50 protein-coding genes and 5 pseudogenes (1 of these 55 cut by a window edge) are annotated in these 56,704 nt (G+C 71.7%); 34 read left to right on the forward strand and 21 right to left on the reverse strand.

Annotated elements, in window-relative coordinates; all coding sequences use genetic code 11:
* Positions 1-227: 227 nt before the first annotated feature.
* Together ACFP2V_RS04290 and mycP are read left to right on the forward strand one after the other, a co-directional pair.
* Entirely contained in the window at positions 228-1,040 is an 813-nt protein-coding gene (locus tag ACFP2V_RS04290; RefSeq protein WP_381205899.1) for a hypothetical protein, read from the forward strand.
* Positions 1,037-2,212, forward strand: coding sequence for a type VII secretion-associated serine protease mycosin (mycP, locus tag ACFP2V_RS04295; protein WP_381205605.1), 1,176 nt, complete (start codon positions 1,037-1,039; stop codon positions 2,210-2,212). The genes ACFP2V_RS04290 and mycP overlap by 4 nt, the downstream gene beginning before the upstream one ends.
* Positions 2,213-2,491: 279 nt before the next feature.
* Here the strand turns inward: mycP and ACFP2V_RS04300 are convergent, their stop codons facing one another.
* Positions 2,492-3,343 (reverse strand): serine hydrolase, encoded by an 852-nt coding sequence (locus tag ACFP2V_RS04300; RefSeq protein ID WP_381205608.1) that lies wholly within the window; start codon positions 3,341-3,343, stop codon positions 2,492-2,494.
* Between the two features lie 91 nt (positions 3,344-3,434).
* Here ACFP2V_RS04300 and ACFP2V_RS04305 point away from each other — a divergent pair, with 91 nt between their 5' ends.
* On the forward strand, positions 3,435-4,166 hold the full coding sequence (locus tag ACFP2V_RS04305; protein WP_381205612.1) for an SseB family protein: 732 nt from the start codon (positions 3,435-3,437) through the stop codon (positions 4,164-4,166).
* A gap of 62 nt (positions 4,167-4,228) precedes the next feature.
* Here ACFP2V_RS04305 and ACFP2V_RS04310 read toward each other — a convergent pair whose 3' ends face one another.
* On the reverse strand, positions 4,229-4,606 hold the full coding sequence (locus ACFP2V_RS04310) for a DUF1844 domain-containing protein (protein ID WP_381205615.1): 378 nt from the start codon (positions 4,604-4,606) through the stop codon (positions 4,229-4,231).
* 404 nt (positions 4,607-5,010) lie between these two features.
* Between ACFP2V_RS04310 and infC the strand changes: the two genes are divergently transcribed.
* The 10 genes from infC to ACFP2V_RS04360 all read left to right on the forward strand — a co-directional run bounded on the left by infC (position 5,011) and on the right by ACFP2V_RS04360 (position 16,432).
* Positions 5,011-5,679: a translation initiation factor IF-3 gene (infC, locus tag ACFP2V_RS04315; protein ID WP_381205902.1), complete on the forward strand. Its 669-nt coding sequence runs from the start codon at positions 5,011-5,013 to the stop codon at positions 5,677-5,679.
* A 112-nt stretch (positions 5,680-5,791) separates the two neighbouring features.
* Complete coding sequence (rpmI, locus tag ACFP2V_RS04320; RefSeq protein ID WP_030418114.1) at positions 5,792-5,986, forward strand: 50S ribosomal protein L35; 195 nt, start codon at positions 5,792-5,794, stop codon at positions 5,984-5,986.
* A gap of 100 nt (positions 5,987-6,086) precedes the next feature.
* Positions 6,087-6,470, forward strand: a complete 384-nt coding sequence (rplT, locus tag ACFP2V_RS04325; RefSeq protein WP_004933571.1) for a 50S ribosomal protein L20 — start codon at positions 6,087-6,089, stop codon at positions 6,468-6,470.
* A gap of 133 nt (positions 6,471-6,603) precedes the next feature.
* Positions 6,604-7,482 carry a TrmH family RNA methyltransferase gene (locus ACFP2V_RS04330; protein ID WP_381205620.1) on the forward strand — a complete coding sequence of 293 codons (879 nt, stop codon included), beginning with the start codon at positions 6,604-6,606 and terminating at the stop codon, positions 7,480-7,482.
* A gap of 130 nt (positions 7,483-7,612) precedes the next feature.
* The gene (locus ACFP2V_RS04335) at positions 7,613-8,758 is read left to right on the forward strand and encodes a sensor histidine kinase (protein WP_381205623.1); all 1,146 of its coding nucleotides are present in this window, start codon (positions 7,613-7,615) and stop codon (positions 8,756-8,758) included.
* A 148-nt stretch (positions 8,759-8,906) separates the two neighbouring features.
* Positions 8,907-10,028: a phenylalanine--tRNA ligase subunit alpha gene (gene pheS / locus ACFP2V_RS04340; RefSeq protein WP_381205626.1), complete on the forward strand. Its 1,122-nt coding sequence runs from the start codon at positions 8,907-8,909 to the stop codon at positions 10,026-10,028.
* On the forward strand, positions 10,028-12,538 hold the full coding sequence (gene pheT / locus ACFP2V_RS04345) for a phenylalanine--tRNA ligase subunit beta (protein ID WP_381205629.1): 2,511 nt from the start codon (positions 10,028-10,030) through the stop codon (positions 12,536-12,538). The genes pheS and pheT overlap by 1 nt, the downstream gene beginning before the upstream one ends.
* 470 nt (positions 12,539-13,008) lie before the next feature.
* The gene (locus tag ACFP2V_RS04350) at positions 13,009-14,073 is read left to right on the forward strand and encodes a PP2C family protein-serine/threonine phosphatase (RefSeq protein ID WP_381205632.1); all 1,065 of its coding nucleotides are present in this window, start codon (positions 13,009-13,011) and stop codon (positions 14,071-14,073) included.
* A 273-nt stretch (positions 14,074-14,346) separates the two neighbouring features.
* Positions 14,347-15,687 carry a transcriptional regulator gene (locus ACFP2V_RS04355; RefSeq protein ID WP_381205635.1) on the forward strand — a complete coding sequence of 447 codons (1,341 nt, stop codon included), beginning with the start codon at positions 14,347-14,349 and terminating at the stop codon, positions 15,685-15,687.
* Positions 15,688-15,886: 199 nt separating this feature from the next.
* On the forward strand, positions 15,887-16,432 hold the full coding sequence (locus tag ACFP2V_RS04360; protein WP_381205638.1) for an NUDIX hydrolase: 546 nt from the start codon (positions 15,887-15,889) through the stop codon (positions 16,430-16,432).
* A gap of 40 nt (positions 16,433-16,472) precedes the next feature.
* On the opposite strand, the gene ACFP2V_RS04365 is transcribed toward ACFP2V_RS04360, so the two are convergent.
* Together ACFP2V_RS04365 and ACFP2V_RS04370 are read right to left on the reverse strand one after the other, a co-directional pair.
* Positions 16,473-16,730 carry a hypothetical protein gene (locus tag ACFP2V_RS04365; protein WP_381205641.1) on the reverse strand — a complete coding sequence of 86 codons (258 nt, stop codon included), beginning with the start codon at positions 16,728-16,730 and terminating at the stop codon, positions 16,473-16,475.
* A gap of 240 nt (positions 16,731-16,970) precedes the next feature.
* The gene (locus ACFP2V_RS04370; protein ID WP_381205644.1) at positions 16,971-17,831 is read right to left on the reverse strand and encodes a 3-hydroxybutyryl-CoA dehydrogenase; all 861 of its coding nucleotides are present in this window, start codon (positions 17,829-17,831) and stop codon (positions 16,971-16,973) included.
* A 207-nt stretch (positions 17,832-18,038) separates the two neighbouring features.
* Here ACFP2V_RS04370 and ACFP2V_RS04375 point away from each other — a divergent pair, with 207 nt between their 5' ends.
* Positions 18,039-19,310, forward strand: a complete 1,272-nt coding sequence (locus ACFP2V_RS04375) for a glycoside hydrolase family 10-like protein (protein WP_381205647.1) — start codon at positions 18,039-18,041, stop codon at positions 19,308-19,310.
* Positions 19,311-19,612: 302 nt separating this feature from the next.
* Here ACFP2V_RS04375 and ACFP2V_RS04380 read toward each other — a convergent pair whose 3' ends face one another.
* A complete protein-coding gene (locus tag ACFP2V_RS04380) occupies positions 19,613-20,956 on the reverse strand; it encodes an endonuclease domain-containing protein (protein ID WP_381205650.1) in 1,344 nt (447 codons plus the stop codon).
* Between the two features lie 479 nt (positions 20,957-21,435).
* On the opposite strand from ACFP2V_RS04380, the gene ACFP2V_RS04385 reads away from it, so the two are divergent.
* From ACFP2V_RS04385 to ACFP2V_RS04395, 3 genes and pseudogenes are all read left to right on the forward strand, one after another.
* Positions 21,436-22,578 (forward strand): CapA family protein, encoded by a 1,143-nt coding sequence (locus ACFP2V_RS04385; RefSeq protein WP_381205655.1) that lies wholly within the window; start codon positions 21,436-21,438, stop codon positions 22,576-22,578.
* Positions 22,579-22,653: 75 nt separating this feature from the next.
* Positions 22,654-23,374: pseudogene (locus ACFP2V_RS04390) on the forward strand (IS6 family transposase).
* 78 nt (positions 23,375-23,452) lie between these two features.
* Positions 23,453-23,746, forward strand: coding sequence for an integrase core domain-containing protein (locus tag ACFP2V_RS04395; RefSeq protein ID WP_381205905.1), 294 nt, complete (start codon positions 23,453-23,455; stop codon positions 23,744-23,746).
* Positions 23,747-23,761: 15 nt separating this feature from the next.
* Here ACFP2V_RS04395 and ACFP2V_RS04400 read toward each other — a convergent pair whose 3' ends face one another.
* Positions 23,762-26,587: an AMP-binding protein gene (locus tag ACFP2V_RS04400; protein WP_381205658.1), complete on the reverse strand. Its 2,826-nt coding sequence runs from the start codon at positions 26,585-26,587 to the stop codon at positions 23,762-23,764.
* A gap of 177 nt (positions 26,588-26,764) precedes the next feature.
* Here ACFP2V_RS04400 and ACFP2V_RS04405 point away from each other — a divergent pair, with 177 nt between their 5' ends.
* The 3 genes from ACFP2V_RS04405 to ACFP2V_RS04415 all read left to right on the forward strand — a co-directional run bounded on the left by ACFP2V_RS04405 (position 26,765) and on the right by ACFP2V_RS04415 (position 30,555).
* On the forward strand, positions 26,765-27,811 hold the full coding sequence (locus ACFP2V_RS04405; RefSeq protein ID WP_381205661.1) for an iron ABC transporter substrate-binding protein: 1,047 nt from the start codon (positions 26,765-26,767) through the stop codon (positions 27,809-27,811).
* Positions 27,812-28,009: 198 nt separating this feature from the next.
* Positions 28,010-29,497, forward strand: a complete 1,488-nt coding sequence (locus ACFP2V_RS04410) for an ABC transporter permease (RefSeq protein WP_381205664.1) — start codon at positions 28,010-28,012, stop codon at positions 29,495-29,497.
* Positions 29,498-29,511: 14 nt separating this feature from the next.
* On the forward strand, positions 29,512-30,555 hold the full coding sequence (locus ACFP2V_RS04415; RefSeq protein ID WP_381205908.1) for an ABC transporter ATP-binding protein: 1,044 nt from the start codon (positions 29,512-29,514) through the stop codon (positions 30,553-30,555).
* A gap of 158 nt (positions 30,556-30,713) precedes the next feature.
* Here the strand turns inward: ACFP2V_RS04415 and ACFP2V_RS04420 are convergent, their stop codons facing one another.
* Together ACFP2V_RS04420 and ACFP2V_RS04425 are read right to left on the reverse strand one after the other, a co-directional pair.
* Positions 30,714-31,550 (reverse strand): group II intron maturase-specific domain-containing protein, encoded by an 837-nt coding sequence (locus ACFP2V_RS04420; protein WP_381205667.1) that lies wholly within the window; start codon positions 31,548-31,550, stop codon positions 30,714-30,716.
* A 13-nt stretch (positions 31,551-31,563) separates the two neighbouring features.
* A pseudogene (locus tag ACFP2V_RS04425) lies at positions 31,564-31,763 on the reverse strand (recombinase family protein); the annotation flags it as partial.
* A gap of 38 nt (positions 31,764-31,801) precedes the next feature.
* Between ACFP2V_RS04425 and ACFP2V_RS04430 the strand changes: the two are divergent.
* A pseudogene (locus tag ACFP2V_RS04430) lies at positions 31,802-32,110 on the forward strand (hypothetical protein); the annotation flags it as partial.
* 109 nt (positions 32,111-32,219) lie between these two features.
* Here ACFP2V_RS04430 and ACFP2V_RS04435 read toward each other — a convergent pair.
* On the reverse strand, positions 32,220-32,414 hold the full coding sequence (locus tag ACFP2V_RS04435; RefSeq protein WP_381205670.1) for a DUF1918 domain-containing protein: 195 nt from the start codon (positions 32,412-32,414) through the stop codon (positions 32,220-32,222).
* Between the two features lie 159 nt (positions 32,415-32,573).
* Complete coding sequence (locus ACFP2V_RS04440; protein WP_381205673.1) at positions 32,574-33,569, reverse strand: DMT family transporter; 996 nt, start codon at positions 33,567-33,569, stop codon at positions 32,574-32,576.
* Between ACFP2V_RS04440 and ACFP2V_RS04445 the strand changes: the two genes are divergently transcribed.
* From ACFP2V_RS04445 to ACFP2V_RS04455, 3 genes are all read left to right on the forward strand, one after another.
* A complete protein-coding gene (locus tag ACFP2V_RS04445; protein WP_381205676.1) occupies positions 33,568-35,007 on the forward strand; it encodes an aminotransferase-like domain-containing protein in 1,440 nt (479 codons plus the stop codon). The genes ACFP2V_RS04440 and ACFP2V_RS04445 overlap by 2 nt on opposite strands.
* 50 nt (positions 35,008-35,057) lie before the next feature.
* A complete protein-coding gene (locus ACFP2V_RS04450) occupies positions 35,058-35,495 on the forward strand; it encodes a GNAT family N-acetyltransferase (RefSeq protein WP_381205679.1) in 438 nt (145 codons plus the stop codon).
* A gap of 139 nt (positions 35,496-35,634) precedes the next feature.
* Positions 35,635-36,228, forward strand: coding sequence for a histidine phosphatase family protein (locus tag ACFP2V_RS04455; RefSeq protein WP_381205682.1), 594 nt, complete (start codon positions 35,635-35,637; stop codon positions 36,226-36,228).
* Positions 36,229-36,255: 27 nt separating this feature from the next.
* On the opposite strand, the gene ACFP2V_RS04460 is transcribed toward ACFP2V_RS04455, so the two are convergent.
* Entirely contained in the window at positions 36,256-36,696 is a 441-nt protein-coding gene (locus tag ACFP2V_RS04460; RefSeq protein WP_381205685.1) for a DUF6314 family protein, read from the reverse strand.
* A 170-nt stretch (positions 36,697-36,866) separates the two neighbouring features.
* Here ACFP2V_RS04460 and ACFP2V_RS04465 point away from each other — a divergent pair, with 170 nt between their 5' ends.
* On the forward strand, positions 36,867-39,362 hold the full coding sequence (locus tag ACFP2V_RS04465; RefSeq protein WP_381205687.1) for an alpha-L-arabinofuranosidase C-terminal domain-containing protein: 2,496 nt from the start codon (positions 36,867-36,869) through the stop codon (positions 39,360-39,362).
* 85 nt (positions 39,363-39,447) lie between these two features.
* Here the strand turns inward: ACFP2V_RS04465 and ACFP2V_RS04470 are convergent, their stop codons facing one another.
* Positions 39,448-39,999 carry a DoxX family protein gene (locus ACFP2V_RS04470; RefSeq protein ID WP_381205690.1) on the reverse strand — a complete coding sequence of 184 codons (552 nt, stop codon included), beginning with the start codon at positions 39,997-39,999 and terminating at the stop codon, positions 39,448-39,450.
* Between the two features lie 250 nt (positions 40,000-40,249).
* Here ACFP2V_RS04470 and ACFP2V_RS04475 point away from each other — a divergent pair, with 250 nt between their 5' ends.
* Positions 40,250-40,894: an alpha/beta hydrolase gene (locus tag ACFP2V_RS04475; protein WP_381205693.1), complete on the forward strand. Its 645-nt coding sequence runs from the start codon at positions 40,250-40,252 to the stop codon at positions 40,892-40,894.
* Between the two features lie 36 nt (positions 40,895-40,930).
* Here the strand turns inward: ACFP2V_RS04475 and ACFP2V_RS04480 are convergent, their stop codons facing one another.
* A complete protein-coding gene (locus tag ACFP2V_RS04480; RefSeq protein WP_381205696.1) occupies positions 40,931-41,182 on the reverse strand; it encodes a GntR family transcriptional regulator in 252 nt (83 codons plus the stop codon).
* A 527-nt stretch (positions 41,183-41,709) separates the two neighbouring features.
* Between ACFP2V_RS04480 and ACFP2V_RS04485 the strand changes: the two genes are divergently transcribed.
* Positions 41,710-41,997 carry a hypothetical protein gene (locus tag ACFP2V_RS04485; protein ID WP_381205700.1) on the forward strand — a complete coding sequence of 96 codons (288 nt, stop codon included), beginning with the start codon at positions 41,710-41,712 and terminating at the stop codon, positions 41,995-41,997.
* Positions 41,998-42,214: 217 nt separating this feature from the next.
* Here the strand turns inward: ACFP2V_RS04485 and ACFP2V_RS04490 are convergent.
* From ACFP2V_RS04490 to ACFP2V_RS04510, 5 genes and pseudogenes are all read right to left on the reverse strand, one after another.
* Positions 42,215-43,223 (reverse strand): annotated as a pseudogene (locus tag ACFP2V_RS04490) (MerR family transcriptional regulator).
* A 6-nt stretch (positions 43,224-43,229) separates the two neighbouring features.
* Positions 43,230-43,898 carry a HEAT repeat domain-containing protein gene (locus ACFP2V_RS04495; protein WP_381205704.1) on the reverse strand — a complete coding sequence of 223 codons (669 nt, stop codon included), beginning with the start codon at positions 43,896-43,898 and terminating at the stop codon, positions 43,230-43,232.
* Between the two features lie 380 nt (positions 43,899-44,278).
* Positions 44,279-45,016, reverse strand: coding sequence for a VOC family protein (locus ACFP2V_RS04500; protein ID WP_381205707.1), 738 nt, complete (start codon positions 45,014-45,016; stop codon positions 44,279-44,281).
* Positions 45,017-45,257: 241 nt separating this feature from the next.
* A pseudogene (locus tag ACFP2V_RS04505) lies at positions 45,258-45,473 on the reverse strand (hypothetical protein); the annotation flags it as partial.
* Positions 45,458-46,891, reverse strand: coding sequence for a glycosyltransferase family 39 protein (locus tag ACFP2V_RS04510; protein WP_381205710.1), 1,434 nt, complete (start codon positions 46,889-46,891; stop codon positions 45,458-45,460). The gene ACFP2V_RS04510 and the pseudogene ACFP2V_RS04505, both read right to left, overlap by 16 nt.
* A gap of 236 nt (positions 46,892-47,127) precedes the next feature.
* Here ACFP2V_RS04510 and ACFP2V_RS04515 point away from each other — a divergent pair, with 236 nt between their 5' ends.
* Positions 47,128-47,808, forward strand: coding sequence for a response regulator transcription factor (locus ACFP2V_RS04515; RefSeq protein ID WP_381205713.1), 681 nt, complete (start codon positions 47,128-47,130; stop codon positions 47,806-47,808).
* Complete coding sequence (locus ACFP2V_RS04520; RefSeq protein ID WP_381205716.1) at positions 47,795-49,255, forward strand: sensor histidine kinase; 1,461 nt, start codon at positions 47,795-47,797, stop codon at positions 49,253-49,255. Before ACFP2V_RS04515 ends, ACFP2V_RS04520 begins: the two co-directional genes overlap by 14 nt.
* Before the next feature lie 120 nt (positions 49,256-49,375).
* Here ACFP2V_RS04520 and ACFP2V_RS04525 read toward each other — a convergent pair whose 3' ends face one another.
* Positions 49,376-50,320, reverse strand: a complete 945-nt coding sequence (locus ACFP2V_RS04525) for an RNA-binding protein (protein ID WP_381205719.1) — start codon at positions 50,318-50,320, stop codon at positions 49,376-49,378.
* A 434-nt stretch (positions 50,321-50,754) separates the two neighbouring features.
* Here ACFP2V_RS04525 and argC point away from each other — a divergent pair, with 434 nt between their 5' ends.
* The 5 genes from argC to ACFP2V_RS04550 all read left to right on the forward strand — a co-directional run bounded on the left by argC (position 50,755) and on the right by ACFP2V_RS04550 (position 55,686).
* Positions 50,755-51,783 (forward strand): N-acetyl-gamma-glutamyl-phosphate reductase, encoded by a 1,029-nt coding sequence (gene argC / locus ACFP2V_RS04530; RefSeq protein WP_381205722.1) that lies wholly within the window; start codon positions 50,755-50,757, stop codon positions 51,781-51,783.
* A complete protein-coding gene (gene argJ, locus ACFP2V_RS04535; RefSeq protein ID WP_381205724.1) occupies positions 51,780-52,931 on the forward strand; it encodes a bifunctional glutamate N-acetyltransferase/amino-acid acetyltransferase ArgJ in 1,152 nt (383 codons plus the stop codon). Before argC ends, argJ begins: the two co-directional genes overlap by 4 nt.
* A complete protein-coding gene (gene argB, locus ACFP2V_RS04540) occupies positions 52,928-53,863 on the forward strand; it encodes an acetylglutamate kinase (RefSeq protein WP_381205727.1) in 936 nt (311 codons plus the stop codon). Before argJ ends, argB begins: the two co-directional genes overlap by 4 nt.
* Entirely contained in the window at positions 53,860-55,068 is a 1,209-nt protein-coding gene (locus tag ACFP2V_RS04545) for an acetylornithine transaminase (RefSeq protein ID WP_381205730.1), read from the forward strand. The genes argB and ACFP2V_RS04545 overlap by 4 nt, the downstream gene beginning before the upstream one ends.
* A gap of 78 nt (positions 55,069-55,146) precedes the next feature.
* A complete protein-coding gene (locus ACFP2V_RS04550; protein WP_381205733.1) occupies positions 55,147-55,686 on the forward strand; it encodes an arginine repressor in 540 nt (179 codons plus the stop codon).
* Between the two features lie 70 nt (positions 55,687-55,756).
* Here the strand turns inward: ACFP2V_RS04550 and ACFP2V_RS04555 are convergent, their stop codons facing one another.
* Both ACFP2V_RS04555 and ACFP2V_RS04560 read right to left on the reverse strand, forming a co-directional pair.
* Positions 55,757-56,494: an FAD:protein FMN transferase gene (locus tag ACFP2V_RS04555; RefSeq protein WP_381205736.1), complete on the reverse strand. Its 738-nt coding sequence runs from the start codon at positions 56,492-56,494 to the stop codon at positions 55,757-55,759.
* Between the two features lie 55 nt (positions 56,495-56,549).
* Positions 56,550-56,704 carry the end of an FMN-binding protein gene (locus tag ACFP2V_RS04560; RefSeq protein ID WP_381205740.1) on the reverse strand. The gene runs 1,015 nt beyond the window's last position, so 155 of the gene's 1,170 nt are visible here — the last part of the coding sequence; the start codon falls outside the window, past its right edge — the gene reads right to left on this strand; its stop codon occupies positions 56,550-56,552.

Below are 56,704 nucleotides of genomic sequence, written 5' to 3' on the forward strand. Positions count from 1 at the left end.
CGGCCGTCGCGCCGCCGCCCCCGGTCGGGCCGCCCCGGTCGACCGGACCGGCGCCACGTCCTGCGCGGGACGAGGCGCGGGGTGTGGCCCCGCGTCCGGGCGCCGATGAGCCGTACGGCTCCGGGCGGGCCACAGCCGCGCACTCCGGCCCGGGCATCCCCGACCCCGCGTTCTCCTGGAGTGCTCCCGTGGCACCCGGCGGTGCCTCCGGCTCCGGCCGGCCGGTCGTGACGTTCGCGCAGCCCGAGGGGTACGACGAGAACGCCCGGCCGTACCCGCTCGGACGGCGGGGCCGCTCCCAGGTCGTGGCCGCCGCGGTCTGTCTCGTCCTCGGCGTGGGACTGATCGGCGGCGCCGTCGCCGGGAGCTGGCTCGCCGGGGACTCCGGCGAGACGGGCGCCGGCAGCGGCTTCGCCGCCGCCGGAAGCATGTGGCACAACGTCCCCGTCGACGAGCTGTTCCCGCCCACCGTCCAGGGCGAAGGCGCCGGCCCCGGCGACGCCGACCGGGTCTGGACCCGGATAGCCGTGGCCCCGGACAGCGGCTGCGAGGACGCCTTCGACCCGCTGCTGCGCAAGCTGCTCGCCCCCGTCGGCTGCGAACGCCTGCTGCGCGCCACCTACACCGACGCCACCCAGAGCCATGTCACCACCGTCGGCCTGCTGTTCACCAAGGCCGACGCCGTCGGCATGGCCTCCCTCGCCGGCCGGTTCGACAAGGAGCGGCTGGACCGTCGTACCGACCTGATACCCCGCCCGTACGCGGCGAAGGGCACCCCGGCCGCCGGCTTCGGCGCCGGACAGCGTGCCGCCTGGGCGATCTCCGTCCTCACCGACGCCCCCGTCGTCGTCTACGCCGTGACCGGCTGGGCCGACGGCCGCGGCGTCGACACCCCGCTGCCCGCGGGGGACGCCATGGAGTCCGGCGCCACCACCGCCCCCGCCCAGGCGGGCCTCGGCCACGAGGCGCAGGGCCTCGCCGACCGGGTCGAACGCGGCCTGCGCAAGAACGTCGGTACGACCACGGAGCAGCCGTCATGAGGCCCGCGACCGCCCGAGCCGCGACCCTGAGCGTCCTGCTGGCCGCTGGCCTCGCCCTGCTCCCCGCCACCGCCGCGTACGCGGACAGCATCCGCGACCAGCAGTGGGGCCCGGACGCCCTGCACATCCAGGAGGTCTGGCGCACCACGCGGGGCGCGGGCGTCACCGTCGCCGTCCTGGACACCGGGGTCGACGCCGAGCACCCCGACCTCGCCGGCAACGTCCTGGCCGGAAAGGACCTGGTCGGCTTCGGAGCCGAGGCAGGCGACCGCGCCTGGGCCCGGCACGGCACCGCCATGGCGGGCATCATCGCCGGTCACGGACACGGCGTCGGGAACGGCGAAGGCGTCCTGGGCATCGCGCCCGAGGCGAAGATCCTCCCCGTCCGCGTGATCCTGGAGGACGGCGACCCCTCCCGCGCCAAGGCCCGCAGCACCCGCGGCAACGCCCTCGCCGAAGGCATCCGCTGGGCCGCCGACCACGGCGCCGACGTCATCAACCTCTCCCTCGGCGACGACTCCGCCTCCGCGCATCCCGAGTCCGGCGAGGACGAGGCCATCCAGTACGCCCTCCGCAAGGGCGTGGCCGTCGTCGCCTCCGCCGGGAACGGTGGCGAGAAGGGCGACCGCGTCTCCTACCCGGCCGCCTACCCGGGTGTCATCGCCGTCACCGCCGTCGACCGCTACGGCACCCGCGCCCCGTTCTCCACCCGGCGCTGGTACGCCACGATCAGCGCCCCGGGTGTCGACGTGATCATCGCCGACCCCGACCGCAAGTACTACGAGGGCTGGGGCACCAGCGCCGCCGCCGCGTTCGTCTCCGGCGCCGTCGCCCTGGTCAGGGCGGCCCACCCCGGGCTGACCCCGGCCCAGCTCAAGAATCTCCTGGAGGACACCGCCCGCAACGCCCCCGCCGACGGCCGCGACGACTCCCGCGGCTTCGGCTTCGTCGACCCGGCCGCCGCCATCGAGGCCGCCGCCCGGCTGAAGCCCGAGGGCCTGAAGTCGGCGGCCTACGGCGAGCAGTACTTCGGCCCCGGCCCGGACACCGCCGGGTCCGGCACCGGAACCACCGACTGGGCCGCCCCCCTCGCAGGCGGCTCGGGCGGCGTCCTCCTGGTCGCCACGATCGTCCTGTGGCGCGGCCGCCGCCCGAGCCACGAGGACGCCTGAGGCCCTGTCCGGGAGCTCATGCGTCCTGTGAAGGACGACTCGGTGGAGGGATCCGATGAGCGCCGTGGAGATGAACGACCCGCGCGGAGGCGGTCGCGCTCGTGCAGCGGACCAAGCAAGCGGACTACGCCTCGGAGGACGAGGTGGCCCACTGGCCGGCCGGACTCGACCGAGCCCTGGGATGTCCGTATGGACATGTCGGTGACGTGGTCTTCCGGCCGCCGGAGCGGGACCTCTCGGCCGATGAGGTGATCGATCAGGCTCTGGCACGTCGGCCGATCACCCAGTGACGTCCTTCCTCAGGATCTCTGGGCAGGGGCCCGCCCAGCGCGTCGCCGTTGATTGTCCCGCCCCCCGCGCGGGCGCCTGAACACTCTGCCGCGCGTCTCCCCTGAACGCCGATACCGCCGCCCGTGCCGCCGCCTCCACCAGCGCCACACCCCGGGCCATCGTCGGGTTGCCGTCGGACAGCGCGGCCACCAGGAGGTCCCGGCCCCCGACCGTGACACGGCCGATGCTGTTCACCACCCACAGTCCGGTCGCGTCGCGCGGCACCCAGCCGTTCTTCACCGCCCACGCCGCACCGCCCGGCGGCACCGCCTCCGCCACCACCGGCACCCCCCACGCCTGCTCCGGGACCACCCGTTCCATCAGCCCCCGCACGTACGCCCGCGAGGCCGCGGTCAGCTTCGAGTCCGCCGAGGCCCCGAACACCTGGCGGAGCAGCAGAAGTTGATCGGCGACCGTGGTCCGGGTCAGTCCCCATCGGGGGCCGTCGCCGCCCTCGGTGCCGGTCAGGTCCAAGCGGGCATGTGCGGTGTCGAGGCCGGCCGCCCGCCCGATCGAGCGCCACAGCGCGGACGCCGCGTCGTTGTCGCTGCGCTCGATCATCGCCGCGGCGTACGACCGCTCCTCACCGGTGAGTGCCCGTCCCACGTCCTGCGCCTCCAGCAGCAGCGCCGCCAGGATGCCGACCTTCACGACGCTCGCCGTGACGAACGCCCGCTCGCCGTGGCGGACGCTCACTCCCGACACCGGGTCCAGCACCCCCATCGACACCTCGGCACCGGCCGGCACGGCCACCGCCGCCATCGCCGCCGCCGGACGCGCACCCCACCCGTCGGACCTCACCGGCGCCTCCCGCCTCCCGCCGCTTCGCGGCCGCCCCGTCCCGGCCGTCCGCGTGCGAGCCTGTCGCCGAAGGCCGATAGGCTCGAGGACCGTGGCGAACAAGAACATTCCCGACCCCGGCTACCGTGACGACGACGGCTCCGCCGACCCCCGGCTGAGTGCGGCACTCGCCGCCTGGGCCGAGGACGGCAACGCCGTCGCGCCGGTCCTCGACGCGCTCAAGGACACCCGGCTGCTGGTCCCCGTGGTGGCCGTCCTCGGCGAGGTCGAGGAGGACGAGAAGGGGCTGCGCCGGGAGAAGACCAGCGACATGGCCGTTCCCACCCTGAAGGCCGGCGGCCGGACCGCGCTGCCCGCGTTCACGTCCACCGACTCGCTCGCCCGCTGGGACCCGGCGGCCCGCCCGGTCGCCGTACCGCTGCACCAGGCCCTGCAGGCCGCCGCGCACGAGAAGGCGGACACGGTCGTCCTCGACCTGGCCGGGCCCGTGCCCTTCGAACTGACCGGCCCGCTGCTGCTCGCGCTCGCCGAGGGACGCACGACGACCGACCCGCTGGCCGACCCCGCGGTCACCGACGCCCTGCGTGCTGTTGTCGCCGCGGAGCCCGCCGTCCTGCGCGCCCACCTCGGGCCGGGACAGGCCGACGGCACCCTCGCCCTGGTCCTCGACCCCGCGGCCTCCGTCGCCGAGACCGCCCGCGCCGTGGCACAGCGCCTCGCCGCCGACGAAACACTGAGGGCCCGCCTGGTGCGCGGCCTCGACCTGGCAGTACTGCCGGCCGAGGCGACGCCGCCGGGCGAGCCCTTCTACGTACGCGCGTGACGCGTACCCGCGCGTCACGCGCGTGAGCGTGACGGGGCTCGGACCCCCGAGCCCCGTCACGCTCAGCCGTAGATCGCGCCCGTGTACTTCTCGCCAGGGCCCTGCCCCGGCTCGTCCTTGACGAGCGAGGCCTCACGGAACGCCAGCTGGAGCGACTTCAGGCCGTCGCGCAGCGGCGCCGCGTGGAAGGAGCTGATCTCGGTCGCGGACGCGTCCAGCAGACCGGCCAGCGCGTGCACCAGCTTGCGGGCCTCGTCCAAGTCCTTGTGCGCGTCGCCCTCCTCGGTCAGACCGAGCTTCACGGCCGCGGCGCTCATCAGGTTGACGGCGACCGTCACGATCACCTCGACGGCCGGGACCTCGGCGATGTCACGGGTCATGGCGTCGAAGTCGGGGCTGTCGGCGGTCTCGGGGGTGTCCGGGGGGGAGGTCTCACTCATGCCCCACACGATAGGGCCCGGCACGTGTCCCCTTGACGGCAGGAGGTGCGCCGGCAGGGGGCGGTGCAGGCGGTTAGCGCGTCCCCGCGGAAGCTGCTAACCTTGTGTAACGACCGGTCGGACCCGTCTGCCCACAGCATACGTGCCCGGCCCACAAGTGGAGGCTTTCGAACTCCCACCTGATCGTCCCCCGGATGACAGGTCACCGGTCAGGCGGTGCCGCTCAGCGGCGACCCGCCCGAAAGTGCGCCCCGCGGTGACCGCGGCGGTGCTCCGGTAGTTCGAGGAGCCCCGCCTGTGATCGTCCGGGGCATTTTTGTTGCTTCGGCGCGGTTAGGTCTAACGAACACAGACGTTACGCGGCTGTCCGCCAGACCGTCGCGTGGTGCTATCGAGGAGGATCCATCAGCGCCGAGCCCCGCATCAACGACCGGATTCGCGTTCCCGAGGTGCGACTTGTCGGTCCCAGTGGCGAGCAGGTGGGCATTGTCCCCCTGGCCAAGGCACTGGAGCTTGCGCAGGAGTACGACCTGGACCTGGTCGAGGTCGCGGCGAACGCCCGTCCGCCCGTGTGCAAGCTCATGGACTACGGGAAGTTCAAGTACGAGTCGGCCATGAAGGCCCGTGAGGCGCGCAAGAACCAGGCGCACACGGTCATCAAGGAGATGAAGCTCCGGCCGAAGATCGACCCGCACGACTACGACACCAAGAAGGGTCACGTCGTCCGGTTCCTCAAGCAGGGCGACAAGGTCAAGATCACGATCATGTTCCGTGGTCGCGAGCAGTCCCGGCCCGAGCTGGGCTACCGACTGCTGCAGCGGCTCGCGGAGGACGTCCAGGACCTCGGGTTCATCGAGTCGAACCCGAAGCAGGACGGCCGGAACATGATCATGGTTCTCGGTCCGCACAAGAAGAAGACCGAGGCGATGGCCGAGGCCCGCCAGGCGCAGGAAGCCCGCAAGGCGGACGCGAAGGCCCACCCCGGCCGCTCGCAGAACGTCGCGGAGGGCGAGCAGTCGGAGGACGCCGAGGCGCCGGCCGAAGTCCAGACCGAGGCTCCCGCCGACGCATGACCTCGGGGCCCGCCGGCCCTCAAGGACATAACCGAAACAAGTATGACGCTCCACCGTGCCCGGTTTTCGTGACCGGGCACCGGAGCGCCACCGACGAGGAGATAACGGCGCCATGCCGAAGAACAAGACGCACAGCGGTGCCAGCAAGCGCTTCAAGATCACCGGCTCCGGCAAGGTGCTCCGTGAGCGCGCCGGCAAGCGCCACCTGCTCGAGCACAAGTCGTCCCGTGTGACGCGTCGCCTCACCGGCAACGCCGAGATGGCCCCGGGCGACGCCAAGAAGATCAAGAAGCTTCTCGGCAAGTGACGTTCCGGCGCTCCGGCGCCGTATGCACGTCAGGACCGGGACCCAATCGATTTCGGGCCACGTGACCATCAACCGCGGCCCCGCTACAAGGAGTTAAAAAGTGGCACGCGTCAAGCGGGCAGTCAACGCCCACAAGAAGCGCCGGGCGATCCTCGAGCAGGCCTCCGGCTACCGCGGTCAGCGTTCGCGCCTGTACCGCAAGGCCAAGGAGCAGGTCACCCACTCGCTGGTCTACAACTACAACGACCGCAAGAAGCGCAAGGGTGACTTCCGCCAGCTGTGGATCCAGCGCATCAACGCCGCTGCCCGCGCGAACGGCATCACGTACAACCGCTTCATCCAGGGTCTGAAGGCCGCGAACGTCGAGGTCGACCGCAAGATCCTGGCCGAGTTGGCCGTCAATGACGCCACCGCCTTCGCCGCGCTCGTCGAGGTCGCCCAGAAGGCGCTGCCGGCGGACGTGAACGCGCCCAAGGCCGCGTGACGCCGCGCCGGTCCTGTAACCGGCGTGATCCAACGGACCCGCAGGCGCTGCCTGCGGGTCCGTAGTCTGTCCGGAAGCCGCCGCGGCACCCGCGCGGGAGCCACCGCGGAAGTTGCGAGCGAAAGTGAACCGAATGCCCCCCGCCACCCCCGAGTTGATCTCCTCCCGCTCTCCCCGCGTGCTGGCCGCGCGGCGGCTGGCCAAGCGGAACTTCCGGGGCAAGGAGCGGCTGTTCCTCGCCGAGGGGCCGCAGGCCGTACGGGAGGCCGCCGTTCACCGCGACACCGCCGCTCACCGGGACGCCGGCGCCGCCCCCCTCGTCGAACTGTTCGCCACCCCGGAGGCCGCCGAGCGGTACGCGGACATCATCGGCACCGCCCGGGACGCCGGCGCCCGCATCCACCTCGCCGACGAGCAGGTCGTCGCCGACATCTCCACCACCGTCACCCCGCAGGGCCTCGTCGGCGTGTGCCGCTTCCTCGACACCCCCTTCGAGGAGATCCTCGCCGCCCGCCCCCGGCTCGTCGCCGTCCTCGCCCACGTACGCGACCCCGGCAACGCCGGCACCGTCCTGCGGTGCGCCGACGCCGCCGGCGCCGAGGCCGTCGTCCTGACCGACGCCTCCGTCGACCTGTACAACCCCAAGGCCGTACGCGCCTCCGTCGGATCGCTGTTCCACCTGCCCGTCGCCGTCGGCGTCCCCGTCGAACGCGCCGTGGCCGCCCTGAGGCACACCGGCGTACGGGTGCTCGCTGCGGACGGCGCCGGCGACCGCGACCTCGACGACGAACTCGACCACGGCACCATGGGCGGGCCCACCGCCTGGGTCTTCGGCAACGAGGCATGGGGACTTCCCGAGGAGACCCGGGCGCTCACCGACGCCGTCGTCCGTGTTCCGATCCACGGAAAGGCCGAAAGTCTGAACCTCGCCACCGCCGCCGCCGTATGTCTCTACGCGTCGGCGCGTGCACAGCGCGCCGTCGGAGGGTGCCGCTCCGTCACCGAGAGCTAGTAAGGTGACCTGCCCGGGGACCCTCCCCCAGCTCTCGGCCGTACCCCAGGCTCCCCGGCTCCGACCGGACCGGGGCACCCCGCCCGAGCGCGGGGCACCCCGAGGAAGTACGGAGAGGTGGAGTACGGGGATGGTCGTCGGCACGAGCAGCGCACCGGGAGCACCTCGGGCGGCGCGCCCGCCCGAGCCCCGGTCCGACGGCCCCGCCGAGCTGGGCATCGATCCCGACCAACTGCCCGACGGCCTCGTCGTCGCCGACGAGCACGGCAGGGTGATCTGCTTCAACGCGGCCGCGGCCCGCATCACCGCCGTCCCCGCCGAGCGGGCCCTCGGCGGGCGGCTCGACGCGGCCCTGCCGTTGGAGGACCTGGAGGGCCGGCGCTGGTGGCAGCTCACCGACCCCTACGGCGGCCTCGCCATCCGGGTCGGCCAGCCCGAGCGCAACCTCCTGCTGCCCGGCGGCCGGGAGGTCCTCGTCTCCGCGCGCTACGTCCGCACCCGGCCCACCGGACCGGTCCACCGCGTCGTCGTCTCACTGCGCGACACCGAGGCCCGGCGCCGCACCGAACGCAGCCACGCCGAACTGATCGCCATCGTCGCCCACGAACTGCGCTCCCCGCTCACCTCCGTCAAGGGCTTCACCGCCACCCTGCTCGCCAAGTGGGAGCGGTTCACCGACGAGCAGAAACGGCTCATGCTGGAGACCGTCGACGCCGACGCCGACCGGGTCACCCGGCTCATCGCCGAGCTCCTCGACATCTCCCGCATCGACTCCGGGCGCCTCGAACTGCGCCGCCAGCCCGTCGACATCGGAGCCGCCGTCGGACGGCACATCCAGGCGTACGTCGCCGCCGGACAGCCCGCCGACCGGTTCCTGCTGCGGATCCAGCACCCCCTGCCCGACCTGTGGGCCGACCCCGACAAGGTCGACCAGGTACTGAGCAACCTGCTGGAAAATGCGGTGCGCCACGGCGAGGGAACCGTCACCATCGACATCACGCCCTCGGCGTCCCCCCGCGACCGGGAGAACGGCGAGCACGCGGCCACGTCGGTCACCGTGAGCGACGAGGGCCCCGGCATCCCGGAGGAATCCATGAACCGCGTCTTCACCCGCTTCTGGCGGGGCAGCAAGCGCGGCGGCACCGGCCTGGGGCTGTACATCGTCAAGGGCATCGTCGAGGCCCACGGCGGCACCATCACGGTCGGCCGCGCCCCCGGTGGCGGCGCGGAACTCCGATTTACGTTGCCCGTGGCGGCCCCCGCGTATCTCAGCTAGCGCGCACCCGGGGCCCCACGGGCGCATTCGCGGTCCCTCACCCCGTTAGACTCGGCCTCTGGCACCTTTGTGTCCCACAGACGGAGACGCTTCGGCCACGAGCCGGTGACGGGGACCATCAGCCAGCCAAACGGAAGTACGGGAAGAGATGTCGGCACCCAATAAGTCGTACGACCCTGTCGAGGTCGAGGCGTTGAAACCGGAAGAGATCGAGCGCATGCGGGACGAGGCGCTCGCCGCCTTCGCCGCCGCGGACTCCCTCGACGCCCTCCACGAAGCCAAGATCGCCCACACCGGCCCCGCCTCGCCGCTGGCCCTCGCCAACCGCGAGATCGGCGCCCTGCCCCCGCACGCCAAGGCCGACGCGGGCAAGCGCGTGGGCCAGGCGCGCGGTGCCGTGAACAAGGCCCTCGCCGGCCGCCAGAGTGAACTGGAGGCCGAGCGGGACGCCCGGGTCCTGGTGGAGGAGGCGGTCGACGTCACCCTGCCCCACGACCGCGTACCGCCCGGCGCCCGGCACCCGCTGACCACGCTGTCCGAGCGCATCGAGGACATCTTCGTGGCCATGGGCTACGAGGTCGCCGAGGGCCCCCAGGTCGAGGCCGAGTGGTTCAACTTCGACGCCCTCAACATCGGCCCGGACCACCCGGCCCGCGGTGAGGCCGACACCTTCTTCGTGCAGGGCCCCCAGGGCGGCACCGAGTCCGGTGTCGTCCTGCGCACCCACACCTCGCCCGTGCAGATCCGCTCCCTGCTCGGCCGCGAGCTGCCGGTCTACGTGATCTGCCCCGGCCGCGTCTACCGCACCGACGAGCTGGACGCGACCCACACCCCCGTCTTCCACCAGGTGGAACTCCTCGCCGTGGACGAGGGTCTCACCATGGCGGATCTCAAGGGCACCCTGGACCACATGGTGCAGTCGCTGTTCGGCGAGGGCATGAAGACCAGGCTGCGGCCGAACTTCTTCCCCTTCACCGAGCCGAGCGCCGAGATGGACATGCTCTGCTACGTCTGCAAGGGCGAGTCCGTCGGCGACCCCGACCGCTCCTGCCGTACCTGCTCGTCCGAGGGCTGGATCGAGCTCGGCGGCTGCGGCATGGTCAACCCGCGGGTGCTGACCGCCTGCGGCGTCGACCCGGAGAAGTACAGCGGTTTCGCCTTCGGGTTCGGCATCGAGCGGATGCTGATGTTCCGCCACAACGTCGAGGACATGAGAGACATGGTCGAGGGCGACGTCCGGTTCACCCGGCCGTTCGGGATGGAGATCTGATGCGGGTCCCGCTTTCTTGGCTGCGGGAGTACGTCGACCTGCCGGCCACCGAGACCGGCCGCGACGTCCAGGCCAAGCTCATTTCGGCCGGCCTCGAGGTCGAGACCGTCGAACACCTCGGTGCCGACCTCAAGGGCCCCCTGGTCGTCGGTCAGGTGCTGACCATCGAGGAGCTGGAGGGCTTCAAGAAGCCGATCCGCTTCTGCACCGTCGACGTCGGCCGGGCCAACGGCACCGGTGAACCCCAGGAGGTCGTCTGCGGCGCCCGCAACTTCGCGGTCGGCGACAAGGTCGTCGTGGTGCTCCCCGGCGCGGTGCTGCCCGGTGACTTCGCGATCGCCGCCCGCAAGACCTACGGCAAGGTCTCGCACGGCATGATCTGCTCCAGCGACGAGCTGGGCATGGGCGACGACGGCACCAAGGGCATCATCGTGCTGCCGCCGGAGACCGAGGTCGGCAAGGACGCCGTCGAGCTGCTGGAACTGGTCGACGAGGTCCTCGACATCGCCGTCACCCCGGACCGCGGCTACTGCCTGTCGATGCGCGGTGTGGCCCGCGAGACCGCCACCGCCTACGGGCTGCCGCTGCGCGACCCGGCCCTGCTCGACGTCCCCGGGCCGAACGCCTTCGGCTACCCGGTCGAGGTCTCCGACCCCGTCGGCTGCGACCGCTTCACCGCCCGCACGGTGACCGGGCTCAGCCCCGACGCCCGCTCCCCGATCTGGCTCACCCGCCGGCTGCAGAAGGCCGGCATGCGCCCGGTCTCCCTGGCCGTCGACGTCACCAACTACGTGATGCTGGAGCTCGGCCAGCCGCTGCACGCCTACGACCGCTCCCTGGTCCAGGGCACCATCGGCGTGCGCCGGGCCGAGCAGGGCGAGAAGCTCACCACCCTCGACGGGGTGCGACGCACCCTCGACGCCGAGGACCTGCTGATCACCGACGAGCGCGGCCCGATCGGGCTCGCCGGTGTCATGGGCGGCGCCGATACCGAGATCGCCGACCACGACCTCGACCAGGCGACCTCCGAGGTCGTCGTCGAGGCCGCGCACTTCGACCCGGTGTCGATCGCCCGTACGGCCCGCCGGCACAAGCTGTCCTCCGAGGCGTCCCGGCGCTTCGAGCGCGGCGTCGACCCGCAGGCCACCGCCGCTGCCGCGCAGCGCACCGTCGACCTGCTGGTGCTGCTCGCCGGCGGTACCGCCGAGGCCGGGGTCACCGAGGTCGTCGCCCCGTCCGCGCCGCACACCCTCACCATCCCGGCCGACCACCCGGACAAGGTCGCCGGCGTCACCTACGGCCGGGAGACCGTCGTACGCCGCCTCCAGGAGGTCGGCTGCGACGTCTACGGCCAGGACGAGCTGGTCGTCACCGTGCCGTCCTGGCGGCCCGACCTCGCCGACCCGAACGACCTGGCCGAAGAGGTCATCCGGCTCGAGGGCTACGAGAACCTGCCCGTCACCCTGCCCCGGCCGCCCGCCGGACGCGGGCTGACCTCCCGGCAGCGGCTGCACCGCCGGATCGGCCGGGCCCTGGCCGGCGCCGGATACGTCGAGGCGCCGAACTACCCGTTCGTCGGTGAGCAGATCTTCGACCAGCTCGGCCTGGACGCGGACGACCCGGCCCGCAGGGTGGTGAAGCTGACCAACCCGCTCAACGACGAGGAGCCCGCGCTGCGCACCTCGCTGCTGCCGGGCCTGCTCGGCGCGCTGCGGCGCAACGACGGACGCGGCAGCCACGACGTCGCGCTGTTCGAGACCGGCCTGGTCTTCAAGCCGCGCGAGGAGCAGCGGGCCGCCGTCCGCCTGCCCGTGGACCGGCGGCCCACCGACGAGGAACTCGCCGGGCTCGACGCGGCGCTCCCGGACCAGCCGCGGCACGTCGCCGTCGTTCTGGCCGGTGCCCGCGAACAGGCCGGCTGGTGGGGCGCGGGCCGCCCGGCCGACTGGGCCGACGCGGTCGAGGCCGCCCGCACCGTCGCCGCCGAGGCGGGCGCCGAAGTCGTCGTCCGCCAGGGCCAGTACGGTCCGTGGCACCCGGGCCGCTGCGCCGAACTGGCGGTCGCCGTCGACGGCACCGAGCGGGTCATCGGCCACGCCGGTGAGCTGCATCCGCGTGTGGTGAAGAACCTGGGCCTGCCCGCGCGCACCTGCGCGATGGAGCTCGACCTGGACGTCCTGGAGCAGGCCGGCGAAGACACCCCGCAGGCGCCGGGCATCTCCACCTTCCCGGTCGCCACGCAGGACGTCGCCCTGGTCGTCGACGGCTCCGTGCCGGCCGCGGACGTCGAGGCGGCCCTGCGCGAGGGCGCCGGTGAACTACTGGAGTCCATCCGCCTGTTCGACGTGTACGAGAACGCCGAGCAGTTGGGCGAGGGCCGCAAGTCCCTGGCGTACGCGCTGCGGTTCCGCGCGCCCGACCGCACGCTGACGGTCGACGAGGCGTCCGCGGCCCGCGAATCGGCGGTCGCCCTCTCGGGCGAGCGCACCGGGGCGGTCCTCCGGGGCTGACGCCCTCCGGACCGGAAGGCTCCTCGGGGCCCACGGCGTTTTTCGGGGACCGCGTGTCCGCCGCGGCCACGGCTCGTTCGTGCCGTGGCCGGCGGACACGCGGTCCCCGTGCGCTTTTGGGGTCCGTCCGGCGGAGCATGCCAAAGACACCGGGCGGCCGCAGGGCCCCGGTCCGCTGCGAGCAAGGCCCGTCCTGTGCCCGGGGCCTTCGCCGCGCCGGGGGACACGGCAGCCGTCGCTCACCGCCGCTGGACAGGCCACGCCGGCCGCCTCCGACACTGCCGCCGGGCAGGGCCGGTCGTCCCACAGGGCCGTATACGTCCCCCGTGCATTCGCTTCCCCCGGTTACCTCACTCGTTCGGGTGGCATTTCCGGGTGATACGTCCGGATCGGGCGATCCGGTCGGCAGAATCGGACCGGCCCTTCGAGGCCGGTCTGCGCTGTCAGGGCCAAAATGGGGGGCCATCGGCATGATCCGCTTCAAGGGTGGGGCGCCCCGCACAGGGCGGTCCAGGACCAGCTCATGGGGACCGGCCGTCTCATGGGGGCCCGACCACTGCCCGCTGCTGCGCCGGGCGCTCGCCTGCGGGCTGCCGCCCACGGTCCTCGGCGCTCTCGGTACCGGACTGGCCCTGCACGTCGGGCGGAGCCTGCTGCGGGAGGTGCGGCGCAGCCGCACGATCGCCCGCACCGCGCAGCGGATGCTGCGCCCGCCTCCCCGCGTCGACGGGCTGGCCGTCGCCGCCGTCCAGCTGTCCGCCGACCGGGGCGCCCGGTTCGGCGGCGATCTGTACGAGGTGGTCGCCACCGAGTACGGCGTACGGGCGGTCATCGGCGACGTCCGCGGACACGGGCTCGGAGCCGTCCCCACCGTCAGCGCCGTTCTCGCCGGCTTCCGCGAGGCCGTGCACGACGAGCCCGACCTGGCCGGAGTCCTGCGTCGGCTGGAGCGGGCGATGGACCGGCACCTGCGGGAGCGGGCGGGTGCCGAGCGCCTGTCGGCGGGCGCCGGTCACGCCTTCCGGACCGCCGAGGAGTTCGTCACCGTACTGCTGCTGGAGATCCTCCCCGACGGGGAGATGCGGGCCCTGAACTGCGGGCACCCCTGGCCCCATCTGCTGAGCGGTCCCCGGGCCGAACCGCTCGCCCGCACGGACCCGCTCCCGCCGCTCGGCCCGTTCCCGCTGCCCGCCGAACTCCCCGCCGTTCCCTGCGACCCGCTGCGGCCCGGCGACACGCTCGTCCTGCACACGGACGGAGTCGAGGACGCACGGGACGCCGACGGCCGCTTCTTTCCGCTGTCCGAGGTGCTCGCCTCGGCCGCCCGCGAGGCTCCGCCCACACCGCAGGCCGCCCTGCGGACGATCCTCACGGCGCTGGTCCACCACACCGGTGGCCCGCCCAAGGACGACGTCGCCCTGCTGATCCTCAGGAACGAGCGCCCGTCCCCCCGCGCCCCTTCGGGGCCGGGGGGTACCGCGCGGTCCGGCGCGACGGATCTCTCCCCGACGGGCCCGCTGCAGCACCCGGCGTGACCGGGCGCCTGGCGCGATCGTCAGGGCCGGCGGTGCCGTCCGCCCCGCCACCGAGTGTCGGGCAGGCAGCCGGGCGGACGGCATGGAAGCGGGCCGCCGCACTGTACGAGGGGGAGCCGGCGGCCCGGCCGGCCTCTTTCGAGGCACCTCAGTCAACCGGTCGGCAACTCTCCGCGACAGCGTGCACACCCTGCGGATGCGAGCACTCCGTTCGCACCCCGTGTGAACGCCCAGCCACTACTCTGTCGGCACCGATTCCCCCCGGGGGGCCTCATGCAGCCCAACACTCTGCTCGACGCGGTCCTGGACGAGGCCGGTATCTCGCACGCCGGCCTGGCCGCGCACGTCAACCAGGCCGGCCGGGCGCGCGGCCTGTCCCTCAGATACGAACACACCGCGGTGGCACGCTGGTTGAAGGGGCAGCGGCCCCGGGGCCAGGTACCCGACCTGATCTGCGAGGTGCTGGCGGGCCGGCTGCACCGCCCGGTCACCCTCGACGACATCGGCCTCGGTGTCCCCGGCGAACCCTCCGTCCCGCACACCGGCGCGCTCTCCGGTTTCGTCGAGCGGGCCACCGCGCTGTGGCGCTCCGACCAGCAGCGGCGCCCGCACATACTGGGTGCGCCCGCGGTCACCGGGACCCCCGCCGTGATGCCCGTCTGGGAGTGGGAGAACCCGCCCGAGGACGTCGATGTCTCGCGCGGCGGCCGTCACCGGGTCACCCCCGGCGACCTGGACATGCTGCGCGCCGCCCGCAGCCACTACGAGCAGATGTATCGTAAGGCCGGCGGCGTCGCGACCCGTGACCGCGTCGTCGGCTTCCTCAACGCCGAGGCCGCCCCCCTGCTCCGGGGCGGCTACACCGACGCCATGGGCCGTCAACTGCACCGGGCCACGGGAGGGCTGGTGGCCGTCGCGGGAATCTGCGCGTACGACTCCGACGCCCACGGCCTCGCCCAGCGGTACTTCCACCAGGCGCTCCGGCTGGCAAAGGCCAGCGGAGACCAGGGACTCGGCGCGTATGTGATCGCTCTCCTCGTCAACCAGTCGCTGTTCATGCGGGAGTACCGGCAGGCCGTCGCCTTCGCGGAGGCCGCGCTCCGCACCGCCGGCAAGCACATCACGCCGGCGCTCGCCTCCGACCTGTACGCGATGCAGGCCAAGGCGTACGCGCACCTCGGCGACGGCACCGGCGCGCTGTCCTGCATCCGCCGCGCCGAACAGGCCGCCGAGCGCATCCGGCGCGGCCACGAACCCGACGAGACCGGCTATGTCCAGCCCGGCCTGGTCAACGTGCAGGTGGCGGAGGCCCTGCTCAGCCTCGGCGAGCTGGCCGCGGCGGGTGTGCACGCGGCCGCCGCCGTCGACAACCCCGCGCACGACCGGGGCCGGGTGCACCGCCTGGCCATGCTGAGCACCATCGAACTGCGGCAGGGCAACGCCGACAAGGCGGTCGCCATCGCCGTGCAGATGGCCGAGCAGGCCCGGGGGATGGAATCGCAGCGGCTGCGCGACAGACTCCGGGCCGTGCGCGAGCACCTGGTGCGCAACGGCTGCGAAGGTACCGCCGAGGCGGCCGAACTCATCGACGGAGCCCTGCGCGTACCGCTGTAGGCACCGCGGCGCGGCGGGGGTGGAAGGGCAGGGGTTCCCCCCCGGACGCCCCCCGGACGCCCGCGCCGTGCGGCGGCGCGGGCGTGCGCTGTGCGCCGTGCCGCGCCGTCCACTGCGCCGTCGGCGGCCTCCTGTGCGCCTGCTGCCGAACCGCCGCTGCTGCGATATTGCCACCTGTCGAACGAAAGGTGGCATAACCGTGCAGTGGGCGAACAGGAACGAACAAACCGTTTATGTGAACCGCTGGTTCAGTGTCAATCTCGCGGATGTCGAGCTGCCGGACGGCCGGCATCTCGACCACTTCCTCATCCGGCTGCGGCCCGTCGCCGTGGCCACGGTGGTGAACGAGGCCAACGAGGTCCTCCTCCTGTGGCGCCACCGCTTCATCACCGACAGCTGGGGGTGGGAACTCGCCGCCGGAGTCGTCGAGGACGGCGAGGACGTCGTCCGGGCGGCGGCCAGGGAGCTGGAGGAGGAGACCGGCTGGCGGCCCGGGCCCCTGCGCCATCTCATGAGCGTGGAGCCGTCCAACGGGCTCACCGACGCCCGGCACCACATCTACTGGGCCGACGAGGGCGAGTATCTCGGACCCCCGGTGGACGACTTCGAGTCGGACCGCCGGGAGTGGGTACCGCTCAAGGTGGTTCCCGACCTGGTCGCACGCGGCGAGGTCCCGGCCGCCAACATGGCAGCCGCGTTACTCCTGTTGCACCATCTCAGGCTGGGGCAGGACACCATGCCCTGATCCCTCCGCAGCCGTCGGCCGTCCGGCCCCGGTGCGTGCGTCAGCGGCCGAACGCCTGCCAGGCCGTCACGACGAGCGCGCCCACGGCCGTGACGGCCGCGACCGCCTGGAGTGGCCAGCGGGCGTGCTCCAGGGTGACGATCCGGGTGTTCAGCTCGTCCAGCTCCCTGGCCGCCTCCTCGGTGCGATGGCTGAGCAGCGCCAGTCCGCCCTCGACGCGGGCGTATGCCACATCGAGGCGGCGCCGTAACTCTGCGACTTCACCCTGGACGGCGGGCTGTTCGGGCTCGGCGGTCACGAGTCCGCTCCTCTCCGTAATCCTTCTCGTTCCATGTCTACGGAGGGTGAGTCAACTCCCCTGGTGGGCATGGGGTAAGAGTGTGCGGGAGGCATATGCGAGCCCGGCGCGCACACGGCGTGTGAACGCCGCGGGCCCGGCACCCTTTGCGGTTCAGGGGTACCGGGCCCGTTCGCACGGCCGGAACGCGGCGGTGGGTGAACGTGACGGGCCGTCAGCCCACCGTCGCGGGTGGCTGCCTCAGCCGTAGCTGTAGAAGCCGGAACCGCTCTTGCGGCCCAGCCGCCCCGCGTCGACCATCCGCTGCAGCAGCGGGGGAGCGGCGTACAGCGGCTCCTTGTACTCCTCGTACATCGAGTACGCGACCGAGGCCACCGTGTCCAGGCCGATCAGGTCGGACAGCTTCAGCGGGCCCATCGGGTGGGCGCAGCCCATCTCCATGCCGTTGTCGATGTCCTCGCGGCTGGCGATGCCCGACTCGAACATCCGGATCGCGGAGAGCAGGTACGGGATCAGCAGCGCGTTCACCACGAACCCGGAACGGTCCTGGGCGTGGATCGCGTGCTTGCCCAGCACCTTCTCGGTGAAGAGCTGCGCCCGGCTGATCGTGCCCTCGGAGGTGGTGAGCGCGGGGATCAGCTCGACCAGCTTCTGCACGGGGGCCGGGTTGAAGAAGTGGATGCCGATGACGTGGTCCGGCCGCGAGGTGGCGACCGCCAGCTTCACCAGCGGGATGGAGGAGGTGTTCGAGGCCAGGATCGCGTCCGGCCGGGTCACCACCTGGTCGAGCACCTGGAAGATCTCCGTCTTGACCTGCTCGTTCTCGACGACGGCCTCGATCACCAGGTCGCGGTCCGCGAACTCGCCCAGGTCCGTGGTGAAGCTCAGCCGGGCTTGGGTGGCCTCCAGCTCCTCCGCCGTGATCTTGCCGCGCTCCGCTGCCTTCGTCAGGGAGTTGAACAGCCGGGTGCGGCCGATCTCCAGGGCCTCACCGGTGGTCTCGGCGACCCGCACGTCCAGTCCGGCGCGGGCGCACACCTCGGCGATCCCCGCGCCCATCTGGCCGCAGCCCACCACTCCGACGCGTTCGATGTCGGTCACATCGTCCCTTTCGCTTCCTGGGCGCGGCTCGGGTCCCTCTGGCCTGCGCTGTCTACGACTCCTGGCAGGAGCACCGGGTTCCCCGGTCGCCTGCTCCGTCCGTGCACGTTACCCGGAAGTACCGATGATCGATCGCGGGGGTCGGGCATCCTGGGGCCCGGAGCGGTCCGCGGCCGGGCGGATCACGGCTTTTGCGACGGGTGCGAAATGGGACGAGTGTCACGCAGGGCGTTCGCGGCGGCGGCGCTGTCGGCGGTGACGATGATGACGGCCGCGGCGGCCGCCCCGGGACGGCCGATGTCCGGGCCGTCGGGCGCGGCGGGGGGCCGGGGCGCGGCCGCCGATGAGATGCGGGGCGTGTGGCTGGCGACCGTGGACAACCGGGACTGGCCGTCCCGCCCGGGGCTGAGCGCCGCCGAGCAGCGGGCCGAGCTGACCGCCCACCTCGACACGGCCGTCCGCAACCGGCTCAACACCGTGATCCTCCAGGTGCGGCCCACGGCCGACGCCCTGTGGCCGTCCCCGTACGAACCCTGGTCCGCCTGCCTCACCGGCACCCAGGGCGTGGACCCCGGCTGGGACCCACTCGGCACCGCCGTCACCGAGGCCCACGCCCGCGGCCTGGAACTGCACGCCTGGTTCAACCCGTACCGGGTCGCCGCGCACACCGATCCCAGCCGGCTCGCCGCCACCCACCCGGCCCGCGAGAACCCCGGCTGGGTGGTCCCGTACGGCGGGAAGCTCTACTACAACCCCGGTCTGCCCGAGGTCCGCGCTTTCGTCGAGGACGCGATGCTCGACGCGGTGCGCCGCTATCCCGTCGACGCGGTCCACTTCGACGACTACTTCTACCCGTACCCCGTGGCGGGCCAGACCTTCGACGACGACACCGCCTACGACACCCACGGCGGCGCCTTCCCCGACCGGGCGGCCTGGCGGCGGGACAACATCGACCGGCTGGTGCGCGAGACGGCGGACCGGATCAAGGAGACCAGACCCGGCACCCGCTTCGGCATCAGCCCCTTCGGGGTCTGGCGCAACGCCGGAACCGATCCCCTCGGCTCCGACACCCGGGCAGGTGTGCAGACGTACGACGACCTGCACGCGGACACCCGCCGGTGGGCGCGAGAGAACTGGGTCGACTACATCTGTCCGCAGCTGTATTGGTCGGCACACCCGCTTGACCAGGAGGTTTCTGCTAACTATGCAGTCCTTCTGCCCTGGTGGGCAGAGGTTGCGAGGGGGTCGGGGACACGGCTCTACATCGGGGAGGCCCTCTACAAGGCGGGCGACCCGGCACAGCCCGCGGCCTGGCAGGACCCGGCCGAACTGTCCCGTCACCTCACCCTCGCCAAGAAGCACCCAGAGGTGCGGGGGCACGTGTTCTTCGCTGCCGAGGAGGTCAAGGCGGACAAGAGCGGGGCCATGGCCCGGGTAGTTGCCGACCACTACCAGTGGCCGGCGCGGACGCCCCGATGACCGAGGGGCAGGCCGCCTACAGGGCGCTCACAGAGATCTTGAGCCGGCATCCTGAATCAGAACGGGCTCGGGTACTCGGCGTACTGTTGCGCATTTCGCTGGGCGTGCGGGGTGACCGTGTCGGGAGCCGGCAGCTGCGAAGTGGCGGTGGGGTGTCAGGTCTCCCGGTGCGACTCTGCTGCGCAATTCGCCAGTCTCGTAGGAACAGCCGCTCGGAGCGCCGAGCATGGCCGCGTCGCCGCAGGTCGCGGAGTGCGGTCCCGGCGGCCGCGAGGAATTGCGCAGCAGAGCCCGGTGCCTGCTCAAAACAGTTCCAGGTCCTCGCCGCTGGTGTCCGCGATGACTGGCCGGAACTGGGCAGGGAGGCCGTCCAGGCGGTCAGGACCGGCCGCGGCGGCCACGGCAGGGGCCGTCTCGGCCAACCAGGCACGAAACCGCTCGGAGGCTTCGCGGTAGGGGACTCGCGCCAGGACACGGTGCTCGCCGGAGGGGCAGAAGTCGACGGTGACAGTGAGCAGGCAGGAACGGGGCGCGTTCTGACTGCCCGTCCAGGACACGCGCAGGACACCGCAGGGCTTGCGCCCGCGGGGGGCGCGGTGGGTCGGGCGCAGCGATCGGCAGGCTATGTGGGCGGTCCATGCGGCGAGGTGCGGCAGGGGCAGGGTGGTGCGTGCGCGGCAGCCGGGGCAGCGGTGCCAGTGGCGGAGCCAGTCGGCGGTGTCGGTGTGGAAGAGGCGTGTGTAGCGGTTCGCCACGCGGATGTCGTTGCTGTACAGGTGGTCGGGGCGTTCTTGTGTGTTGCAGGACTGGCAGACGGGGGCGCGGACGTAGCCGTGTTCGTGGCAGTGGTCGAGCACGGTGGCGGGCGCGGTGCGGCAGACGGCGCACGCCCACCCGGCCACCTTGCGGGAGGTGCCGGGCTTCCTGCTGAGCACCGAGTACAGCTGGCCTTCCAGCTCTTTGTTGTACGGGCGCAGTGAGGCGGTGGGGCCCTCGGGGCTCGTCGTCTGCCGACCGTCGGCGTCTCGGGCCTGCCGGGGGTGGGAGGGCGGCTCGGTGACGGCTGCGCTTGTCTGGCGGGTCCGCGCGGCTTGCACCCACTGCGTTTCGGCGTGCTCGGCCGCGTCCAGCAGCCTGACCACAGCGCGCGGCAGCCACCACGTGCGCTGCGTCCCGTCGCGGGTCTGCTCCACGAGTATCTGTCGCCAGTCGATCCCCGCCAGATGGTACGGCCGGCCGACTTCACGTCGTGCTGCCCGCTCGGGGCCGCCCAGCCCCTGCAGTTCCCCCGTGATGCGCTGGCGCCAACGCAGCGGCGTTTCCTCGTTGCACTCCTGCCTCGGCGCCCCACGAAACGGACCGATGCGGACCAGGTCCTGCCGATCCATCCCAACCGCGTTCAGCTCCGCGGCCGCCCGGCGCACCTCAATCTCCGGAACACTCCACTGACTGTTGCTCGCCCTCACCGTCGCCACCACATGGCTGCCGAGCAGGACGTACCTCACCTGGGTACGGGCAGGAGAGCAGACGAATGCCCCAGAAGCCGTCGGCACAGCACTGTCGGCCGTCAAATCGACCCACAGAGCGTCCGCGGCAACCAGGGTGATCAGGCCGTCCGTGCGACCGGGCATGACACGCTCCGACATGCAGACAGGCTAACGGTCTGCAAAGCGGCAACGGGTCCCAAGTGCCTCGGTCGGCCGGGTCGCCGCCCGCAACTCCATATTCCTGAGCATCTGGTTCGTCAGCACCTCCCGTGCCCGTAGCCTCACCACCAGAACGTCAAGACCTGGGCAAGTCGCCCTCGCGCATCAGCGGTCCCCGAGCCCAGACGAATTGAGCAACAGAGTCATGATCTGGCTCAAAGACCTCACCCGGACGACCCGTTGATCACGACTCGATACGCGCCCCAGGCAGCCGCATCACGCGCCGACCGCCCCTGGCTCACCTGTCGGGGTTCCGATCGTCTGCGTCGGCACGCCCACATCCCAGAGCTCGGCGAACCGCTGAGTACCGATACACGGCTTGAGCTGCAGCGATGACTTTACGAGCCCCACAGGGTGAGCGCGTCGGGCGGGAAGCCCGCGCAATCCCGCCCCCTCGCAGGCGCGCCTATCGTAGAGGTATGACCAGCGGCGTGGTGACGCTGTTCGTATGCGGCGATGTGATGCTCGGACGCGGCGTCGACCAGATCCTGGCCCGGCCCGGTGACCGGCACTGCGGGAGCTACGCCGAGGACGCCCGGTCCTACGTCCGCCTGGCCGAGTCGATCAACGGTCCGGTCCCGGCCCCCGTGCCGCCCTCCTGGCCATGGGGCGAGGCACTCCGGTTGCTGGACTCCGCTGCCCCGGACGTGCGGATCGTTAATCTGGAGACCTCCGTCACCCGCAGTGACGCGTTCGCGCCCGGCAAGGCGGTGCACTACCGCATGCATCCGGCCAACGTGTCCGCCCTCACGGTCGCCCGCCCCGACGTCTGTGTCCTGGCCAACAACCACATACTGGACTTCGGCCGGGATGGCCTGGAGGAGACGCTGGACACGCTCGACCGCGCCGGCCTGCAGGTGGCGGGCGCCGGACGGAGCGTTGACGAGGCGTACCGGCCCGCCGCCGTCCCCAACCCGGCCGGCGGCCGTGTCCTGGTCCTCGCCCTCGGAGCAACCTCCAGCGGCATCCCGCCCGGCTGGGCGGCGACCGCCGCCCTCTCCGGCGTCGCCCACCTCCCCGACCTTTCGGCCGCCACGGCCGCCGCGGTGGTGCGGCGCATACGGCGGTTGAAGCGTGCGGGCGACATCGTGGTCGTGTCCGTGCACTGGGGCTCCAACTGGGGGTACCACGTCCCCCGCGAGCAGACCCGTTTCGCGCACGCCCTGGTGGACGGCGGTGCCGACCTCGTCCACGGACACTCCTCGCACCACCCCCGCCCCATCGAGGTGTACCGCCGGCGGCTGGTGCTGTACGGATGCGGCGACTTCATCGACGACTACGAGGGCATCGGCGGTTACGAGGAGTACCGCGACGACCTCCGGCTCGCCTACTTTGTCACGGTGGCGGCGGACAGCGGGCAGCTTCTCGGTCTGCGCATGGTGCCGCTGCGGGCAAGGCGCATGCGGCTGGAAGGCGCCCCGCACCGGGATGCCGTCTGGGTACGGGCGACCCTGAACCGCGTCAGCACTGGAGTCCACCTGGACCTGGAGAGCGATGGCACGCTCTCGCTGGATCCACGCCGGCAACACCCCCGCCCCGGAGCCTCACGAGGTCCGCGATGACCACCGACGGCACTGTCACGTTGGCTGACCGGGTGGGATGATCTTCGGGTTGATCATGGTGGAGGGGGACCGTCCGTGGGGAGTACGTCGCCGTCGTACAAGGGCCACCGCTACCCGGCCGGGGTCATCGCGCACTGCGTGTGGCGGTATTTCCGCTTCCCGCTCTCCTTCCGCGAAGTCGAGGAGCTGCTCCCGGCCCGGGGGATCACCGTCTCCCATGAGGCGATCCGCCGGTGGTGCGACCGGTTCGGCCCCCGGTACGCGGCCGCCCTGCGCCGCCACCGGCCCCGGGCCGGCGATAAGCGGCACCTGGACGAGGTGTTCGTCAAGATCAACAGGGTGCGGCAGTACCTGGGGCGGGCCGTGGACCAGCACGGGAACGTGCCTGGCATCCTGCTGCAGAACCGGCGGGACGAGGCCGCGGGCAGGCGTTTCTTCCGGAAGTTGATGAAGGAAGACCCGGCCGGTGCCCCGGATGATCGTCACCGACAAGCTCCGCTCCTACGGCGCCGCCCACCACGCGGTGATGCCCTCGGTCGAACACCGCTGTCACCAGGGCCTGAACAACCGGGCCGCGAACTCCCACCAGCCGACGAGGCAACGCGAGCGCGCGATGAAAGGCTTCCGATCGGTGGGTGCCGCACAACGGTTCCTGGCCGCGGTCAGCGGCATCTCGCCGCACTTCCGACCTCACCGTCACCTGCTCACCGCCCCCGACCACCGAGCCGAAATGACCGTCCGCTTCGCCATCTGGGACCACGTCACCGGAGTCGTCGGCGCGGCCGCAACGGCCTGAACACGGACCAGAACCGCAAACCCCCACGCCCCGACACACCGTCAGACGCCCACAAATCCAACAACGTGACAACGCCACCTGCCGCTCAGCGCGCCACCGGCGCCGCGCGGGAACGCCCGCTGCGAGCGAGTGAGCGGCGCGATCCGGCGCGAGGTCCCCGGCCACCTCCTGGTCGGGAACGAAGCCCATGCCCACCGGGTCCTAGCCGAGTACCGGGAGCACTGCACCACGCATCGGCCACACCGATCACGAGACCAACGAACCCCCGAGGCCCGGGTACGGTCGGCGGTATGGCACGAGCGCGGGTCCCGCGGGCTCCTGCGCACCCACGTCCTCGGCGGGGCCGTCAACGAGTCCCGAGACACGGCTTGAGCTGCAGCGATGACGCTACGAGCCCCACAGGTTCGGAGGCGGCGAGGGCCGCGTGCCCGGCCGCCCCGCCGCCTGGCGGCGCCCGGCGTGGCCGGGCGGGGTCCGGCCTCCCTCGTCCCAGACGCTCCCGGCAGATCCGGCTGTTGGCGTCGGGACGGAGACGGGGGAGTTCACGGCGGTCCCGAGTGGGGGAAGGAGCCGGTTCGTCAGACGCGTGGCCACCGCTCCGTACCCCACTCCGAACGCCAGGGAGACCAGCAGGGCCAGCACCGGGGAGTGGTCCCGCAGGTACGGGTAGACGTGGAAGTGCGTCAGGTAGATGTACAGCGAGCTGCCCGCGAGGATGCCTGCGAGCCGGTTGAGCGGGGAAACGCTGGGCAGGGCCGGGACCCACAGCAGCAGGGTCAGGCCGGCCACGACGATCGAGGTGCGCAGGGTCTGTCCCGCGGGGAACAGCCCCGGCACGGTGACCAGCAGGACCGCGGTCAGCAGCAGTCGCTGGGCCGTCGTGCGTGCCCGCGCCGCGGCCCAGCCCAGTGCGAACAGGAAGAAGACCACGGTCGGGCTGAGGTGGTAGCGGATGTGGGCGAGGTCCCAGAGGTCGTAGCGTCCGACCAGGCCCAGGCCCACCAGTGCCAGAGCGAAGCCGAACGGGCTGCGCCGCTCGGCGCGGTCCAGCAGCGGGATGGCCAGCAGCACCGTCAGCCCGGTCAGGAAGTAGACCAGCGCCTCGACGAACCAGTACCGCCACTCCGGGTCCGACCCGTCCTGGTCGAAGAGGCTGTTGGCCAGGACGATGTTGGCCAGGTCGTACTCGCGGGTCAGCAGCAGCGCGAAGGTGATCCACACCATGCTGGGAACGGCGATGCGTGCGATGCCACGCCACAGCCTCCGCAGACGGTCCCGGCGCTCATGCGCGGAGAGGTGGAAGCGGGCGAAGTTGAAGCCGGCCACGCCGAGGAGCACATGGGCGCCGCCCTGGATGGCGAAGACGGGGATGTGTGAGCCCACGATCAGGACGATGCCGATCGCGCGCAGGGCGATGCCGGTCTCCAGGGTGCGCAGGGATCTGTGCCACGGTCGCGGGGTTCGAGCGGAGTGCCGCTGAGTACGGTGGTCGAGCAGCTCCCGGATCGGTGTGGTGTGCCAGTTGGCGGGCAGCGTGCCCAGGACCTGCTCCAGTCGCAGTGACATCTCGACATAGGAGAGCGAGTCGCCGCCCAGACCCACGAAGCTGCTGTCCTCGGTGACGTCGGTCTGGTCGAGGATCAGCGCGTAGAGGGCGCACAGGTCGGCGACGGTGGCCCCGGGGCGGGGCGGCGGCACCACCTCTTCGCGTGCCAGTCGGCGTACGGCCTCGTAGTCGGGCTTGCCCGAGGCGAGCCGGGGAAGTTCGGGCTCCATCCGTACCCGTATCGCGCGGGGCGGCAGGCCGCAGTGGTCCGCGACCACGTGCCGGACATGTGCCGCGTCCACGCCCTCGGCGCCGACCGCGAGTACGGCCAGTGCGTCGTCGTCGCCCGCGCAGTAGGCAGGTATGCCCTGTTGCTCCAGGATCGCCTCGATGCGCTGCGGGTCTATCCGCAGCCCCAGGATCTTGGTGAATCTGCTGCGGCGTCCCACGATCTCGTACAGCCCGTCGGGGGCGCGCCGGGCGATGTCCCCGGTGTGCAGTTCCTCGACGGTGCGTCCCAGGGCGAGGTCGGCTGAGCCCTCGGCGTATCCGAGCATGACGTTCGGGCCGGAGTACACCAGCTCGCCCGTGTCCGGCTCGTCGATGCCGTCCACCGGTTGGAGCCGGAAGGAGCCACCGGGTATGGGCATGCCGACGGCGTGCGGGCGCTCGGCCGCGAGGGCCGGGGGCAGGTACGCCATGCGGGCCGTCGCCTCCGTCTGCCCGTACATCACGAACAGCTCCCAGCCCGCGCGGCGCCCGGACGTTGCGTAGCGTGCGACGCGTTCGGGTGCCATGCGGCCGCCGGCCTGGGTGACGTAGCGCAGGTGGGGCAGTTCCATGCTCGCGAAACCGACCCGGTCGAGCAGGTCGAAGGTGTACGGCACTCCGGCCAGTGCCGTGCCGCTCGCGGCGCGGAACAGGTCCCAGAAGCAGGCGTCGGTGACCGAGAGGCCGGTGACGATCAGTCCGGCGCCGCGCAGCAGATGGCTGTTGATGACCGACAGGCCGTAGCAGTAGTGCATGGGCAGCGTCGTCGCGGCGCGGTCGCTGTCGCCGATGTTCAGGTAGGTGGCGATGGACTCGGCGTTGGCCTGGAGGTTGTCGTGCGAGAGCCGGACCAGTTTCGGCGAGCCCGTCGATCCGGAGGTGGACAGCAGCAGGGCGAGGTCCGGGTGGAGGGTGTGGACCGTGGTCTCGCGCCGCTCGTCGACGATCCAGGTCGTGCCCTCCCCGTCCGTCCCGGGACGGACGACAACGTCGGGGTCGTAGCGGCCTACGAGTGAGCGCTGGGCGGTGTCGTTGTCGCCGGGGGTCAGCAGGAGGGGGTGGCCGGCGGTGAGGGCGGCGAGGTAGAAGACGAGGGCGTCCACCCGGTTGGCGCCCGCGAGCAGCACCAGGCGGCGGGCCGCGCCGAGACGTTCGGCCGCCGCGGTCACCCGCGTGGCGAGGTCGCGGTAGGACAGCTCGCCGGTCTCGGTGATCAGAGCCACGCGGTCGCCGTGCGTGGCGAGGTCGCGGGCGAACTTCACCGACCGCGGCCGCACCGGCGGCGTGGCCAATGGAGTTGGGACGGGATGCGGGCCGGGAAGAGCGGTGGGGGCCGAGGCGGGACGCGGGGACGGCTCGGCAAGCGGGGCCAGGATCGGCTCAGGCGACAGTGCCACGGGCGCGTGACCTTTCTGCGGCAGCGTCCGCAAGAAGAACAGATCCCTTGACAATTAGGCAAGGTTTACCTTACTAATAACATGTTCTCAGCTGGCTTGAAAGCACCGCACGCTGCTCGCCGACCGACGACGCGACCCGCGGCGTACGGGGGCGAGCCATGCAGGAAGGCGCACCCCATGCGACGCCCCCTGGCCGGCCGGATCACCGCGCTCATCGCGGCCGGCCTGCTCGTCCCCGCCCTCGCCGCCTGCGGCGCCGACGAGGGCAAGGGCTCCTCGGCCGAGGGCGGCGACTCCACCCTCGTCATCTACTCCGGGCGCAACGAGAAGCTGGTCAAGCCGATCCTCGACAAGCTGGAGAAGGCCGTCGGCGCCAAGGTCGAGGTGCGCTACGGCGACAGCGCCGAACTGACCGCGCAGATCCTGGAGGAGGGCGACCGCACCAAGGCCGGGCTGTTCTTCTCGCAGGACGCGGGCGCGCTCGGCGCCCTGTCCCAGGAGGGCAGACTGGCGAAGCTGCCGCAGTCCAGCCTCGACGAGGTGGACCCGGCCTACCGCGGCAGTGCGGGCGACTGGGTGGGACTGTCCGGGCGCGTGCGCGTCATCGCGTACAACCCGGACAAGGTCGGCGAGGGCAAGGTTCCGGACAGCATCCACGACGTGGTGAAGCCGGAGTGGAAGGGCAAGGTCGGCTTCGCGCCCACCAACGCCTCCTTCCAGGCCTTCGTCACCGGCATGCGGGTCCTGGAGGGCGACGACGCCACCCGCGAGTGGCTCAAGGGCCTGAAGGCCAACGGCAAGACCTACGCCAACAACCTGGCCACCCTGGACGCCGTCGAGTCCGGCGAGGTCTCCCTCGGCCTGGTCAACCACTACTACTGGTACGAGCGGGTCGCCGAGAAGGGCGAGGACAAGGTCACCGCCAAGCTGCACTTCCTGCCCGGCAAGGACCCCGGCGCGCTGATCAACGTGGCGGGCGCGGGCATCCTCAAGGACACCGGACAGAGCGAGGCCGCCCAGAAGGCCCTGGACTTCCTGCTGTCAAAGAAGGCACAGACCTACTTCGCGGACGAGACGAAGGAGTACCCGCTGGCCGCGGGTGTCACCAGCTCGGTGAAGGACCTGCCGCCGTTCGCATCGCTCGACTCCCCCGACATCGACCTCGGCGAACTGGAGTCGCTGCAGGAGACCCTGACCATGCTTCAGGACCAGGGTCTGGTCTGACCCGCCGTGCACACACCGCCGTCCACCACCAAGCGCCCGGCCGGAGCCCCTGCCCCGGCCGGGCGTGAGGGCCGTGAGCGTGCCGGGGGAGCGGGCCAGGACAGCCCGGCCCGTTCCGCCCGCTCCTTCCGCCTGCCCCTGCCCGGGAGAGCACGGACGCCGGGAAGCGGAGGTACGGCAGGCCAAAGACCGCCTCTGGTGCTGCTCGTACCCGCCTGCCTGGCTGCCGTCTTCGCCCTGCTGCCCCTCGGCTACCTCGCCGTCCGCGCCCTGGAACGCGGCCCCACCTTCGCCTGGGACATCGTCTCCGACCCGCGCACCCGAGACCTCCTCGGTCGTAGCCTCGGCCTGACCGCCGTGGTGGTGGCAGGCACTCTCGTGCTCGGCGTCTCGCTGGCCTGGCTGACCGTACGCACCACGCTGCCCGGGGCCCGCGCCTGGTCGGTGCTGGCCACCCTGCCGCTCGCCGTGCCCAGCTATGTCACGGCGTTCGCCTGGCTGTCGGCCGCGCCGCAGCTCGCGGGGTTCGGCGGAGCCGCGCTCGCGATGACCCTGGTCAGCTTCCCCTACGTCCTCCTGCCGGTCACCGCCGCACTGCGCGGCATCGACCCGGCGCAGGAAGAGTCCGCGCGCTCCCTGGGCAACGGGCCGCTGCGGACGTTCGTCCGGGTCATCCTGCCCCAGCTGCGACCGGCGGCCGGGGGCGGTGCCCTGCTCGTCGCGCTGTACACACTCTCCGACTTCGGCGCGGTCTCGCTGATGCGGTACGACACGTTCACCCTGGCCATTCACACCTCGTACCGCGCTTCCTTCGACCGCACCCCGGCGGCCGCACTCAGCGTGGTGCTGGTGGTGATGACGGTCGCCCTGGTCGCCGCCGAGGCCCGCACGCGCGGCCGGGCCGGGCATGCCAGGACCGGACGGGGCACCGCCCGCCCGGCGGTCCCCCTCGCCCTCGGCCGCTGGCGGTCACCCGCTCTCCTGTGGTGCACAGCGGTCGTGGCCGTCGCCGTGGTCTTCCCCCTGGCCGTCCTCGGGTACTGGCTGGCCGTCGGAAACTCCGCCACCTGGGACCTGGGCGGGCTCGCGGAAACGGCCTGGGCCACCCTCGGCGTCGCCGCCGCCGGCGCCGGCCTCACCACGCTTCTCGCCCTGCCGGTCGGGGTGCTCGCCGCCCGGCACCGCGGGCTCGGCGCCCGTCTGCTGGAGCAGGCCGCCTACGCCGGGCACGCGCTGCCCGGCATCACCGTCGCCCTCGCGCTGGTCTTCTTCGCGGTCCGCTACGCCTACCCCCTCTACCAGCAACTCCCGCTGCTCATCGGGGCGTACGCCGTGCTCTTCCTGCCCGTCGCGGTGGCCGCCACCCGCGCCGCCGTCCTCCAGGCGCCGCCCGTCCTGGACGACGTGGCACGCTCCCTCGGGCGCCGGCCGTGGCAGGTGCTGCGCGAGATCACCGTGCCGCTCGCCGCGCCCGGAGTGGCTGCCGGGGCCGCACTCACCTTCGTGGTCTGCATGAAGGAACTCCCCGCGACCCTCCTGCTGCGCCCCACCGGCATGGACACCCTCGCCACCCGGCTGTGGACCGAGACGGGAGCGGGATCCTTCGCGGCCGCCGCCCCCTACGCCGCCACGCTGATCCTGCTGGCCGCCGTCCCCTCCTACCTCCTGGGCAGGCATCGGACATGAACGATATGAGCGACATGAACGAACTGCACGTCGAAGGGCTCACCAAGTCCTACGGAGCCGGGGAACCGGTCCTGCGTAGCCTCGGACTCACCGTTCCGGCAGGGGCGCTGGCCGCCGTCCTGGGCCCCTCCGGCTGCGGCAAGACGACGCTGCTGCGGATCGTCGCCGGCTTCCTGCGCGCCGACGCCGGCACCGTCCGGCTCGGCGGCCGACTTCTCGGCGGGCCCGGTGTCCACCTCCCGCCGGAGCGGCGCCGGATCGGCATCGTGCCCCAGGAGGGCGCCCTCTTTCCCCACCTGAGCGTGGCCCGCAACGTCGCCTTCGGACTGACCGGCGCCGACCGCGGCGAACGGCGGCGCCGCACCGGGGAACTGCTGGAACTGGTGGGGCTCGCCGGATACGGCGACCGCATGCCGCACGAGCTGTCCGGGGGGCAGCAACAGCGCGTCGCGCTGGCCCGCGCACTCGCCCCGCGTCCCCAGCTCGTGCTGCTGGACGAGCCGTTCAACGCCCTGGACAGCGCACTGCGAGCAGGCGTGCGGTCGGACGTGCGGGCAGCGTTGCGGGACACGGGTGCGACGGCCCTGCTCGTCACCCACGACCAGCAGGAGGCCCTGTCCACCGCCGACCTCGTCGCCGTCGTACGCGACGGCGAGGTCGCCCAGTGCGACACCCCGCAGGACCTGTACCGGCGCCCCGTCGACCCCTGGGTCGCCCGCTTCGTCGGCGAAGCCGTGCTGCTCCCCGGCACCGTCGACGGCGACGGCACGGCCCTGACCCCGCTCGGTCCCGTGCCCCTCACCGCCCCCCCGAACGGACTCCGGACCGGCACGGTCCTGCTCCGCCCCGAACAACTCCGGCTCACCGCCCCGGACTCCGACGGCGCGGCCCGGGGCACCATCACCGACGTCCGCTACAACGGCCACGACGCCATGGTCACCGTGGCCGTCAAGGGCCACGACACCCCGGTCGACATCCGGACCACGGGCCCCGTGCCGGTACGCCCGGGGGAGGAGACGGGCGTCCGCGTCATGGGCGAGGCGGCCCTCCATCCCTGACGCCGAGTCGCCCGGACACAGGGCGCCCTCCCGCCTGGGAATCGCTGAGTAGGCCCGGAGCGCGGTGCCGGGATTGCTCCCGGTCCGTCCCTCCGGACCTCACGGCGCACACCCGCCGTGCGCCTCTCAACGCAACGGGCTCTCCACGATTCCTGCCGTCAGGCGTGGTTGATGCCGGTCCAGGGGTTGGGGATCCTCGACGCCCGATAGCGGTAGCGGGTGACCGTCACCGCTTCGATGTCGAACAATTCGATCCCGTCCGTGTGTGGGCGGCGCCAGCCCCCGCGGGGGTCGGCGAGCCACCGGCGGACGTCCTTCCACCGCCGGCGATGCAGGGCTCTCAGCCACCGGACCACCCGCCACCAGACGAAGTACTCCAGTTTGCTGAAGGTATCTTTGGCCACTGCGTGCTTGAAGTAGTCGGCCCAGCCGCGCATGATCTGGTTGAGACGGATCAGCACGTTCCTGGGTGGGAGTTGCGACGTCCTGTGTGTCAGGGCCCGGATCTTCGCCTTCAGCGACCGGAGGGGCCGGTCGGCGATGAAGGTGTAGACGTATCGCTTGTTCGTGCCTCGCTTGCGGCGCCACTGGATGCGGAACCCCAGGAAGTCGAACCCGTCGGCCATGTCCACGATCCGGGTCTTGGCCGGTGACAGCCGAAGTCCCAGAGGTTCCAGCACATGAGCGACGTCTTCGTGCAGCACTTCGACGTCATCGCGAGTGCCGTTCACGAGAACGACGAAGTCGTCCGCGTGACGGACAAGCCGCCACCTGGACAGCCCTCGGTAACGACGCATCGTCCGCCGGGAGTTGGTGCTCATCTCTCCGCCGTTCTTCCACGGCCCGTGCAGGTGCTCGTCGAGCGCCGACAGGACAATATTGAAGATCAGCGGTGAGAGGATCCCGCCCTGCGGAGTGCCGGTGTGGGTGTCCTGATACCGGCCGTCCTCGGTGAGGACGCCGGCCTTCAAGAACGCCTTGACCAGCTCCAGCACCCAATGCCGTGTCCTCGTTGGCCTTCCGCCAGAGGTCGAGCTCCTGGCGCACGGGGGACGTCGTGTCGTCAGTGAGAATGGACAGACGTACAGAGAGCAGGGCTCGGGCGCATCCTCGGGAAGCTGGCTGTTGATCTCCTGTAGGTGACGGAGCTGGGAGAGCTCTTCGTCGGTCCATGAGTGGTTGAGGTCCGGAGCCGTGATGGTCGTCATGCGCCCAGGCCAGCTGTTGTCACATCGGATACTTATAGCCACAGCTCTACTGGAGTACCGGCTTCACCGCTGCCGACTGCGCGAAGCTGCTGCCCTGGTGGTCCGCGGTCGTGGAGGGCTCCGGGACACAGCTGTACGTGGGGGAGGCGCTCTACAAGGCGGGCGACCCGGCGCAGCCCGCCGCCTGGCAGGACCCGGCCGAGCTGTCCCGGCGCCTCACGCTCGCGACGTCCTACCCGCAGGCGCGCGGGCACGTCTTCTTAGCCGCCCGGGAGGTGGCCGCCGACCCGACCGGTGCGATGGCCCGGGTGGTCGCCGACCACTACGGCCAGCCGACGTCCTCCCCGGTCCGACGGACCGGGGAGTCGGAGGCCGGTCGTTGCCCCAGGGGCTTTCACTCGGGCCGGCCGGATCAGGGAGCCCGGCCGGCGTTGACAATGCTCGGGATCCATACAGCTAGTGCTGATGACTCCTGTGCCGGATCTCGGAATCGGGGCCGGGGGAGCACACGGCCTCGTGCCCGTCCTCGAAGCGGACGCGGTAGGGCGGATCGCCCTTCGGGCCCATCACTTCGACGATCTCGGCGACCTTGTCGTGCTGACCGACCACCCTGCCGTGCTGGACAAGCCGGTCGCCCACAGATGCGCGCATCGGGGTCTCCTCACCATGTGCGGGAGCAGCGGTCCGTGGCTCCGAGTCTACGGCGGAGTGGGTGGTCCGGCAGGGCGTGTGCCGGGCGCCCCGCTGCTGGGCGCCTCGGGCGGTGGTCGGCAGGGCTGCCGTCGTGGGTACGTGCGTCCGTACGGTCCGTCAGCCGCGTGCCCGCTGTGTGACGGCGATGCACACCAGTACGGCCACCGCCGTCAGCGGGGCCGCCGCTGTGGGGTGCTCGCTCAGGAGAAGCACCGACCACACCAGGGTGAGCAGCGGCTGGGCGAGCTGGAGCTGGCTGGCCCGGGGGATGCCGATCGCCGCCATGCCCCGGTACCAGACCACCAGCCCCAGGAACTGGGACCCCGCCGCCACCCACAGCACTCCGGCCACGCTGTGCGCGGTCAGCCGCACCGGCTCGACGGCCAGCGCGAGGGCGGCGGCCGGTACGGCGAGCGGCAGGCACAGCACCAGCGCCCAGCTGATCACCTGCCGGCCCGGCATCACCCGGGCCAGCCTGCCGCCCTCCGTGTACCCGGCCGCGCACACCACCAGCGCCGCGAAGAGATACAGATCGGCCGTGGTCAGCGCGCCGCCGCTCTGCCCCACCGTGAAGACCGCCACCGCGACGGCACCCGCGAGGGCCGCCGCCCAGAAAGTGCGCGAAGGGCGCGAGCCGACGCGCAGCGCGGAGAACAGCGCGGTGGTGAGCGGGAGCAGACCGACCACGACGGCCGCGTGCGCGGTGGTCGACGTCTGCAGGGCCAGCGTGGTCAGCAGCGGGAACCCGAGGACGACCCCGGCGGCGACCACCGCGAGCCCCGGCCAGTGCCGGCGGGCGGGCAGCGGCACACCGCGCCACCGCGCCGGGCCCTTGCGGGGACGCACCGGAACACCTGCCGCTTCCGCCTCCAGAGCCCCCGCCCGCGTCCCCACCGCGAGCAGGCAGCCGCCCGCGATCAGCCCCGCCAGCACGCAGCGCACGGCCACCAGGGACCAGGGGCCGAATCCCTCCAGCCCCCAGGCGGTGGCCGGGAAGGTGAGCGAGAAGGCGATGACGCCGAGGGCGGCCTGCAGGGTGCCGAGGCCGGTGCGGTCCCGGCGGGCGGGGACCGCTATCGGGTCCGCGTCAGTAGCGCTACTCTCTGCTCTCATGCATGAGCGTAGCAGCGTTGCCGATCTGACGGATCGGCTGCGACGGGAGCTGGACCGCTACTCGCCGGGTGGAAAGCTCCCGTCGAGCCGGGTACTTGTGGAGCGGTTCCGGGTGAGCCCCGTGACCGTCTCGCGGGCGTTGGCTCAGCTCGCCGCCGAGGGGCTGGTGGTGACCCGGCCCGGCGCCGGCGCGTTCCGTGCCACCCGGCCCGCGTCCTCGGCCCCCACGGCCGGTGACACCTCCTGGCAGGAGGTCGCGCTCAGTGCCGAGGGCGCCACCGATCTCGTGCCCCGCTCGGTCGACGCCTCCGGCGTCCTGGTCTCGCTCGCCGCTCCCGCGCCCGGTGTGATCGAGTTCAACGGCGGCTATCTGCACCCCTCACTGCAGCCGGAGCGCGCGATGGCGGCCGCACTGTCCCGGGCCGGGCGCCGGCCGGGGGCCTGGGGGAGACCGCCCGTGGAAGGGCTGGTGGAGCTGCGCGAGTGGTTCGCGCGCAGCGTCGGAGGCGCGGTCACCGCGGCGGGGGTGCTGATCACCGCGGGCGGCCAGTCCGCGCTGACCACCGCCCTGCGCGCGCTCGCCCCGCCCGGCGCCCCTGTCCTCGTGGAGTCGCCCACCTATCCCGGCATGCTGGCCGTCGCCCGTGCCGCCGGACTGCGCCCGGTGCCCGTGCCGGTGGACGCGGACGGGGTACGGCCGGAGCTGCTCGCCGACGCCTTCCGGGCCACCGGCGCCCGGGTCCTCGTCTGCCAGCCCCTGTTCCAGAACCCCACCGGCGCCGTACTCGCCCCTGAACGGCGCGGCGAGGTGCTGCGCATCGCACGCGAGGCGGGCGCGTTCGTCGTCGAGGACGACTTCGTCCGGCGCCTGGTCCACGAGGACGCGGGCCCCCTGCCCCGCCCGCTGGCCGCCGACGACCCCGACGGCGTCGTCGTCCACGTCTGCTCGCTCACCAAGGCGACCTCGCCGAGCTTCAGGGTGAGCGCCCTCCTCGCGCACGGCCCGGTGCTGGAGCGGCTGCGCGCCATTCAGATCGTCGACACCTTCTTCGTCCCCCGCCCTCTCCAGGAGGCCGCACTGGAACTCGTCGGCTCGCCCGCCTGGCCGCGTCATCTCCGCTCGGTATCAGCTGAGTTGAGGGACCGCCGGGACACGATGACCACCGCGCTCCGGCTCCGCCTGCCCGAACTCGCCCTGCCGCACATCCCGGCCGGCGGCTACCACCTGTGGCTGCGCCTGCCCGACGGCATCGCCGAGTCCGCCCTGACCGCGGCGGCCCTGCGCGCCGGCGTCGCCGTCACCCCGGGCCGCCCGTACTTCAGCGCCGAGCCCCCGGCCGCCCACCTGCGGCTGAGCTTCGCGGCGGTGGCGGGCGCCGGGGAGATCACGGAGGGCGTACGGCGCCTGCGTACCGCCTGCGACGAGGTGCTGGGGTGACCGCGGAAAGCTGTTCACCGCCGCCGGGCGCGACGTGCGAGCATCACTCCATGAACGCCGTGCCGCGCCTGCCCGAGGGCTACGAAATCTCCACCGACCCCGCCCGTATCGACGCCGCACGCGTGCACCACTGGCTGTCCACGGACGCGTACTGGGCGCGTGGACGCTCCCGTGAGAAGCAGGACGCGGCGATCGCGGGCTCGCTCAATCTCGGCGTGTACGCGACGGTCTCGGGGGAGCAGGTGGCTTACGCCCGCGTCATCACCGACCGGGCGACCTTCGCATGGCTGTGCGATGTGTACGTCGGCCCGTCGGTGCGGGGCAAGGGTCTCGGCACGGCCCTGGTGGCGGCCGTACGGGAGGAGCTGCGGCCGTACGGGCTGCGACGCATCCTGCTCGCCACGCACGACGCGCACGGTGTCTACGCCAGGCTCGGGTTCCGGGCGCTGGACCGGCCCGATCACTGGATGGCACTCGCCCTCGAGTGACGGCACCCGGGCGGCTGCGGCCGGAGTTTCGCGTGACTTGTCCGTCAGATCCTGACTCCCACGGAAGACCAGGCCCACACTGGGTAAAGCCATGGCCGTACCCCTTGATTTGCTCACTTGCGGGACTGACCATCGCCGCATGGCACTTCGGGTCACGTTCGTTGCCGCAGCGGGGAGTTCCTCGCGACTGACCGAGCGTTTCGGGGACGACCGGCCGCTGGACCGGGCCGGCTGGAGCGAGGTGCAGTATGTGGCCCATGCGCTGCTGCCGCTCGCCGCGGCCGATCTGCGCTACTGCTCACCGAACCCGCGCAGCCGTGCCACCGGGGACGGCCTCGGCTACACCCCGCTGGTGCAACTCGCCCTGCGTGACTGCGACATGGGCCGCTGGCGCGGGCTGACCCTGGGAGAGGCCATGGCCCGCGAACCGGAGGCCGTGGACGCCTGGCTCGCCGACCCGCGTGCCACCCCGCACGGCGGGGAGTCGCTCCTGGACTTCATCACCCGCGTCGGCGGCTGGCTCGACACCCGGCCGGCGGAGGACAACTGCCGGGTGGTCGCGGTGGCCGAACCGTCCGTGATCCGCGCCGCACTGGTGTACGCGCTGAAGGCGCCGCCCGCGACCTACTGGAACATCGACGTCCGCTCGCTGTCACGGGTGAGCGTCGCCGGACGGGCCGGCCGCTGGAGCCTGCGCATCGAAGGGATCTCCCCTCAGCCGACACGGATATAGCCGTTCGTCTCCCGCGTAGAGGGGCCGTCAGCCCCCGCGGACGTAGCCGGTGTCGAGCTCCAGGTCCTTGGCCGGGCCGCGCACCCGCCAGACCGTCCGCCAGTGGTCCTCGTCGCGGACGGTGAACTCGCCCCGGTAGAGGTCCGCGGAACAGGGGTGGTCGACGACGTACCGGCCCACCGAGAGATCCAGGGCGTGGAACGGCCGGCCGTCCGCGAACCGCACGTCCACCGCACCGCCGGGTCCGGGGAGGAAACGCAGGGTGCGTTCGGCGGGCCGGGGGACGCCCCGCCAGGTGAAGGTGCCGGACTCCTGGTGCAGCAGGCCGCCGCCCTCCAGCGGGCCGAAAAGCGTGGTCCCCTCGAACCGTCCGAGGTCGCCGCCGGCGAGGTCCCGCACGGTCCGGGTCACCCGCCAGGCTCCCCCCAGGTAGGCCAGGGCGTCCGGTACCGGCCAGAACTCGCCCATCCCGCTTCGCTCCCCGTGGTGTTCGTCGGCGCACGCACCATTGACGTGCTCCTGCCTCCTCTCTATCTTGCCGTTCGAAGTGCTGACCATCGATCGACATATCGAACGTATCCGAGAGTGTCACGTCAGTCGAAGCTCCTCCCCCTCCCATCGAGAGCTGCGGAGTATCCATGTCACGCACCGCCCGCACCCGTCCACGCGCCCGCCTCCGAACAGGCCTCACCGCCACCGCGTTACTGACCGCCGCCGCCCTGCTGCCGGCCCCCGCGCACGCCGAGGACGTCACCGACTACACGATCACCGTCGACCCGCGCGCCGAGGGGGCCGCGATCGGCGACACGATGTACGGCGTCTTCTTCGAGGACATCAACCGGGCCGCCGACGGCGGGCTGTACGCCGAGCTCGTGCAGAACCGGTCCTTCGAGTACTCCACCGCCGACCACGGCTCCTACACGCCCCTGACCTCCTGGACCACCGGCGGCACGGCCGAGGTGCGCAACGACTCCGGCCGGCTCGACGAACGCAACCGCAGCTACCTCTCCCTGGGCGCCGGTTCGTCCGTCGTGAACGCGGGCTACAACACCGGCATCCGGGTGGAGCAGGGCAAGCGGTACGACTTCTCGGTCTGGGCCCGGGCCGGGAGCGGCAGCACCCTCACCGTCTCGCTCAAGGACGCCGCCGGCACCCTCGCGAACATCCGCCGGGTGGCCGTCAAGGGGGGCTGGGCCCGGTACGAGGCCACCTTCACCGCCGCCCGTACCAGCAACCGCGGACGCCTCGCCGTCGCCTCCTCCGGTACCGCGGCCCTCGACATGGTGTCGCTGTTCCCGCGCGACACCTACAAGAGGCAGCCGAACGGCCTGCGCAAGGACCTCGCCGAGAAGATCGCCGCCCTGAAGCCCGGCTTCGTCCGCTTCCCCGGCGGCTGCCTGGTCAACACCGGCTCCATGGAGGACTACAGCGAGGACTCCGGCTGGCAGCGCAAGCGCGCCTACCAGTGGAAGGACACCGTCGGGCCGGTCGAGGAGCGCGCCACCAACGCCAACTTCTGGGGCTACAACCAGAGTTACGGCCTCGGCTACTACGAGTACTTCCGCTTCGCCGAGGACGTCGGCGCGATGCCGCTCCCGGTCGTGCCCGCGCTGGTCACCGGATGCGGCCAGAACAGAGCCACCGACGACGAGGAACTGCTGGAGCGGCACATCCAGGACACCCTCGACCTGATCGAGTTCGCCAACGGCCCGGCGAACTCGACGTGGGGCAGGGTGCGCGCGGAGATGGGCCACCGGGGGCCCTTCGGCCTCACCCACATCGGGGTCGGCAACGAGGAGAACCTGCCCAGGGAGTTCTTCGCCCGCTTCGAGCGGTTCCGCGCGGCGATCGAGGCCGAGTACCCGGACATCACCGTCATCTCCAACTCCGGCCCGGACGACACCGGTACGACCTTCGACACCCTCTGGAAGCTCAACCGGGAGAACGCCGTCGACATGGTCGACGAGCACTACTACAACAGCCCGCAGTGGTTCCTGCAGAACAACGACCGCTACGACTCCTACGACCGCGGCGGCCCGAAGGTCTTCCTCGGCGAGTACGCCTCGCAGGGCAACGCCTGGAAGAACGGCCTGGCCGAAGCCGCGTTCATGACCGGCCTGGAGCGCAACGCGGACATCGTCGAACTCGCCTCGTACGCACCGCTGCTGGCCAACGAGGACTACGTCCAGTGGTCGCCGGACATGATCTGGTTCAACAACCACGCCTCCTGGGGCTCGGCCGACTACGAGGTCCAGAAGCTGTTCATGACCAACACCGGGGACCGCGTGGTCCCGTCGGAGGCGAGCGGCACGCCGGACGTCAGCGGCCCCATCAGCGGCGCGGTCGGCCTGTCGACCTGGGCCACCAGCGCCGCGTACGACGACGTACGGGTGACCGCCGCCGATGGCGCGCCTCTGCTGAGCGACGACTTCTCCGGCGACGCCTCGCAGTGGAAGCACAGCGGCGGCGGCAGCTGGAGCGTCCAGGACGGGCAGTACGTCCAGACCGACGAAGCGGCCGAGAACACCCTGGTCACGGCGGGTGACCCGGCCTGGCAGGGCTACGACCTGCACGTGCGGGCGACCAAGAGGTCCGGCAAGGAAGGCTTCCTCGTCGCCTTCGGGGTCAAGGACACCGGAAACTACTACTGGTGGAACCTGGGCGGCTGGAACAACACCCGGTCCGCGGTCGAACAGGCCGTGGACGGCGGCAAGTCGACGTTGATCTCCCAGGCCGGATCGATCGAGACGGGCCGCGCCTACGACATCGACGTCAAGGTGCGCGGCCGCCAGGTGACCCTCTATCTCGACGGACAGGAGTGGGGCGGCTTCACCGACGACAAGCCGGCCGAGCCGTTCCGCCAGGTCGTCACCGAGGACGACCGCACCGGCGACCTGATCGTCAAGGTCGTCAACGCCCAGCCCGCCGAGGCCCGCACGGCCATCGACCTCGGCGGCGCGAGGACCGCCTCCACCGCCCGGGTGATTACCCTGGCCGCCGACGCGGACGCGGTGAACACGGAGACGGACACCCCGGTGACCCCGGTGGCGTCCACGCTCCGGGGCGTGTCCGGCAAATTCACGTACACGTTCCCGGGGAACTCCGTGACGTTCCTGCGGATCAAGCGGCGGTAGCGAACCGGCAGCGCCCGGGTGGGGGCCGCCGTCCCCGGGACGGCGCCCCCCACCCGGCACCGGCCGGGAAACCGCCCGCCGTGACTCAGTGACGCAGCAGCAGGGTGACGCCGGCCACCACGGCGCCGAGCACGACCGCGGAGACGCCGTACTCGAGGCGGTGCGAGCGCAGCCGGGGCAGCAGCCGGTCCACGGCGATCCGGCCCGGGCCGGTCAGGGCGAGCGCCACCGCGGCCAGGGTGAGGACGAGCTCGTACTCCACACCCTCCGGGGCGAAGAAGCCGCCGCCCCACTTCACGGCGATCGCGTTGACCATCGTGCCGGCGACGGCCGCGGCGGCGAGCGGGGTGAGCAGACCGAACGCGAGGCCGAGTCCGCCGAGGGTCTCGGTGAGCCCGGCCACGACGGCGAACGCCTCGGGCGAGGGGTAACCGAGGGACGCGAAGAACATCCCGGTGCCCTCGACCCCGCCCCCGCCGAACCAGCCGAACAGCTTCTGCGCGCCGTGCGCGGCCATCGTCAGACCGAGCACGAGACGCAGCACCAGCAGTCCGACGTCGTAGGCGCGGACGGGGACGGCGGGGGCGTCCTGCCCGGAGGCGGCCGCGGGGCGGGACAGGGTGGTGGAACTGGCCATGGGGGGACTCCTCGAAAGGGGACGGCGAAGACGGTGGGGGTGCCGCGCGTCACTGAGCGACGACCCGGCCCGACAAGCTTGAACCTTCAAGCTAAACCACGAACGCCTTTGCTTCAACTTTCAAGCAGTAGGGGTACGCTCGATCGTGCCCGGTCGCGGGCCGAAACGCACGTCCGCGTCCGCTCGCACCCTGGTCCGCCCTTCGTCCGTCCTTCGTTCCGTCCCGCACCGCCCGAGGAGTGCCGTAGCCATGCCGTACACCGCCGCCCCCACGGTCGCCTGGTCCGTCGAACCCGACCGCAGGCCCGGTACGCCGCTGGTCGTCGCCCTGCACGGGCGGGGAGCGGACGAGGTCTCGTTCGCGCAGCTCGCGCCGCATCTGCCGCAGGACGCCACGGTGGCCTTCGTGCGCGCCCCGCTGGCCGAGGGCGGCGGATACGCGTGGTTCGCCAACCGGGGCGTCGGGCGCCCGCTGCCCGACTCCATCGGGGCCACGGCCGACTGGCTCTTCGGCTGGCTCGGCACCGAGGCCGCCGGCCACACGTCGGTCTCGCTCCTCGGCTTCTCCGGCGGCATGGCCATGGCGGGCGGCCTGCTGCTCGCCCGCCCGGAGCGGTTCGCCGCCGCCGTCCTCCTGTCCGGCACCCTGCCGTGGGACGCGGGTCTGCCCGAGGAACAGGGCCGCCTGACCGGAGTGCCGGTCTTCTGGGGCCGGGACGTCGCCGACCGGGTCATCCCCGCCGACCTCGTCACCAGGACGGGCGCCTGGCTCCGCGAGAACTCCGGCGCCCGCCTCGAGGAACGCCGCTACCCGGGCCAGGGCCACGGCATCGCCCTCCCGGAACTCGCGGACGCCTCCGCCTTCCTGCGGCGTGCGTGGGAGGGCGCGGCCTGAGGAAGGCCGGCGGCCCGGGGGTGCTGCCCCTCTCTGTTACGTGTCTCCAGCGGCAGGGAGGGGATCGGCGACGTAGTTTCCCTGCCCGACTTCCAGGCGCAGCCAGCCTTCCGCACGTAGGGCGACAACTGCTTTCTGTGTCGTGGCCTGGGCCGTCCCGTACTCCGCTGCCAGTGTCACGGTCCCGGGGAAGCGCTCGCCCGGTGTCCACTCTCCAGCGCGCAACCGTCGGCGCAGGTCGGTGAGGATCTGTGGCCAGAGATTCTGTGAACGGTCAAGATCAGGCATCCGGTCAGCGTGCGCGTTACCGCATAGATTCGCTACCGCGGTTACGCGTAACCGCGTAAGCTGGATATCAGTAGATGGACAAAGCGCCCCAGGGGCGGCCGTGCAGGGCCACCCCTGGGGCTGAGCCGACCGAGTAGGAGTCGACCTGTGCGGAACCTTATCGCTGCGCTGTTGGCATGGCTGCTGCCTCCCAGTGGTGAACGCAGGGCTGCCATCGCCCCGGTGTCCACCGGGTATCTCGTGACCCCGTGGCACTCCACCCCGGTTGTCGACCCGGTCGTCGACCGGGACACCCGTTTGGTTCGCCCGTATGTCCCGGAGGGAGGTGTTGGCGCGTGAGTGAGCGTTGCTGCGCGCGCCACCCCGAGTTCGGTCCGGGTGTCGGGGCCGACCGTCAGCCCTGCTCCCTGCCCGCAGGTCACAGCGGGGCGCACGAGAACGACTGTGCCAGGACCTGGCACGGCGAGTGGAACACCTCGAGACAGCCCCGGGAGATCGGAGGTCGGACGGACAGCGGCAAACGCATCATGGTCGTCGCCGAGTCCGGTGGTGTTCTCGAGCGGGCCGCCGATGTGTTCGCGGTCGAGACGGCCGACGCCCTGAGTGCAGTCATCGGCGCCATTCTCGAAGCAGACCGGGCGAGCGGAGAGGAACTGGCCGCATTCGTGCCGGTGTTGCACGCCTCTCTCGTGGAGGTGACGCAGGTGGCCGCTCGCACACTCGACAGGCTCGGCACCCAAGAGCCCGCCTCCGGCTTCGTCGCGCCTGCCTCGGGTGACGAACCGCCCGAGGCGCGGTTGCAAGGCAGTCACTGACGTATTCGTGCCCTGATCCCGAACCCGTCCGATGTCGTTGGCGCGTCAAGTGGGCTCAAGGGCTCGGGACCTTGTGCGCATAGCGGCGGGTGTGACTGAGTGCTCCAGTCGGCACCACTGGCCAAACCTCGTGTACTCGGCCCACCCGCCTGCAGTTTTCCTCATGCTTACGGGGTGTGATGCCGTCACCGCGTACGCGTACCCCCGGGGAGACCCGTCACCGGGCGTCGCGCAGCCGAAGAAGGTACGTCGCGGTCAGTGCCACGGCGCGGTCCCCGTCATACGACAGCTCCACAAGGGCACGCGACACCCTCGCCCCCGGGACGCCCGCCAGTGCCTGGGTCAGCCGCCCGCGTGCGGGCGCTCGGGTGGTGTCGTGGGCGAGGCGGTCGATGAGGCCGGTCGCGATCCGGTCCGTCTGCGCGTCGTCGCCCGCCAGCACACTCAGCGCGTCGGCCGCGTCGGTGTCGTTCCTTCCCTTCACGATCATGTCGATGAGCGTCGGGACCGCATCGGCCGCCCCGCGGGTCCCGAGCGCCAAGGCAGCGTGCGTGCCCGCGGACCACGGCGTCGGGGTGCGCGAGGGCGTCTTGCAGCCGCGCGACGGCCTCGTCACCGGGCATCTCGGTGAGGGCCTGAACGGCACGTTCCCGCACTGTGGCCACCGGTGAGCCGAGGCCCTCCGCCAGCAGAGCCGCGCCTCCGTCGCCGGATCGCGCCAGCGCCCATCGAAGGGCTCCGGCGACGTTCGGCTCCGTCTCGCTCAGTACCGCCTCGACCAGGGCCTCCAACGGCACCGGAACCTCGCCGGCCGAGGAAAGGGCCGCACGCTGGCGCGTGTCGGCGCTCTTCGACCTCAGTGCCCGGAGGAGTGCGACCACGTGGAGGACGTCCTCCCAGTCGGCGGGGTCCGCGGCCTCGATCCGGCGCAGCCGCGTGAGCATCTCGGTCTCCGTCGCGATGCGTTCGCGCGTCTGACGGAGGAGGTCGCCGACGAGCGCCGAGGGCGTGAAGCCGGGATCTTCGAGCGCGCGCCCGATCTCACGCAGCGACAGCCCCAGCGACCGCAGGCTCTCGATGTGGAAGATCCGCCGGATGTCCTCTCCGGAGTACTCCCGGTAGCCGGAGCACGTACGGCCCGAAGGCCGTACCAGACCGAGCGACTCGTAATGCCTGAGCATGCGGGCGCTGACCCCGGACCGTCGCGCCACCTCACCGATCAGCACGCTCCATCATCCCTCCTTCCCAGACCCGCCGAGGGCCATGGTGCGCTTGGCCTCCTCGATCGCGAACTCGAATCCGGTGTCCGGGTCGCGCAACAGCCGTTGTGTGGCGAGCGCGTGCGCGCACACGCTCGGGTCGGGAACCGTCGTCGCGGCGTGCAGAGCCGGCGCGGTCGCTTTCCCCAGCGCGACCAGCGCCCGGCTGAGACTCAGCTGAGTCTCCCGCTCACCGCGCCCGAGCTGCGTCGCCAACGCCGTGGCCAACGCGGACTCCTCGCCTTCCGGCACGAGCACGACCGCGGCCCGCCAGGCGCTTCGCGCCACCTCGTCATCGGCGTCGGTCAGCAGCGCCCGGGTGATCGCCGGCCACGCCTGCCGGTCCCCGATCTTGGACAGCGTGTGCAGCGCCTGGCTCCGTGCCTGGGCACGCTCCGAGCGGAGTTCGCGGAGCAGCCGGGGAACGGTCATGGACGCCAGGTGGCGGGTGAGTGCCCAGGTCAGCATGTCGCGGACGAAGAACTCGGGCTCGATCGCGCACCGCTCGACGAGCTTGTCGACGAAGCGCGGGCCGGGCGTCGTACCGACCGCCATGGCGGCCCGCAGCCGCACGGACGAACGGTCGTCCTCCAGCCCCCGGATCATTCGTGCCGCATCCATGTCCTGTCCCGTGGCCGTCATTGAGACCACCTCCTCGGCAAGCAGTGAAGGCCTTGTCACCGTGTCAAGGTCAAACAGGGCCCGCCGCGCGATCACCAGCGTGTTCACGGGCACCGTGCTCGAAGGGCACGCCCGGGACGCGGCGGGGGACAGAACGACCCTGATGCCCGGCCGGGCAGGCCGCAGGGCCGCAGGGCCGGCCGGAACGCCGGATCTCACCGGCTGTGACCGAGCACTTCGGCCGGCGAGTTGAGCGCTGCGGCCGGTGAGCGGGTTGATCTCGCCCCCTGCACGCAAGCTCCCGCCGCCCGGATCGACCGGGACGCCGCAGCCCGACCCGCTCGGGGGCATGGCGCATGAGCACACAAGGCTCACGTGTCGGGGTGCGTTGAGGCTCCGCGTCAGGACGGGGCGAGGACGCAGAACTCGTGGCCCTCCGGGTCGGCCAAGCACGTCCACGGGACATCACCCTGGCCGAGGTCGAGATCGGTGGCGCCGAGGGCCCGCAGCCGGGCCACCTCCGCTGCTTTGTCGTCACCGGGGCCCGGCACCAGGTCGAGATGGACGCGGTCCGGCACGGTCTTCACGCCAGTGCGGAGGAACTCGAGATACGGGCCGACACCCTTGGCGGAGCGCAACACCGCATGATCGTCGGTCACCTCGTGCAGGGTCCAGTCCATCGCCTCGTCCCAGAACCGGGCCATGGCCCGCGGATCCGCGCAGTCGACCACCACTGCGGCGATCGGCCCGGTGTCCCGGTAGATCTCCCGAGGCTCCAGCACGCAGAATTCGTTGCCCTCGGGGTCGGCGAGGACCGTCCACGGCACGTCGCCCTGGCCCACGTGGGCGGGCGTCGCACCGAGAGCCTTCAGGCGCGCGACCAACTCCGCCTGGTGGGCTGCAGAGGTAGTGGCGAGATCGAGGTGCACACGGTTCTTTGTCGTCGTCTTGGGTTCCGGGACGGCAATGACGTCGACGCAGACGGTGACCGGGTCCAGCCAATCGAAGCCGACGGGTTGAGCGGCGGTCGCGCCGGGTTCCTCGCTGGTGACACGCCAGCCGAGCGCCTCCGCCCAGAACCGGCCGATCGTCGAGTCGTCCAGAGCCTTTATGTTCACCAGGACAGGTCGCAGTGCCATGCCGGCGATCCTATGCACCCGCTCTGCACGACATCCGCACTATCGCCAAACAGAGATCAACTCGCTCACCAGCCACAACGCTCGGCTCACCGAACCGGAGCACTCGGCCCCGCCGGGTGAGCTGCTCACTCGCCGGATGCGGGGCCGAGCCGCACAGCCCCGGTGTGACCGAGAATTTCAATTGCCCGACGGCTTCCGGGCCGAGCTCATCGAGACGGCGGAACGTGGTCGGACAGGGCGCGGCGAACTCGGCGATCACGTCGGCCGGAACCCCGGCAGAGGGCCACTCCATGTCCTCGCCCCAGCCGTCCCGCATCGGAAGTGGCGGCATCACGTCCCGCAGCAGCATCGCGACATCGGTCGAGGTGTCGGACTGCAGGGTGAACCGGAAGGCCGGCAGCCCGTGTGTACAGAGATCGGGCGCGAGGGTCGGCGTCGCGGTCACCTCATCACCCCACCGCTCGCTCCCGGGCTGTTGAATCCAGGATCGGCCTTCGGGGACGGTTCGTGGCTTCGGACATAGATGGTGATGCGCGCCCCGTTGACATGGGTTGTTCCGTGCTCGCGGAAGTGGCGCCGCAGAGTGCTTGCTTTCGCTTGCTCCTGCGGGTCGGCCGGCGAGTGCGCACCCGCCGGGGCGCGGACCGCGACGATTCGGTCGAATTCCAGCATGCGGGCTGCTATGTCCGGGGCGGGAAGCTCGACACCTGCCAGTGTGTTCGATGAAACGGGGTCCTGTGCCAGGGCCAGATCCGTCAGGAAACGGGTGTCCTCGGGGTTGGCCGCGGTCCAGATCCGGTGCTGGCCGGAGAGATAGAGCAGTCCGTCGCCGGGACGGCCCACCTTGCGTACGGTGGCGCCGATGGCGGTGACGTCATTGCTTCGGCTCTGGGGCGTCCTCAGCCAAAGGCCCGTCAGGACGAGTGCGGCCAGTACGGCAACCGCGGCCACTCCCGCAACCGCCGCGTTGCGGGAGGACTTCCGCAGCCGGTGGAAGTGATCCATGCAGGCGCCCACCAGCAAGGCGATTCCGATGTTGCTGTAGAGCACGTACCGATCGACGAAGAGGGGCTTGACCAGCGAGGCGATCAGCAGCAGAAGGCACGGAAGCACAACGATCGACACAGCCAGCACAGGGAGCCGCACGGGTCCCCTCGCCGCCACGGGCGCCAGGGCACACGCCACGCCCACGACCGCCGCGGCCAGGAATTCAGGCAGCCGCACCGGTACGTCGATCCAGGACACCTGCGCGGACTGCTCCGCACTGCGGATCGCCAGCGGCAACAGCCCGGCCACCACGCCTGCGGCAGTCACACCCCACGCCCTCAGCACCGGTCGCGGAACACGGGAGACGACCAGTGTGACGCCGTGTGCGACCAGGGCGAGAACCGCGAACTCATGGAGCAGACAGGCCAGTAGCATGGTGCAGCCGTAGACCGCCCACCGCCGTCGGGCGTGGCGCGTGACGCCGACCACGAGCGCATAGGTGGCCCAGGCGACCAGGGCGCAGACCATGGCGTACGAGCGGCCTTCCTGCGTGTACTTCTGCACCTGAGGAAGGAGCGGAAACACCAGCCCGGCCAGCAGCCCGACACGCGGCCCCGCCAGACGCAGGCCCAGAAGCCCGACTGCGCTCGCCGCCGCGGACATCGCCAGCACGGACGGCAGCCGCAACGTCAGCAGTCCTGCGCCGAAGAGACCGAAGATCTCATGCATCACGGCGTAGTGGAGGGCATGGACCAGATCGACATGCTGGGCGGTGAGCCATATCTGCGAAAGGTCGCGGTGCGCGAGCTGATAGGTGACGGACTCGTCCCCCCACATGGTGTTCTTCCTGCGGATGCCCCAGAGTCCAAGAGCGATGGTCAGCAGCATGGGAGCGAGGACGACAACCGCTCGGGCCGGGCGCGGTGACGGCCGACGGACGGGTGGGGGAGCAGCGACCGTCTCGATCACGGCGGGCGCACGTTCATCAACGGACATCGACGACAGGGCCTTTCAGCAGTGGCGAAGAAGTCCCGCCAGCGTGCCCGGACCTCGTTGACCGGTTGCTGATCCAACCTGACCGGCCGATCAGGAAGGCGGGCCGGCGCTGTGCGAGGCTGCACCGCATGCGCATATTGGTGGTCGAAGACGAGGTGGACCTTGCCCACACCCTGCGCACCGGCCTGACCGCCGAGGGCTACAGCGTCGACCTCGCCCATGACGGCCGGCAGGGACTGTGGATGGCCCGGACCGGCGAATACGCCTTTGTCGTACTGGACTTGATGCTGCCCGGACTCAACGGCTACAAGGTCTGCGCCCAGCTGCGCCGGGAGGGGAACACGACCCCCATCCTGGTACTCACCGCCAAGGACGGGGAGTGGGATCAGGCAGAGGCCCTGGACACGGGGGCCGACGACTACCTGGCCAAACCCTTCTCCTACATGGTGCTCGTCGCACGGCTGCGGGCCCTGGTCAGACGAGCCGCCACGGTCGCCCCGCCCGTCCTCGCCGTGGGGGACCTCTCGTTGGACGTCGCTGCCCGGGTCTGCCGCCGGGCCGGGAGCCGGGTGGACCTCACGCCCAGGGAGTTCGCCGTGCTGGAGCTGCTGGCCCGCCGGGCGGGCCAGGCGGTCTCCAAAGCGGATCTGCTCTACCACGCGTGGCCCGACGAGGCCGAGGATCCCAACCTGGTGGAGGCGCGCATCAGCTCTCTCCGCAAGAAGATGGACGCCGCATTCCAGCGGCAGTCCCTGCAGACCGTACGAGGAACCGGATACCGGCTGGTGGACGACCGTGAACGCGACTGAACTGCGACACCGCTGGTGGCCACGTTCGGTACGAGCCCGCACGGCCCTGGCCGTTGCCTCGACTGCCGCCGTCGTCCTGGCCGCCATAGGCTGGTGGGTACACCGCGACGTCTACCGCCAGAGCACGCAGATCGCCACCGAACAGGCCGTGGCACAGCTCTTTGCCCTCAGCGGCCAGCTGAGAGAGGGAGTGGTTCCCGCTCGCGCGAGCGCCGTGCCGTACGAAGTCGTCGCGACCGGCCGACGCACCGCCGTCGCCTACGGCGGAGGCATGGAGGACTTCGATCCCGGCACCCACCACGTGATGCCCGCCCCGACCGGGGAAGGGTCGCCCAACTACGTCCGCCTGCCTGTGAACCGTGACTACAACCCCGGGATCAGAGGCGACATGGCCGGCGGGATGCATCAGGTCCTGGCGGCCGACATCGAAGCCGATGAACTGAGCAGCGACAAGGTCGCCGATCTGGGCATCGCCGCCGACGCCAAGCTGCGGGTCTATGTGGTGGTGCTCCCGAGCGCGGCCGAGGAAATCACCGAGACCACCGACCGCCTGCTGCTGCGCGCCGGCCTCATCGGCCTCGTGCTGATCGCCGCCATCGCCTACTTCACCGTCCGCATCGCGCTGCGGCCGGTCGAAGCCATCCGCGTCCTCACCGCCTCGGTCACCGCGAGCGACCCCCGCGAACGCGTCACCGTGCCCGCCACGGGACACGAGATCACGGCCCTGGCCACCACCATCAACGCCACCCTCCAACGCCTCGACAACGCCGCCGCCCAGCAACGCCGCTTCGTCGCGGACGCCGCCCACGAACTGCGCAGCCCCCTCACCACACTGCTGGCCAGCCTGGAAGTCGCGCTCGCCTACCCGGAACGCACCGACTGGCCTGCGGCAGTCATCACTGCCGCACGACAGACCCGCCGCCTCCAGGCCCTCGCCGAGGACCTGCTCCTACTCGCCCGCCTCGACACCCGCACCCCCATAGCCAGCCCCGAAAGCGTCGACCTGACAGCCCTCGCCTCCCGGATGACCGAGCAATACCCCCTCACCGAGCGACCGTTGACCCTCACCTGCGACAGCACCGCCCCCGCACACGCACACGGAGACCCCGACGAATACGAACGGCTGCTGCGCAACCTCATCGACAACGCCGTCCGCCACGCCGCACACCGCATCCAGATCACCATCCGAAACCAGGACGCCTGGGTCGTCCTCACGGTGCACGACGACGGACCGGGCGTGCCCACCGAGGACGCCGAGCGCATCTTCGAACGCTTCGTCCGGCTCGACGACGCCCGCTCCCGCGACCACGGCGGCACCGGCCTGGGCCTCGCCATCGCCCGCGACCTGGCCCACCGCCATCAAGGCACCCTCACCCTCACCCCCCGGACCCTCGGAGCATGTTTCCAGCTACGCCTTCCCCGAGCCCCCGCCCCAGCCGGGAAATGACGCGCTTCACCGCGGCAGCCCTTCGGAACCGGAAGGCCACCGGATGACCACGCCCACCGCCACTCTTGGGACGATTTCGATGCACAGCACCCGGCTGTCCCGCGCGGCGCGCGAACCGGGTCACCAGCGGGCGCGCAGCACGCCGTCGCCGTCCGGCAGGACGGCGCAGAGCAGCGGGTGGCGTTCGTCGAGGGGCAGGGCGCAGGCCGCTCGCGCACCGGCCACGTGGGCGGCGAGCTCCCGGTACTCGGTGTCGTCGACGATCGCGTGGCTGATCAGCCCGTTCTGCCCCTCCCAGAGGAACTCCACGGATCCCTCCTCGGGCAGCGCGGCGAGGACCGCGCCGACGTCCGGGGTCAGGTCGGGCCAGACGGTCAGCAGGGCGCGCGGGCCGAGACCGGCGCGCACTGTGTCGAGGTTCTCCAGAGTGAGGCGGTGCCGGCGTGCGGCGTTGAGGACGTAGGTCTCCTCGAGGAGCAACGGCTGCGGTGAGGCGAGCAGGGTGCGCACGCGCGTCCAGAAGTCCTCGTCGGCCGGCTCCGTCACTTCCGCCTCGTCGAACTCGGCCGCGTAGGGCGAGGCCGTCAGCGGTTCCGGGAAGAGACCGAGTTCCCGTGTACGGGCCACGGCCTCCGCGCAGGGCCGGTCGCTGCCCACGTACACGTACTGGTCCCACCCGACGTGCACGGTGAACACATCCCCCACCTCCAGCCGGCACCAGGCGCCCTGGTCGCGGAGCATGGCCCGGACCAGTTCCAGGGCGACCGGAAGGGAGACCTCGGCCCCGTCGTGGTAGCCGGTGAGGTCGGGCGGGAAGAGCCCGCCGAGGCCGTGCCCCTCGACCGGCGGTTCCACGCCGAAGTGGACGAAGCCGGTGACCGCAGGTTCGCGGATCTCCAGCCGGTCGATGTCCGAGGCCTCCGCGAAGGCGGCGATCGCCGCCAGGTACGCCGCTTCGACAGGTCCGTGGTCGCTGACCGTGTCCTCGGCGCCGGTGTAGTGGCCGTGCTCGTCGCGGTCGGCGGGGTCGTATGTGGTGATCCGATGGACGAAGGACGGCGGCACGCTGCTCCTTGAACGGGCGGAAGGGGTGCCGGCGTAGTTTCCGGTCCCGATTCCGTGGTCGGGAGCTGGTCGGTCCCCCATCGCAGGGTTCGAAGCCCGCGACCGATCCCCGGCCGGCTCGACAGGCCACCGACTCAGCACGTTCACGAAGGCGGGTGAAGGGGATCGAGGGGGACCATGCAGGTCAGCCCGTCCAGGCGCTGCCCTGCGGCCGAGTGGAATGCGCACCCGCGACAAGTCCAGCGCTCCTCGGACAGCTCCAGTGCACGGTCACACCATCGCCTTGCATGCCAACCGTCGCGCTCAGGGGCCGACTGGCGTGCTCAAGGGCCAACTATCGCGCTCAGTCACAACCGGCGTATGCCGGCAGCCCGGCCTGCATTGCATAAAACTGCGACTGTACGTATAGTCATGCCATCGATGAGGAGGTTTCCGTGAGCGTACGAGTGGCTGTGGCCGGGGCCAGTGGATATGCGGGCGGGGAGCTCTTGAGGCTGCTGCTCGCGCACCCGGGAGTGAAGATCGGTGCGCTGACCGGGAACTCCAACGCCGGGCAGTTGCTGGGGAGCCTGCAGCCGCATCTGGTGCCGCTCGCCGAGCGGGTGCTGGAGCCGACCACCATCGAGGTGCTCGCCGGACATGACGTGGTCTTCCTCGCGCTGCCGCACGGGCAGTCCGCCGCCGTCGCCGAGCAGCTCGGCCCGGAGGCGCTCGTCGTCGACATGGGCGCCGACCACCGGCTCGCCGACGCCGGCGACTGGGAGACGTTCTACGGCTCCCCGCACGCCGGCACCTGGCCCTACGGCCTGCCCGAACTGCCGGGCGGCCGCGCCGCGCTGGAGGGGTCCAAGCGCATCGCGGTGCCCGGTTGCTACCCGACCGCCGTCTCGCTCGCCCTGTTCCCGGCGTACACGGCGGGCCTCGCCGAGGCCGAGGCGGTGATCGTCGCCGCCTCCGGCACCTCCGGCGCGGGCAAGGCGGCCAAGCCGCACCTGCTGGGCAGCGAGGTCATGGGGTCGATGTCGCCGTACGGCGTCGGCGGCGTCCACCGGCACACCCCCGAGATGATCCAGAACCTCAGCGCGGTGGCGGGGGAGCGGGTCTCCGTCTCCTTCACCCCGACGCTCGCGCCGATGCCCCGCGGCATCCTCGCCACCTGCACCGCGAAGGCCCGGCCCGGCGTCACCGCCGCGGCCGTCCGGACCGCCTACGAGAAGGCGTTCGCCGACGAACCCTTCGTCCGCCTCCTCCCCGAGGGCCAGTGGCCCGCGACGGCGTCCGTCCACGGTTCCAACGCCGTTCAGGTCCAGGTCGCGTACGACGGGGCCGCGGAGCGGATCATCGCGATCAGCGCCATCGACAACCTCACCAAGGGCACCGCGGGCGGCGCTCTGCAGAGCATGAACATCGCCCTCGGGCTCGACGAGTCCACCGGACTGACGACGATCGGAGTCGCGCCGTGAGTGTGACGGCAGCAAAGGGATTCACGGCGGCGGGCATCGCCGCCGGGATCAAGGAGAACGGCAACCCGGACCTGGCCCTCGTGGTCAACAACGGACCGCGCCGCGCCGCCGCGGGCGTCTTCACCTCCAACCGCGTCAAGGCCGCGCCCGTGCTCTGGTCCGAGCAGGTGCTGAAGAGCGGGCAGGTCGCCGCCGTCGTCCTCAACTCCGGTGGTGCCAACGCCTGTACGGGACCGAAGGGGTTCCAGGACACCCACGCCACCGCCGAGAAGGCGGCCGAGGTCCTCGGCGCGGGCGCGGGCGAGATCGCCGTCTGCTCCACCGGGCTCATCGGCGTCACCCTCCCCATGGACAAGCTGCTTCCGGGAGTCGAGACGGCCGCGGGTCGGCTGTCCGAACACGGTGGCGAGAAGGCCGCCATCGCCATCAAGACCACGGACAGCGTGCACAAGACGTCCGTCGTGACCAAGGACGGCTGGACCGTCGGCGGCATGGCCAAGGGCGCCGGCATGCTCGCCCCCGGCCTCGCCACCATGCTGGTCGTCCTCACCACCGACGCCGACGTCGAGGCCGAGGCACTGGACCGGGCCCTGCGCGCAGCGACCCGGGTCACCTTCGACCGCGTCGACTCCGACGGCTGCATGTCCACCAACGACACCGTGCTGCTGCTCGCCTCCGGCGCCGCCGGCGTCACCCCCGCGTACGAGGAGTTCGCCGAGGCCGTACGCGCCGTATGCGACGACCTCGGCCAGCAGCTCATCCGGGACGCCGAGGGCGCCAGCAAGGACATCAAGGTCGAGGTGGTGGGCGCCGCGACCGAGGACGACGCCGTCGAGGTGGGCCGCTCCATCGCCCGCAACAACCTCCTCAAGTGCGCCATCCACGGCGAGGACCCCAACTGGGGCCGGGTGCTCTCCGCGATCGGCACGACGAAGGCCGCCTTCGAGCCCGACGCGCTCGACGTCGCCATCAACGGCGTCTGGGTGTGCAAGAACGGCGGCGTCGGCGAGGACCGCGACAAGGTCGACATGCGCTACCGCGAGGTCCACATCGTCGCCGACCTGGGCGCCGGCGGGGCGACCGCCACCATCTGGACCAACGACCTCACCGCCGACTACGTCCACGAGAACAGCGCGTACTCCTCATGAGCACCACCCGCAAGCACACCGCCCTGCCCAAGGCGCAGATCCTCATCGAGGCGCTGCCCTGGCTGACCCGGCACCACGGGAAGACCGTCGTCATCAAGTTCGGCGGCAACGCCATGGTGGACGAGGAACTGAAGAACGCCTTCGCCCAGGACGTGGTCTTCCTGCGGCACGCCGGCCTCAAGCCGGTCGTCGTGCACGGCGGCGGCCCGCAGATCAGCGCCGCGCTCGACCGGCACGGCATCGTCAGCGAGTTCAAGGCCGGCCTCAGGGTGACCACCGAGGACGCCATGGACGTCGTACGGATGGTGCTGGCCGGACAGGTGCAGCGCGAACTGGTCGGGCTGCTCAACCGGCACGGACCCTTCGCCGTCGGCCTCACCGGCGAGGACGCGCACACCATCACCGCGACCCGGCACCGGCCCGAGATCGACGGAGAGTTCGTCGACATCGGACGGGTCGGCGAGATCACCGAGATCGACACCGGCGCCATCGAGGCCCTGCTCGCCGACGGCCGTATCCCGGTCGTCTCGTCGATCGCCCGTTCCCAGGACGACCACCATGTCTACAACGTCAATGCTGATACGGCGGCTGCGGCACTCGCTGCTGCTCTGGACGCCGAGACCCTCATGGTCCTCACCGACGTCGAGGGGCTCTACGAGGACTGGCCGAACTCCGACGAGGTGATCAGCCGTCTCACCGCGTCCCAGCTCGAGAAGCTCCTGCCGGAGCTGTCCTCGGGCATGGTGCCGAAGATGGAGGGCTGCCTGCACGCCGTGCGCAACGGGGTGACGACCGCCCGCGTCATCGACGGCCGGGTCCAGCACTCGATCCTGCTGGAGATCTTCACCGACGAGGGCATCGGCACCATGGTCGTGCCCGACGAGACACCGCAGTCCCAGGACCGGACACCGCACGCACAGGGGGATTCGTGAGCAACGAGGAGCTGAGCGCGCGGTGGCGGGGCGCGCTCATGAACAACTACGGCACCCCGAAGCTGTCCCTGGTCAGCGGCGCGGGCACCACCGTCCGCGACGCCGACGGCAAGGAGTACACCGACTTCGTCGGGGGGATCGCCGTCAACGCGCTCGGCCACGCCCACCCGGCCGTCGTCGAGGCCGTCAGCCGGCAGATCGCCTCCCTCGGCCATGTCTCCAACCTGTTCGTCGCCGAGCCGCCCGTCGCGCTCGCCGAACGGCTCCTGCGACTCTTCGGCCGTGACGGCCGGGTGTACTTCTGCAACTCGGGCGCCGAGGCCAACGAGGCCGCGTTCAAGATCGGACGGCTGACCGGCCGGACCCACATGGTCGCCACCGACGGCGGTTTCCACGGCCGCACCATGGGCGCCCTCGCGCTGACCGGCCAGCCGGGCAAGCGGGAGCCGTTCGCACCGCTGCCCGGGGACGTCACCCATGTTCCCTACGGTGACGCGCAGGCCCTGGCCGCCGCGGTCACCGCGGACACGGCGCTGGTCGTCATCGAGCCGATCCAGGGCGAGAACGGGGTCGTGGTGCCCCCGCCCGGCTATCTGAAGGCCGCCCGAGCCATCACGGCCGCCACAGGCGCGCTGCTCGTCCTGGACGAGGTGCAGACCGGCATCGGCCGCACCGGCAACTGGTTCGAGTACCAGGCCCACGAAGGCGTCCTGCCCGATGTCGTCACCCTCGCCAAGGGGCTCGGCGGTGGGCTGCCGATCGGCGCGACCGTCGCCTTCGGCCGCGCCGCGGACCTGCTGCACCCCGGCCAGCACGGCACGACCTTCGGGGGCAACCCGGTCGCCTGCGCGGCCGGACTCGCCGTCCTCGACACCATCGAGAGCGAAGGACTGCTCGAGAACGTCAAGCGGCAGGGCGAGCGGCTCCGCGACGGGATCGAGGCCCTCGCCAACCCGTTGATCAGCCATGTCCGGGGTGCCGGCCTGCTCCTGGGTATCGTGCTCACCGAACCGCTCGCGCCCCAGGTGCAACAGGCGGCTCAGGACGCCGGTTTCCTGGTGAACGCGCCCGCCCCCGATGTCGTACGGCTCATGCCGCCGCTGATCCTCGGGGACGACGCGGTGGACGCCTTCCTCGGGGCGCTGCCCGGCATCCTGGACGCCGTCGGCCGGGCAGCGGACGGGGAAGGACGAGCCGGACAGTGAGCCGGACCGCGAACCGGGGCGAGAACCGCACCACGAGCCGAAGAACGCCCCCGAGGACAACCGGAGAATGAGACGACGATGAGCCACGATCAGGACTACGGACAGCCTGCCGGGCCTGCCGTACCGCAGACCCGCACCGCCCGCCACCGCCAAATCGTGGACATCCTCAACCGGCAACCAGTGCGCTCGCAGAGCCAGTTGGCGAAGCTGCTCGCCGACCACGGACTGAGCGTCACCCAGGCGACGCTCTCCCGGGACCTGGACGAGCTGAACGCGGTGAAGATCCGCGACACCGACGGCGACCTCATCTACGCGGTGCCGAGCGAGGGCGGGTTCCGCACCCCGCGCGCACCGTTGGGGGAGTCCGTCAAGGAGGAGCGGATGCGGCGGCTCTCCCAGGAACTGCTGATCTCCGCGGAGGCGTCCGCCAACCTCGTCGTCCTGCGCACCCCGCCCGGCGCCGCCCAGTTCCTGGCCTCGGCGATCGACCAGGCCGAACTGCACGACATCCTGGGAACCATCGCCGGCGACGACACCCTCATGCTGATCAGCCGCGACCCTGCGGGCGGGCAGGCGCTGGCCGAGCACATGCTGAGGCTGGCGCAGAACGGGAACTGAACGGGCCGGGTGGCGCTCGCGGCCGCCCCCGGAGGCACGGCCGCGGCGTCCCCTTGCCCCGATTCGGGATTCACCCCAGCCGGGCCGCCAGGCCCCCCGTGCAGCGCACCTCGTCGCCCGCGGTGATCAGCAGGGCCTCCACGTCGGGCAGCGTCTCCAGCCATGCGAGCCCTTCCCGGGACCCCATCGCGAAGGCGGCCGTGGCCCAGCAGTCGGCCCAGGTCAGCCGGGGCGCCACCACCGTCACCGAGACCAGGTCGGTCACGGCGGAGCGGCCGGTGCGCGGGTCGACGATGTGATCGCCGCGCTCGGCGGTGCCCGAGGTGGCGACGGCCAGCTCGTCGGCCCCGGCAGCGGAGACGACGGCCGCCAGGCCGCCCGGACGGAGCGGGTCCGCCACACCCACCCGCCACGGCCGCCCGGCGCCCGGCGTGCCCAGCAACTGCACGTCACCGCCGCCGTTGAGACTCACCCCGACCGCTCCGGCCTCCGCGAGCCGCCGTGCGGCCCGCTCGGTGGCCCAGCCCTTGACGATGCCGGTCGGGTCGAGCCGGCCCCGGTAGCGGGTGCTGAACCAGCCGTCGCTCACCCGTTCCGCCTTCGCGGCCAGCTCCAGCACCTCGGCGACCTCGGGGTCGCACTCCCCGACCGTCAGCTCGCCGCGCGCCAGCCGCGAGATCTGCGAGTCGTCGCGGTACGTGCTGAACACCTCGTCGACGCGGCGCAGTCCGGCGGCCGCGTCCTCCAACGCCGCGTGCACGGCAGCGGATTGCCCGCCGCGGACGTCGAAGGAGAAGACGGTCCCCATCGTCTCCTCCGTATGACGCACCGCGGCGGGAGCCTGTGCGGACTCGGCCACCGTCTCAGCCCCCGGCCTGGTCCAGCGCGGACTGCAGCGACTTCTTGTACCCGGCGCTGGTGTACGTGGCGCCCGACACGGCGTCGATGTCCGCGCCGCTGGTCTTCACGACGGCCTGGTTGAGCCTCGGTACGGACTGGTTGGTGACCCGGTCGCTCT

It is taken from the genome of Streptomyces incanus, assembly GCF_042656345.1.
GTDB classification, from domain to species: Bacteria; Actinomycetota; Actinomycetes; order Streptomycetales; family Streptomycetaceae; genus Streptomyces; species Streptomyces incanus.

Coding starts and splice junctions, on each gene's coding strand:
- mycP (WP_381205605.1), top strand. CDS start 1,037: ATGAGGCCCGCGACCGCCCGAGCCGCGACCCTGAGCGTCCTGCTGGCC.
- ACFP2V_RS04310 (WP_381205615.1), bottom strand. CDS start 4,606: ATGAGTGAGACCTCCCCCCCGGACACCCCCGAGACCGCCGACAGCCCC.
- rpmI (WP_030418114.1), top strand. CDS start 5,792: ATGCCGAAGAACAAGACGCACAGCGGTGCCAGCAAGCGCTTCAAGATC.
- ACFP2V_RS04330 (WP_381205620.1), top strand. CDS start 6,604: ATGCCCCCCGCCACCCCCGAGTTGATCTCCTCCCGCTCTCCCCGCGTG.
- ACFP2V_RS04335 (WP_381205623.1), top strand. CDS start 7,613: ATGGTCGTCGGCACGAGCAGCGCACCGGGAGCACCTCGGGCGGCGCGC.
- pheS (WP_381205626.1), top strand. CDS start 8,907: ATGTCGGCACCCAATAAGTCGTACGACCCTGTCGAGGTCGAGGCGTTG.
- pheT (WP_381205629.1), top strand. CDS start 10,028: ATGCGGGTCCCGCTTTCTTGGCTGCGGGAGTACGTCGACCTGCCGGCC.
- ACFP2V_RS04350 (WP_381205632.1), top strand. CDS start 13,009: ATGATCCGCTTCAAGGGTGGGGCGCCCCGCACAGGGCGGTCCAGGACC.
- ACFP2V_RS04355 (WP_381205635.1), top strand. CDS start 14,347: ATGCAGCCCAACACTCTGCTCGACGCGGTCCTGGACGAGGCCGGTATC.
- ACFP2V_RS04375 (WP_381205647.1), top strand. CDS start 18,039: ATGGGACGAGTGTCACGCAGGGCGTTCGCGGCGGCGGCGCTGTCGGCG.
- ACFP2V_RS04380 (WP_381205650.1), bottom strand. CDS start 20,956: ATGTCGGAGCGTGTCATGCCCGGTCGCACGGACGGCCTGATCACCCTG.
- ACFP2V_RS04385 (WP_381205655.1), top strand. CDS start 21,436: ATGACCAGCGGCGTGGTGACGCTGTTCGTATGCGGCGATGTGATGCTC.
- ACFP2V_RS04405 (WP_381205661.1), top strand. CDS start 26,765: ATGCGACGCCCCCTGGCCGGCCGGATCACCGCGCTCATCGCGGCCGGC.
- ACFP2V_RS04415 (WP_381205908.1), top strand. CDS start 29,512: ATGAACGAACTGCACGTCGAAGGGCTCACCAAGTCCTACGGAGCCGGG.
- ACFP2V_RS04435 (WP_381205670.1), bottom strand. CDS start 32,414: ATGCGCGCATCTGTGGGCGACCGGCTTGTCCAGCACGGCAGGGTGGTC.
- ACFP2V_RS04445 (WP_381205676.1), top strand. CDS start 33,568: ATGCATGAGCGTAGCAGCGTTGCCGATCTGACGGATCGGCTGCGACGG.
- ACFP2V_RS04440 (WP_381205673.1), bottom strand. CDS start 33,569: ATGAGAGCAGAGAGTAGCGCTACTGACGCGGACCCGATAGCGGTCCCC.
- ACFP2V_RS04450 (WP_381205679.1), top strand. CDS start 35,058: ATGAACGCCGTGCCGCGCCTGCCCGAGGGCTACGAAATCTCCACCGAC.
- ACFP2V_RS04455 (WP_381205682.1), top strand. CDS start 35,635: ATGGCACTTCGGGTCACGTTCGTTGCCGCAGCGGGGAGTTCCTCGCGA.
- ACFP2V_RS04460 (WP_381205685.1), bottom strand. CDS start 36,696: ATGGGCGAGTTCTGGCCGGTACCGGACGCCCTGGCCTACCTGGGGGGA.
- ACFP2V_RS04465 (WP_381205687.1), top strand. CDS start 36,867: ATGTCACGCACCGCCCGCACCCGTCCACGCGCCCGCCTCCGAACAGGC.
- ACFP2V_RS04470 (WP_381205690.1), bottom strand. CDS start 39,999: ATGGCCAGTTCCACCACCCTGTCCCGCCCCGCGGCCGCCTCCGGGCAG.
- ACFP2V_RS04475 (WP_381205693.1), top strand. CDS start 40,250: ATGCCGTACACCGCCGCCCCCACGGTCGCCTGGTCCGTCGAACCCGAC.
- ACFP2V_RS04480 (WP_381205696.1), bottom strand. CDS start 41,182: ATGCCTGATCTTGACCGTTCACAGAATCTCTGGCCACAGATCCTCACC.
- ACFP2V_RS04485 (WP_381205700.1), top strand. CDS start 41,710: ATGGTCGTCGCCGAGTCCGGTGGTGTTCTCGAGCGGGCCGCCGATGTG.
- ACFP2V_RS04495 (WP_381205704.1), bottom strand. CDS start 43,898: ATGACGGCCACGGGACAGGACATGGATGCGGCACGAATGATCCGGGGG.
- ACFP2V_RS04500 (WP_381205707.1), bottom strand. CDS start 45,016: ATGGCACTGCGACCTGTCCTGGTGAACATAAAGGCTCTGGACGACTCG.
- ACFP2V_RS04510 (WP_381205710.1), bottom strand. CDS start 46,891: ATGCTGCTGACCATCGCTCTTGGACTCTGGGGCATCCGCAGGAAGAAC.
- ACFP2V_RS04515 (WP_381205713.1), top strand. CDS start 47,128: ATGCGCATATTGGTGGTCGAAGACGAGGTGGACCTTGCCCACACCCTG.
- argB (WP_381205727.1), top strand. CDS start 52,928: ATGAGCACCACCCGCAAGCACACCGCCCTGCCCAAGGCGCAGATCCTC.
- ACFP2V_RS04550 (WP_381205733.1), top strand. CDS start 55,147: ATGAGCCACGATCAGGACTACGGACAGCCTGCCGGGCCTGCCGTACCG.
- ACFP2V_RS04555 (WP_381205736.1), bottom strand. CDS start 56,494: ATGGGGACCGTCTTCTCCTTCGACGTCCGCGGCGGGCAATCCGCTGCC.